General features: G+C 74.0%; 44 protein-coding genes and 2 tRNA genes. 21 read left to right on the top strand and 25 right to left on the bottom strand.

Going from position 1 to position 55,000, the window contains the following annotated elements; translation table 11 throughout:
* Nucleotides 1-46: 46 nt before the first annotated feature.
* Entirely contained in the window at nt 47-3,076 is a 3,030-nt protein-coding gene (locus AC07VC_RS14825) for an Rne/Rng family ribonuclease (protein ID WP_494675733.1), read from the bottom strand.
* A gap of 305 nt (nt 3,077-3,381) precedes the next feature.
* Between AC07VC_RS14825 and AC07VC_RS14820 the strand changes: the two genes are divergently transcribed.
* On the top strand, nt 3,382-3,990 hold the full coding sequence (locus AC07VC_RS14820; protein WP_494675732.1) for a vitamin K epoxide reductase family protein: 609 nt from the start codon (nt 3,382-3,384) through the stop codon (nt 3,988-3,990).
* Nucleotides 3,991-4,051: 61 nt separating this feature from the next.
* On the opposite strand, the gene ndk is transcribed toward AC07VC_RS14820, so the two are convergent.
* The 6 genes from ndk to AC07VC_RS14790 all read right to left on the bottom strand — a co-directional run bounded on the left by ndk (nt 4,052) and on the right by AC07VC_RS14790 (nt 11,541).
* Nucleotides 4,052-4,471: a nucleoside-diphosphate kinase gene (gene ndk, locus AC07VC_RS14815; protein WP_494675731.1), complete on the bottom strand. Its 420-nt coding sequence runs from the start codon at nt 4,469-4,471 to the stop codon at nt 4,052-4,054.
* An 11-nt stretch (nt 4,472-4,482) separates the two neighbouring features.
* Nucleotides 4,483-4,971: a DUF4233 domain-containing protein gene (locus AC07VC_RS14810; protein ID WP_494675730.1), complete on the bottom strand. Its 489-nt coding sequence runs from the start codon at nt 4,969-4,971 to the stop codon at nt 4,483-4,485.
* Entirely contained in the window at nt 4,968-6,536 is a 1,569-nt protein-coding gene (locus AC07VC_RS14805; RefSeq protein WP_494675729.1) for a bifunctional folylpolyglutamate synthase/dihydrofolate synthase, read from the bottom strand. Before AC07VC_RS14805 ends, AC07VC_RS14810 begins: the two co-directional genes overlap by 4 nt.
* Nucleotides 6,533-9,856, bottom strand: a complete 3,324-nt coding sequence (gene ileS, locus AC07VC_RS14800) for an isoleucine--tRNA ligase (protein WP_494675728.1) — start codon at nt 9,854-9,856, stop codon at nt 6,533-6,535. The genes AC07VC_RS14805 and ileS overlap by 4 nt, the downstream gene beginning before the upstream one ends.
* Before the next feature lie 249 nt (nt 9,857-10,105).
* Nucleotides 10,106-10,861 carry a class I SAM-dependent methyltransferase gene (locus AC07VC_RS14795; RefSeq protein ID WP_494675727.1) on the bottom strand — a complete coding sequence of 252 codons (756 nt, stop codon included), beginning with the start codon at nt 10,859-10,861 and terminating at the stop codon, nt 10,106-10,108.
* 74 nt (nt 10,862-10,935) lie between these two features.
* Nucleotides 10,936-11,541: a TetR/AcrR family transcriptional regulator gene (locus AC07VC_RS14790; protein WP_494675726.1), complete on the bottom strand. Its 606-nt coding sequence runs from the start codon at nt 11,539-11,541 to the stop codon at nt 10,936-10,938.
* A 101-nt stretch (nt 11,542-11,642) separates the two neighbouring features.
* Between AC07VC_RS14790 and AC07VC_RS14785 the strand changes: the two genes are divergently transcribed.
* From AC07VC_RS14785 to AC07VC_RS14770, 4 genes are read left to right on the top strand one after another with little or no spacing between them, the layout of a single operon-like run.
* Nucleotides 11,643-13,289 (top strand): ABC transporter substrate-binding protein, encoded by a 1,647-nt coding sequence (locus AC07VC_RS14785; RefSeq protein ID WP_494675725.1) that lies wholly within the window; start codon nt 11,643-11,645, stop codon nt 13,287-13,289.
* Nucleotides 13,286-14,320 (top strand): ABC transporter permease, encoded by a 1,035-nt coding sequence (locus tag AC07VC_RS14780; RefSeq protein ID WP_494675724.1) that lies wholly within the window; start codon nt 13,286-13,288, stop codon nt 14,318-14,320. The genes AC07VC_RS14785 and AC07VC_RS14780 overlap by 4 nt, the downstream gene beginning before the upstream one ends.
* The gene (locus AC07VC_RS14775) at nt 14,317-15,177 is read left to right on the top strand and encodes an ABC transporter permease (RefSeq protein ID WP_494675723.1); all 861 of its coding nucleotides are present in this window, start codon (nt 14,317-14,319) and stop codon (nt 15,175-15,177) included. Before AC07VC_RS14780 ends, AC07VC_RS14775 begins: the two co-directional genes overlap by 4 nt.
* The gene (locus AC07VC_RS14770) at nt 15,174-16,880 is read left to right on the top strand and encodes a dipeptide ABC transporter ATP-binding protein (RefSeq protein ID WP_494675722.1); all 1,707 of its coding nucleotides are present in this window, start codon (nt 15,174-15,176) and stop codon (nt 16,878-16,880) included. The genes AC07VC_RS14775 and AC07VC_RS14770 overlap by 4 nt, the downstream gene beginning before the upstream one ends.
* 9 nt (nt 16,881-16,889) lie before the next feature.
* On the opposite strand, the gene AC07VC_RS14765 is transcribed toward AC07VC_RS14770, so the two are convergent.
* Entirely contained in the window at nt 16,890-18,317 is a 1,428-nt protein-coding gene (locus AC07VC_RS14765) for a helix-turn-helix domain-containing protein (protein ID WP_494675721.1), read from the bottom strand.
* 110 nt (nt 18,318-18,427) lie between these two features.
* Here AC07VC_RS14765 and AC07VC_RS14760 point away from each other — a divergent pair, with 110 nt between their 5' ends.
* The 5 genes from AC07VC_RS14760 to AC07VC_RS14740 all read left to right on the top strand — a co-directional run bounded on the left by AC07VC_RS14760 (nt 18,428) and on the right by AC07VC_RS14740 (nt 24,546).
* The gene (locus AC07VC_RS14760; RefSeq protein ID WP_494675720.1) at nt 18,428-20,377 is read left to right on the top strand and encodes a phosphoenolpyruvate carboxykinase (GTP); all 1,950 of its coding nucleotides are present in this window, start codon (nt 18,428-18,430) and stop codon (nt 20,375-20,377) included.
* A gap of 135 nt (nt 20,378-20,512) precedes the next feature.
* Nucleotides 20,513-23,161: a valine--tRNA ligase gene (gene valS / locus AC07VC_RS14755; RefSeq protein WP_494675719.1), complete on the top strand. Its 2,649-nt coding sequence runs from the start codon at nt 20,513-20,515 to the stop codon at nt 23,159-23,161.
* A complete protein-coding gene (locus tag AC07VC_RS14750) occupies nt 23,158-23,610 on the top strand; it encodes a GNAT family N-acetyltransferase (protein ID WP_494675718.1) in 453 nt (150 codons plus the stop codon). The genes valS and AC07VC_RS14750 overlap by 4 nt, the downstream gene beginning before the upstream one ends.
* Nucleotides 23,610-23,873: a hypothetical protein gene (locus AC07VC_RS14745; RefSeq protein WP_094115700.1), complete on the top strand. Its 264-nt coding sequence runs from the start codon at nt 23,610-23,612 to the stop codon at nt 23,871-23,873. The genes AC07VC_RS14750 and AC07VC_RS14745 overlap by 1 nt, the downstream gene beginning before the upstream one ends.
* 169 nt (nt 23,874-24,042) lie before the next feature.
* Entirely contained in the window at nt 24,043-24,546 is a 504-nt protein-coding gene (locus AC07VC_RS14740) for a MarR family transcriptional regulator (protein ID WP_494675717.1), read from the top strand.
* Between the two features lie 69 nt (nt 24,547-24,615).
* On the opposite strand, the gene AC07VC_RS14735 is transcribed toward AC07VC_RS14740, so the two are convergent.
* Nucleotides 24,616-25,419, bottom strand: coding sequence for a methyltransferase domain-containing protein (locus AC07VC_RS14735; protein WP_494675716.1), 804 nt, complete (start codon nt 25,417-25,419; stop codon nt 24,616-24,618).
* Between the two features lie 40 nt (nt 25,420-25,459).
* Between AC07VC_RS14735 and AC07VC_RS14730 the strand changes: the two genes are divergently transcribed.
* Nucleotides 25,460-27,523, top strand: coding sequence for a M3 family metallopeptidase (locus AC07VC_RS14730; protein WP_494675715.1), 2,064 nt, complete (start codon nt 25,460-25,462; stop codon nt 27,521-27,523).
* Between the two features lie 93 nt (nt 27,524-27,616).
* On the opposite strand, the gene clpX is transcribed toward AC07VC_RS14730, so the two are convergent.
* Complete coding sequence (gene clpX / locus AC07VC_RS14725) at nt 27,617-28,897, bottom strand: ATP-dependent Clp protease ATP-binding subunit ClpX (RefSeq protein ID WP_094115696.1); 1,281 nt, start codon at nt 28,895-28,897, stop codon at nt 27,617-27,619.
* Nucleotides 28,898-29,063: 166 nt separating this feature from the next.
* Between clpX and sfnG the strand changes: the two genes are divergently transcribed.
* On the top strand, nt 29,064-30,206 hold the full coding sequence (sfnG, locus tag AC07VC_RS14720; RefSeq protein ID WP_317229493.1) for a dimethylsulfone monooxygenase SfnG: 1,143 nt from the start codon (nt 29,064-29,066) through the stop codon (nt 30,204-30,206).
* 59 nt (nt 30,207-30,265) lie between these two features.
* On the opposite strand, the gene AC07VC_RS14715 is transcribed toward sfnG, so the two are convergent.
* From AC07VC_RS14715 to AC07VC_RS14700, 4 genes are all read right to left on the bottom strand, one after another.
* Nucleotides 30,266-30,946, bottom strand: coding sequence for an ATP-dependent Clp protease proteolytic subunit (locus AC07VC_RS14715; protein ID WP_012038151.1), 681 nt, complete (start codon nt 30,944-30,946; stop codon nt 30,266-30,268).
* A gap of 36 nt (nt 30,947-30,982) precedes the next feature.
* The gene (locus AC07VC_RS14710) at nt 30,983-31,570 is read right to left on the bottom strand and encodes an ATP-dependent Clp protease proteolytic subunit (RefSeq protein WP_012038150.1); all 588 of its coding nucleotides are present in this window, start codon (nt 31,568-31,570) and stop codon (nt 30,983-30,985) included.
* A 233-nt stretch (nt 31,571-31,803) separates the two neighbouring features.
* Nucleotides 31,804-33,261 (bottom strand): trigger factor, encoded by a 1,458-nt coding sequence (tig, locus tag AC07VC_RS14705; RefSeq protein WP_494675714.1) that lies wholly within the window; start codon nt 33,259-33,261, stop codon nt 31,804-31,806.
* A gap of 65 nt (nt 33,262-33,326) precedes the next feature.
* Nucleotides 33,327-33,402: transfer RNA gene (locus tag AC07VC_RS14700), tRNA-Pro, on the bottom strand.
* A gap of 191 nt (nt 33,403-33,593) precedes the next feature.
* Here AC07VC_RS14700 and AC07VC_RS14695 point away from each other — a divergent pair.
* The 3 genes from AC07VC_RS14695 (at nt 33,594) to AC07VC_RS14685 (ending at nt 40,231) form a co-directional block, all read left to right on the top strand.
* A tRNA-Gly gene (locus AC07VC_RS14695) sits at nt 33,594-33,664 on the top strand.
* A 221-nt stretch (nt 33,665-33,885) separates the two neighbouring features.
* Nucleotides 33,886-39,618, top strand: coding sequence for an SCO7613 C-terminal domain-containing membrane protein (locus AC07VC_RS14690; protein ID WP_494675713.1), 5,733 nt, complete (start codon nt 33,886-33,888; stop codon nt 39,616-39,618).
* Nucleotides 39,619-39,745: 127 nt separating this feature from the next.
* Nucleotides 39,746-40,231: a Dps family protein gene (locus tag AC07VC_RS14685; RefSeq protein WP_494675712.1), complete on the top strand. Its 486-nt coding sequence runs from the start codon at nt 39,746-39,748 to the stop codon at nt 40,229-40,231.
* A 149-nt stretch (nt 40,232-40,380) separates the two neighbouring features.
* On the opposite strand, the gene AC07VC_RS14680 is transcribed toward AC07VC_RS14685, so the two are convergent.
* The 3 genes from AC07VC_RS14680 to AC07VC_RS14670 all read right to left on the bottom strand — a co-directional run bounded on the left by AC07VC_RS14680 (nt 40,381) and on the right by AC07VC_RS14670 (nt 42,608).
* The gene (locus AC07VC_RS14680; protein WP_494675711.1) at nt 40,381-41,370 is read right to left on the bottom strand and encodes an Fpg/Nei family DNA glycosylase; all 990 of its coding nucleotides are present in this window, start codon (nt 41,368-41,370) and stop codon (nt 40,381-40,383) included.
* A gap of 6 nt (nt 41,371-41,376) precedes the next feature.
* Nucleotides 41,377-41,865, bottom strand: a complete 489-nt coding sequence (locus tag AC07VC_RS14675) for a ribose-5-phosphate isomerase (RefSeq protein ID WP_317231109.1) — start codon at nt 41,863-41,865, stop codon at nt 41,377-41,379.
* Between the two features lie 116 nt (nt 41,866-41,981).
* Nucleotides 41,982-42,608, bottom strand: coding sequence for a mycothiol-dependent nitroreductase Rv2466c family protein (locus tag AC07VC_RS14670; RefSeq protein WP_494675710.1), 627 nt, complete (start codon nt 42,606-42,608; stop codon nt 41,982-41,984).
* A 147-nt stretch (nt 42,609-42,755) separates the two neighbouring features.
* Here AC07VC_RS14670 and pepN point away from each other — a divergent pair, with 147 nt between their 5' ends.
* The 3 genes from pepN to AC07VC_RS14655 all read left to right on the top strand — a co-directional run bounded on the left by pepN (nt 42,756) and on the right by AC07VC_RS14655 (nt 47,175).
* Nucleotides 42,756-45,299 carry an aminopeptidase N gene (gene pepN / locus AC07VC_RS14665; protein ID WP_494675709.1) on the top strand — a complete coding sequence of 848 codons (2,544 nt, stop codon included), beginning with the start codon at nt 42,756-42,758 and terminating at the stop codon, nt 45,297-45,299.
* Between the two features lie 221 nt (nt 45,300-45,520).
* Nucleotides 45,521-46,780 (top strand): mechanosensitive ion channel family protein, encoded by a 1,260-nt coding sequence (locus AC07VC_RS14660; RefSeq protein WP_494675708.1) that lies wholly within the window; start codon nt 45,521-45,523, stop codon nt 46,778-46,780.
* Nucleotides 46,780-47,175 carry a globin gene (locus AC07VC_RS14655; protein ID WP_494675707.1) on the top strand — a complete coding sequence of 132 codons (396 nt, stop codon included), beginning with the start codon at nt 46,780-46,782 and terminating at the stop codon, nt 47,173-47,175. The genes AC07VC_RS14660 and AC07VC_RS14655 overlap by 1 nt, the downstream gene beginning before the upstream one ends.
* Nucleotides 47,176-47,207: 32 nt before the next feature.
* Here AC07VC_RS14655 and AC07VC_RS14650 read toward each other — a convergent pair whose 3' ends face one another.
* Nucleotides 47,208-47,903: a DUF8185 domain-containing protein gene (locus AC07VC_RS14650; protein WP_494675706.1), complete on the bottom strand. Its 696-nt coding sequence runs from the start codon at nt 47,901-47,903 to the stop codon at nt 47,208-47,210.
* Nucleotides 47,904-47,985: 82 nt separating this feature from the next.
* On the opposite strand from AC07VC_RS14650, the gene AC07VC_RS14645 reads away from it, so the two are divergent.
* The gene (locus tag AC07VC_RS14645) at nt 47,986-48,891 is read left to right on the top strand and encodes an acyl-CoA thioesterase (protein WP_317229467.1); all 906 of its coding nucleotides are present in this window, start codon (nt 47,986-47,988) and stop codon (nt 48,889-48,891) included.
* 52 nt (nt 48,892-48,943) lie between these two features.
* On the opposite strand, the gene AC07VC_RS14640 is transcribed toward AC07VC_RS14645, so the two are convergent.
* The 7 genes from AC07VC_RS14640 to msrA form a co-directional block, all read right to left on the bottom strand.
* On the bottom strand, nt 48,944-49,423 hold the full coding sequence (locus AC07VC_RS14640) for an acyl-CoA thioesterase (RefSeq protein WP_317229468.1): 480 nt from the start codon (nt 49,421-49,423) through the stop codon (nt 48,944-48,946).
* A gap of 4 nt (nt 49,424-49,427) precedes the next feature.
* The gene (ettA, locus tag AC07VC_RS14635; RefSeq protein ID WP_094115682.1) at nt 49,428-51,110 is read right to left on the bottom strand and encodes an energy-dependent translational throttle protein EttA; all 1,683 of its coding nucleotides are present in this window, start codon (nt 51,108-51,110) and stop codon (nt 49,428-49,430) included.
* 62 nt (nt 51,111-51,172) lie between these two features.
* Nucleotides 51,173-51,646 (bottom strand): DUF6993 domain-containing protein, encoded by a 474-nt coding sequence (locus AC07VC_RS14630; protein ID WP_494675705.1) that lies wholly within the window; start codon nt 51,644-51,646, stop codon nt 51,173-51,175.
* On the bottom strand, nt 51,643-52,206 hold the full coding sequence (locus AC07VC_RS14625; protein ID WP_317229471.1) for a MarR family winged helix-turn-helix transcriptional regulator: 564 nt from the start codon (nt 52,204-52,206) through the stop codon (nt 51,643-51,645). The genes AC07VC_RS14630 and AC07VC_RS14625 overlap by 4 nt, the downstream gene beginning before the upstream one ends.
* Complete coding sequence (locus AC07VC_RS14620) at nt 52,203-52,613, bottom strand: hypothetical protein (RefSeq protein WP_494675704.1); 411 nt, start codon at nt 52,611-52,613, stop codon at nt 52,203-52,205. Before AC07VC_RS14620 ends, AC07VC_RS14625 begins: the two co-directional genes overlap by 4 nt.
* A 221-nt stretch (nt 52,614-52,834) precedes the next feature.
* Nucleotides 52,835-53,089 (bottom strand): hypothetical protein, encoded by a 255-nt coding sequence (locus tag AC07VC_RS14615; protein ID WP_494675703.1) that lies wholly within the window; start codon nt 53,087-53,089, stop codon nt 52,835-52,837.
* 106 nt (nt 53,090-53,195) lie between these two features.
* Nucleotides 53,196-53,723, bottom strand: coding sequence for a peptide-methionine (S)-S-oxide reductase MsrA (gene msrA, locus AC07VC_RS14610; protein ID WP_086526689.1), 528 nt, complete (start codon nt 53,721-53,723; stop codon nt 53,196-53,198).
* 170 nt (nt 53,724-53,893) lie between these two features.
* Between msrA and AC07VC_RS14605 the strand changes: the two genes are divergently transcribed.
* Both AC07VC_RS14605 and AC07VC_RS14600 read left to right on the top strand, forming a co-directional pair.
* A complete protein-coding gene (locus AC07VC_RS14605) occupies nt 53,894-54,130 on the top strand; it encodes a hypothetical protein (protein WP_317229474.1) in 237 nt (78 codons plus the stop codon).
* A gap of 81 nt (nt 54,131-54,211) precedes the next feature.
* Nucleotides 54,212-54,919: a hypothetical protein gene (locus tag AC07VC_RS14600; RefSeq protein WP_317229475.1), complete on the top strand. Its 708-nt coding sequence runs from the start codon at nt 54,212-54,214 to the stop codon at nt 54,917-54,919.
* Nucleotides 54,920-55,000: the final 81 nt, after the last annotated feature.

The raw sequence follows: 55,000 nt of genomic DNA, 5'->3' as shown, positions 1-55,000 counted from the left end.
GCTCCGGGCCCCTCGTCGTGCGGCCGCCACGGGGACGGCCGCGGGATCAGCTCGCGTCGTCGGTCGGGGCCGGCGTCGTCAGCGTCGCGGTCGAGACCCGGCGGCTGCGCGCGCGCCCCTGTCCCGGCTCCTTGGGCTGCGGCAGCGCGTCGAGCACGGAGCCGAGGAGCTGCTCCGCGTCGGCGGAGCTGACGCGGCGCGGTGCCGTGCGGGCGCTCGCGACGGGGATGTCGAGGATCTGCACGGGCTCCAGGCGGATGGCCTCGCGCGGCTCCAGCGTCGAGAGCGCGGGCTCCTCGACGGCGGCGTCGACGGGCGTCGGGTCCTCGGCGGGAGCCGCGGTCTCGACGGGAGTCCGCGTCTCCGGCGCCTCGGCGGTCGCGGACGACGCGCGTCCCCGGCCGCCCCGGCTCCGGCGCGGACGGTCGCCGCGCGGCTGCTCGTCCGTGGACGCCGCCGCGGGCACGGCGGGCTCCGCCGCGCGAGCCGCGGTCCCCTCGTCGGGCGTCCGGACGACGTCCTCGACCCGGTCGATGGCGTCGTTCACCGTCTGGATGGTGCTCGTCGCGATCTTCGCGAGGGCGGAGCGCGCGTCGTCGGTGATGCTGTGGGTGCTGGCCGCTGGCGTGCGCTGCTGCTGCTGCTGCGCCTGGCCGCCGCCGCGCCCGCCGCCGTTGCCGGCGCCGTTCCCGCCGCCGTGCTCCTGGCCCTTGCCGCCGCGACGGCGGCCCTGGCCCTGGATCGGCTCCTGCGGCGTCTGCTTGTGCGCCATGAGCGGGTCGTGGTGGATGATGATGCCCCGCCCGGCGCACGTCTCGCAGTTCTCCGAGAACGACTCCAGCAGCCCGAGTCCGAGCTTCTTGCGGGTCATCTGAACGAGCCCGAGCGAGGTGACCTCGGCGACCTGGTGCTTCGTGCGGTCGCGGCTCAAGCACTCCACCAGGCGGCGGAGCACGAGGTCGCGGTTGGTCTCGAGCACCATGTCGATGAAGTCGACGACGATGATGCCGCCGATGTCCCGCAGGCGCATCTGGCGGACGATCTCCTCCGCGGCCTCGAGGTTGTTCTTGGTGACGGTCTCCTCGAGGTTGCCGCCGGATCCGACGAACTTGCCCGTGTTGACGTCGACCACGGTCATGGCCTCGGTGCGGTCGATGACGAGCGAGCCGCCGGACGGCAGCCAGACCTTGCGGTCGAGCGCCTTCTCGATCTGCTCGCTGACGCGGTGCTCGTCGAACGAGTCCTTCTCGCCGCGGTACGTCTCGACCCGGTCGATGAGGTCGGGGGCCACCCCGCGGAGGTAGCCCTCGATGATCTCCTGGGCGTCGCCGCCGTCGATGACGAGCTTGTGGAAGTCCTCGTTGAACACGTCGCGGATGATCTTCAGCAGCAGGTCGGGCTCGGAGTGCAGGAGCGCGGGCGCCTGCGCCTTCTCGACCTGGCGGCTGATCTCCGCCCATTGCGACGTGAGCCGCTCGACGTCGAGCTTCAGCTGCTCCTCCGTCGCGCCCTCGGCCGCGGTGCGGACGATGACGCCCACGTTCTCGGGCAGCACCTCCTTGAGCGTCTTCTTCAGGCGCGCGCGCTCGGTGTCCGGGAGCTTGCGGCTGATGCCGTTCATGGACCCGTTGGGGACGTACACGAGGTAGCGGCCCGGGAGGCTGACCTGGCTGGTGAGGCGGGCGCCCTTGTGGCCCACCGGGTCCTTGGTGACCTGCACGAGGACGCGGTCGCCGGGCTTCAGCGCGACTTCGATGCGGCGGGCGTGGCTGCCGCCGCCCTTGTCGGCGTTGGCGGCTTCCCAGTCGACCTCGCCCGAGTAGAGCACGGCGTTGCGGCCGCGGCCGATGTCGATGAAGGCGGCCTCCATGCTGGGGAGCACGTTCTGGACCCGGCCCAGGTAGACGTTTCCGATGAGGGAGGCCTCGTCGGCGCGGGCGACGTAGTGCTCCACGAGCACCTGGTCCTCGAGCACGCCGATCTGGATCTTGCCGTCGCGCGACCGCACGATCATGCTGCGGTCGACCGACTCGCGGCGCGCCAGGTACTCCGACTCCGTGAGCACGGGGCGACGGCGTCCGGCGTCGCGGCCGTCGCGGCGGCGCTGCTTCTTGGCCTCGAGGCGGGTGGAGCCCTTGATGCGCTGCGGCTCGGTGATGAGCTCCGGCTCGCGGGGCGTGCGGACCTTGACGACGGTGCCGGGCGCGTCGTCGCCGTCGCGGCCCTCCTCGCCGGAGCGGCGGCGCGCGCGGCGGCGCACCGACGGGGCGTCGTCCTCGTCGTCGTGGTCGTCCTCGCGGTCGCGCACGCGGCCGTCGCGGCCGGTGCTGCGGTCCTGGCCGCGTCCGCCGCGGCGCGAGGAGCGCGAGGGCCGCTCGTCGCGGTCGGCCTCGTCGTCCTCGTCGCGGTCGTCCTCGCGCCGGTCGTCCCGCCCGCGGCGGGGAGGCAGCGGCGCGATGTCCGGGGCCTGGAAGAAGACCGACAGGGACGGGAGGGTGCGCGCGGGGGCGGCCGGCGCCTCCGTCGTGGGCTCCTCGTCGGCGGCGGCGTCCGTTCCCGCGGGGGCGGGCTCGGGAGCCGGGGCGTCGTCGTCGGTCGCCTCGGCGGCCGGTGCGTCGGTCGTCTCCGCGGCGGGAGCGGTCACGGCGGCCTTGCGCGGGGCGCGCTTGCGCGGAGCGCGAGCGGCGGGCGCCTCGTCGGCGGGCGCGGCGCCCGCCTGGGCATCGGCGGACGTCGGCGCCTCGGCGGACGCGGGCGCCTCGGCGGACGCGTCGACGCTGGCGCCGTCCGGCTGGGCGGCCGCGGGCGCGGAGGCGGCGGCGCTCGCGCGGCGGGAGCGACGCACGACCGGCGCCTCCTGCTCGACGGGCGTGGACTGGGTGTCGTCGTTCTCGTTCAGGGTGTGGCCCTTCGCTACGGAGGCGGCGGGCGTGCCGCTCGCCTCGGGGGACGCGGACGCGGGGAGGGCGGGCGAGCCGCCGGTCCCCGTCGCCGCGGTCGGCTCGGCGCGGCGGCCGGTCAGCCGCTCGAAGAGGCTGGGTCGCCTCCTGCCGGTGTTCTCGTCTCTCTCCACCATCTCTGGTGCACTCCTCAACCGGGAGGTACGGCCGCGCCGTACCCCGGTAGCTCTCCGAGTGGATCCCCGCGTTCGCGGTTCTCCGTCGATCCTGGTCTGCGACTTCCGGCCCGAGGCTACGGTCGTGCGCACTGGTACGGAACTGGCTATCCGCCGCCGGACGTGCCGTGCGGCCCGGGTCTGCCCCGGGAAAGACTCTTCATGGCGGTCGTCCCGCGCGGCGGGTCGACCTGCCAGCCAGTATCGCATGCCGACGCCCACCCGGCCGTCAGGGTCGGGAGCGGGCGGTCTGCCATGATCGCCGCATGACCGCGACCCGGGCCCCCGTGCACCCCCGCTCCCTGGCCCTCCTGCTCGTCGTCACGGGCGTCGTCGGGTGGATCGGGTCGTTCGTCCTCGTGCTCGAGCGGCTGCACCTGCTCGAGGAGCCGGGCGCGTCGCTCTCGTGCGACATCAACCCGTTCATCTCCTGCGCGACCGTCATCGAGTCCGCGCAGGGCGCGCTCCTCGGGTTCCCGAACCCGCTCATCGGGGTGGCCGCGTTCGTGGTGCCCGTCGTGCTCGGCATGGCGCTCCTCGCCGGGGCGCGGTTCGCACGGTGGTTCTGGACCCTGTTCGCGCTCGGCACGCTGGGCGGGTGGCTGTTCGTCACCTGGCTCTTCACCCAGAGCGTCTTCGTCATCGGGGCGCTCTGCCCGTACTGCCTGCTGGTGTGGAGCGCGATGATCCCGCTGTGGTGGGGCACGCTCTCGGCCACCGCGCGGTCGGGTCTCATCCCGGTGCCCGCCGGCGTCCGCCGGGCCGCGGACGCGGTGGCGCCCTACGCGTGGGCCGTGGTCGTGCTGAACTACGCCGTCATCGTCGTCGCGATCATCGCGACGTTCCCCGCGCTCATCCCGACGCTCCTCGGCTGAGCCGGGCGGGATGCGAGAGGGGCCGACCGGATCCGGTCGGCCCCTCTCGCGTGCGCTCGCCCTAGAACCAGAGGGCGAGCTCGCGTGCGGCGGACTCGGGCGAGTCGCTGCCGTGGACGAGGTTCTGCGCGACGGCGAGGCCCCAGTCGCGGCCCAGGTCGCCGCGGATGGTGCCGGGCGCGGCACCGGTCGGATCGGTGGTGCCGGCGAGCGAGCGGAAGCCCTCGATGACGCGGTTCCCCGCGACGCGCACGGCGACGACGGGACCGGACTCCATGAACTCCACGAGCGGCTCGTAGAACGGCTTGCCCTGGTGCTCCTCGTAGTGCTGCTCGAGCAGGGTGCGCTCGGCCTGCAGCATGCGGAGGTCGACGATGCGGTAGCCCTTGGCCTCGATGCGGCGGAGGATCTCGCCGGTGAGGCCGCGGGCGACGCCGTCGGGCTTGACGAGGACGAGGGTCTCCTGGACGGGTGCGGTCATGGGGGGATCTCCTACGGGGTGGGAGCCGGCGGCTCATCGGTCGGGCGGTGGTCGGTGGGGAGGTCGTCGGCGCGGTCGGCCGCGGCGGCCTGCTCGTCGAGCATGGCCTGCTCCCAGGCGCCGCGCGCGGCGGCCTTCTCGCGGTCGATGCGGGCGCCTTGGACCATGGCGTAGATCCACAGGAGCAGGAAGAACCCGCCGACCGCGTACATGGCGGGCAGGACGAGGCCGGTGAGGACCACGAGGACCTGCACGACCCAGCCGGCGCGGACGCCGAGCGGGGAGCGCAGCGAGCCGACGACGGCGAGCATCGCGAGCACCAGGAGCGCGCCGCCGCCGAGAGCGGGGAGCGCGGGCAGCGCCTCGAGGCCGAAGGCGACGAGGCTCGCGAGGAACACGACGATGACCTGGAAGCCCATGACGATGGAGCCGAGGATCTCGACCGTCGTGCGGGGCGGACGGGGCCGGCGGGTCCGGGCGGGCCGTCCGTCGGTGCTCACGCGGTCTTCCAGCCCGCCTGGTCGGCGTGGGCCATGGCCTCGCCGACGAGGAGGATCGAGCCGGTGACGAGCGCCGCGCCCTTCTCGGTCTCGCCCGCCGAGTCCCGGGCGTCCTCGAGGGCGGTGCGGAGGTCCGGCTCGACCGTGACGCGGTCCCGGCCGACGACGCCGACGACGACGCGCGCCAGCTCGTCGGGGTCCACCGAGCGCTCCGACGTCGACGCCGTGACGATGAAGTGGTCGACGACGGGCGCGAGCTCGCGCACGATGCCCTCCGCGTCCTTGTCCGCGAGGACGCCGAGGACGGCGGTGACGCGGTCGAACGTGAAGTACACGGGCAGCGCCGCGGCGAGCGAGGCGGCGCCCGCGGGGTTGTGGGCCGCGTCGACCAGCACGGTCGGCTCCGTGCCGACGACCTGCAGCCGCCCGGGGCTCGTCGCCGTGGCGAGGCCCTCGGCGAGCACGTCGTCGTGGATGGCGTGGTCGCCGCCGCCGAGGAACGACTCGACCGCGGCGATCGCGACCGCCGCGTTCTGCGCCTGGTGCGCGCCGAACAGCGGCAGGAACACGTCGCGGTAGGTGCCCGCGAGGCCTTGCACGGAGACGACCTGGCCGCCGACCGCGAGGGTCGTCTCGAGGAGGCGGAACCGCTCCCCCTCCATCGACCACGTGGACTCGGTGAGCTCGGCCGCGCGCGTGAGCTCGGCGACCACCTCCGGCACCTGCGCCGCGGAGACGACGTCGGACGCGGGCTTCACGATGCCGGACTTGGTGCGCGCGATCTCGGCGACCGTGGATCCGAGGCGCTGCGTGTGGTCGAGCGAGACGGGCGTGAAGACCGCGACCTCGCCGTCGGCGACGTTCGTGGAGTCCCACTCGCCACCCATGCCGACCTCGACGACCGCCACGTCCACGGGCGCGTCCGCGAACGCCGCGAAGGCGAGCACGGTGAGCGCCTCGAAGAACGTGACGGGCTCCTCGCCCGCGGCCACGAGCTCCTGGTCGACCATGTCGATGAAGGGCTCGACGTCGGCCCAGTTGCGGCTGAGCGCCTCGTCGGAGATGGGGAGGCCGTCGACGACGATGCGCTCGTTGAACCGCACGAGGTGCGGGCTCGTGAACAGGCCCGTCCGGAGGCCGGCGGCGCGGAGGATGCTCTCCGTCATGCGGCTCGTCGACGTCTTCCCGTTGGTGCCGGTGACGTGCACGATCTTGTACGCGCGCTGCGGGTCCCCGAGGAGCTCGACCACGCGCCGGGTGGCGGAGAGCCGCGGCTGCGGCGCCTGCTCCCCCACGCGCGACAGCAGTGCCTGGTACACGAGGTCGCCCTCGCGCTCGAAGTAGTTCTCGTCGTCGACCTCGCGGCCGGCGACGATCGACCGCTCGGCCTCCCGGCGGAGCTCCGCCGCGTCGTCCGCGAAGAGCTGGTCGTCGCTCAGGCCGTCGACGTCGGGGTCGAGCGCGCGCGCGGCGGCGTCGACCCCCTCGTCGCCCTCGGGCTCGAAGTCGTCGTCGCGCCGGGGCTCGTCGTCGTCGAAGGGCCGTCCGCCCTGCTGGTCGCTCATGCTCGCTCCACCTCGATGTACAGGGGCGATCCGCCGCCGACGGTGATGCCGGCTCCCGGATCCGCCACGGCGTCCGCGTCGATGCGCAGCGCCACGGCCAGGGTCTCACGCGCGATGAGGTCGCGGAACCGCTCCGCCGCCTCGGCGCCCGGCGCGTCCAGGCGGATCACGAGGGCGATGCGGTCGCTCACCTCGAGCCCCGCGCCCTTCCGCGCGTCCTGCACGTTGCGCACCACGTCGCGCGCGAGGCCCTCGGCCTCGAGCTCGGGCGTGAGCGCCGTGTCGAGCAGGAGGTAGCCGCCGCCCGGCAGGAGGGCGAGCGCCTGGTCGGCGCGGTCGCCCGCGACCTCCAGCACGAGCTCGTACTCGCCCGCCACGAGCGGCACGCCGCCCGCGACGACCTCCCCGTCGGACTCGGTCCAGTCGCCGGCGCGGGCAGCCTGGATGACCTGCTGCACGCCCTTGCCGAGGCGGGGCCCGGCGACGCGCGCGTTCACGGTCAGGCGGCGGGTGATGCCCGCGTCCGACGCGCTCGTGGGCGTGAGCTGCTCGACGACGACCGCCTTCACGTTGAGCTCGTCGCGGAGGATGTCCTCGAACCGGGCGAGCCCGTCGGCGTCGTCGCTCACGACGGTGAGCCGCGCGAGCGGCTGGCGGACCCGGAGGCCCGACTGCTTGCGCAGCGAGAGCGCCGTGGAGGCCACCTGGCGCACGCGGTCCATCACCTCCACGAGCCGGTCGTCGGCCGGCAGGTCGTCGGGCTCGGGCCAGTCCTCCAGGTGGACGCTGCGCCCGCCCGTGAGGTCCTTCCAGATGCGCTCGGAGACGAGCGGCAGGAGCGGGGCCGCGACGCGCGCGACCGTCTCGAGGACGGTGAAGAGGGTGTCGAACGCGGCCGTGCGCGTGACCGTGCCGTCGGCTGCGGTCTCGACGCCCGCCCAGAAGCGGTCCCGGCTGCGGCGGACGTACCAGTTCGTCAGCACGTCGGCGAAGTCGCGGAGGGAGGCCGCGGCGAGCGTGGAGTCGAGCGCCGTCAAGTGCGCCGTCACCTCGGTGACCAGGCGGCGGGTGCGGGCCAGGATGTAGCGGTCCAGCACGTCGTCGCTCGACGTGTCGCGGTGCGCCTCGTAGCCGCCCGGCGCCGCCGAGTTGGCGTAGAGCGAGAAGAAGTACCAGGTGCTCCACAGCGGCAGCAGCACCTGCCGGACGCCCTCGCGGATGCCCTCCTCGGTCACGACGAGGTTGCCGCCCCGGAGCACGGGGCTCGCGAGGAGGAACCAGCGCATGGCGTCGGATCCGTCCCGGTCGAACACGTCGTTGACGTCCGGGTAGTTGCGGAGCGACTTCGACATCTTCTGGCCGTCGTTGCCGAGCACGATCCCGTGGCTGACGACGCTCGAGAACGCGGGACGGTCGAACAGGGCCGTCGAGAGCGCGTGCAGCGTGTAGAACCAGCCGCGGGTCTGCCCGATGTACTCGACGATGAAGTCGGCTGGGCTGTGGGCGTCGAACCACTCGCGGTTCTCGAACGGGTAGTGCACCTGCGCGAAGGGCATCGAGCCGGAGTCGAACCAGACGTCCAGCACGTCCTCGATGCGGCGCATGGTGGAGCGGCCCGTCGGGTCGTCGGGGTTCGGGCGCGTCAGCTGGTCGATGAACGGGCGGTGCAGGTCCGTGGGGCGCACGCCGAAGTCGGCCTCGAGCTCGTCGAGGCTGCCGTACACGTCGATGCGCGGGTAGGCGGGGTCGTCGCTCTTCCAGACGGGGATCGGGCTCCCCCAGAAGCGGTTGCGGCTGATGGACCAGTCGCGGGCGTTGCCGATCCACTTGCCGAACTGGCCGTCCTTGACGTTCTCCGGGGTCCACTCGATGCCCTGGTTGAGGCGCACCATGTCGTCGCGGAAGTCGGTGACGCGCACGAACCAGCTGGAGACCGCCTTGTAGATGAGCGGGTTCTTGCAGCGCCAGCAGTGCGGGTACGAGTGCTCGTAGCTGGCCTGGCGGATGAGGCGGCCCTGGGCCTTGAGCATGCGCGTGAGCGTCCTGCCCGCGTCCGACCACAGCTCGCCCGCGACCTCGGGGACGGTGTCGACGAAGCGGCCGCCCTCGTCCAGGGACAGGATCACGGGGATGCCCGCGGCGGCGCAGACCTGCTGGTCCTCCTCGCCGTAGGCGGGCGCCTGGTGCACGATGCCGGTGCCGTCCGTGGTCGTGACGTAGTCCGCGACGAGCACCTGCCACGCGTTCCCGGTGCCGAAGCGCTCCGTGTCGGCGTAGAAGTCCCAGAGGCGGTCGTAGGCGACGCCCTCGAGCTGACGGCCGAGGACCGTGCGGGACACGGCGGCGCGCGCCTCGTCGGCGGAGGCGTAGCCGAGGTCCTTCGCGTAGTTCCCCACGAGGTCCTGCGCGATGAGGTACTCGGATCCGAGCACCTCGGCGGCGAGCTGCACGGAGGACGCGCGGGGCAGCGAGTCCGGCGCCTCGGAGTCGGGCGTGCCGGCGGGGCCCGCGGGCACGACGGCGTACGTGATGTCCGGTCCGACCGCGAGCGCCATGTTCGTGGGCAGGGTCCAGGGGGTCGTCGTCCAGGCGAGCGCGCGCACGGCGGTGAGGCCGAGCGACTCGGCCTTGGCGCCGACGAGCGGGAACGTGACGGTGACCGACTGGTCCTGGCGCATGCGGTAGACGTCGTCGTCCATCCGCAGCTCGTGGTTGCTCAGCGGCGTCTGGTCGTGCCAGCAGTACGGGAGCACCCGGAAGCCCTCGTACGCGAGGCCCTTGTCGTGCAGCTCCTTGAAGGCCCAGATGACCGACTCCATGAAGTCGATGTCGAGCGTCTTGTAGTCGTCCTCGAAGTCGACCCAGCGCGCGGAGCGGGTGACGTACTCCTCCCACTCCCCCGTGTACTCGAGCACCGAGCGGCGCGCGACGGCGTTGAAGGCCTCGACGCCCATCTGCTCGATCTCGCTCTTCTCGGTGATGCCGAGCTGGCGCATCGCCTCGAGCTCCGCGGGCAGGCCGTGCGTGTCCCAGCCGAAGCGGCGGTGCACCTGCCGGCCGCGCATGGTCTGGAAGCGCGGGAAGGCGTCCTTGGCGTAGCCGGTGAGGAGGTGCCCGTAGTGCGGGAGGCCGTTGGCGAAGGGCGGGCCGTCGTAGAAGACCCACTCGTCGCATCCCTCGCGCTGCGCGACGGAGGCGCGGAAGGTGTCGTCGCGCTTCCAGAACGCGAGGATGCCGGTCTCGATCTCCGGGAAGCGCGGGCTCGCCGCGACCTGGTCGGGGGCGTGCGGGTCGTCGGGGACGGGACGGGGGTAGGTCATGGCATCTCCTGCGGCGTCGGCTCTCCGCGAGGACGCCCGGATCCCGTGTGCGGATCCCCGAGCGCGGTACCACCCCGCTTGCCACGCGACGCGCGGCCACTCTCCAGAGGCGATGACGGGCCCGACCCGTTCGGTTCTACCTGCCCCGCGGTCGTGCGTGCGGGGCTCTCTTCCGAAGGCTCCCCGGTGATGGCCGGATCGGCGCCTGTCCCACGATCCTAGCGCGCGCTCCCGCGGGTGCCGCAGCCCCTAGCCGCCGAGCTGGGCGCGGTAGGCGTCGGCCCGCCAGGGGAGCTCGAGCTCGTCGCGCCCCGCGGTGTCGGGGTGGGCCGCGAGGAGCGTGCGGACGTCGTCGAGCGCCCGCGCGCGCTCGGGGTCGGGCAGCACGATGAGGCGGCTGATGGATCCGGCGAGCGCCACGACGTCGTCGGGGGTCGTGCGGTGCCGGTGCGGGAAGGAAGCGTGCTCGACGGGGCCGAAGCCGGGGAACGGGCCGGGCTCCCGCCCGGGCCCGCGCGGGCGGCGTCCCGGCTGGAGGAGCGCGTCGAGCTCGCGGACCCAGTCCTCGCGCACGTCCATCGCGTTCCACACGAGGCAGAGGCGGCCGCCGGGGCGGAGGACGCGCGCGGCCTCGCGGGCTGCCTCCCCCGCGTCCATCCAGTGCCACGCCTGGGCGACGAGGACCGCGTCCTCCTCGCCGTCGCCGAGGGGCATCGCCTCGCCGGATCCCGCGCGGACGTCGACGTCGGGGGACGCCGCGGCCAGCACGGCGCGCATGCCGGCGTCGGGCTCCACCGCGGTGACCTGCAGGCCGCGCGCGGCGAGCAGGCGCGTGAGCTTGCCGGTGCCCGCGCCGAGGTCGACCACGCGGCGGGCACCCGAGGGGAGCATCCACTCGACGGCGGCCTCGGGGTAGCCGGGGCGCACGCGGTCGTAGTGGTCGGCCACCGCGCCGAAGCTGGAGGCGAGGGCGTCGTGGTCGGGGCGGCGGGCGTCGTCGGTCATGGGATCATCCTGGTCCGCCGAGCGGGGCGCGGCCGGCGGGGCCGCCCCCGGGGGCGCGGCGGCCGTCCGGCGGCTCAGCAGAGCTGCGCCGCGAGCGCGGGACGGAGCGGGTCGAGCGCCCGGCGCACCGCGTCCTCCAGCGGCCCGCGGGCGACCCCGTCGGCGGCCCAGGCGACGACGGCGGCGGCCGTCGCGGCGGCGATGACGGCCGCGGCCACCCGCACGCGCGCGTCGGCGGCGCGGAGGCCGGCACCGCGCGCGAGGGCCTGGGCGACGGGATCCACGAGCGGCGCCGCGCGGGCGACGCCCTCCCCCGCGACGGCCGCGCCGAGCCCCATGACCTCGTGCTGGGTCAGCGCCAGCGGCAGCCACCCCTCGCCGCGGTCGCGCGCCGCGTCCACGAGGGACTCCACCACGGCGTCGACGGGCGGGCGTCGGAGGTCCGCCGCGGCCAGCGCCTGGCCGAGCGCGTGCAGGGTGTCGTCGAGGCCGGCCCAGAGGAGGTCGGCCTTGGAGGCGAAGTAGTTGAAGAAGGTGGCGCGGCTGACGCCGGCGCGCTGCGCGATCTGCTCCACCGTCGTCGCCGCGTAGGTGTTCTCGAGGAAGAGCTCCGCGGCGGCCTCCTCGAGCGTCGCCCGCGACGATCGGCGCGGGCGGCCGGCGGGACGGGCGGAGGTCATGCGCCCATCCTGGCGCACGGGCGTCGTCCGGGACGCGTATTGTTGGACGCGGTACAGAAACCCCTCCCCGCGCCCGACCGGCGCTCCCATCGGAAGCACCCATGATCCCCACCTCGCGCGCCCGCGCCCTCGCGGGCCTCGGCGCCCTCGCCGCGACCGCCCTCGTCCTCTCCGGCTGCACCCCCGCCGCCCCCGAGGCGCCCACCACGCCCGTCTCCGGCGGCACGCTCGTCTACGCGTCGGGCGACGCCGAGCCCGAGTGCCTCGACCCGCACGTCGGCGGCAACTACCCGCAGGCGCTCGTGTCCTCGCAGTTCCTCGAGCCGCTCGTGTCGCTCGACGGCGAGGGCGGCATCACGCCGTGGCTCGCCGAGACCTGGGCCTGGAGCGACGACGGGCTCGGCCTGACGCTGCAGCTGCGCGAGGGCGTGGCCTTCACCGACGGCACCCCGTTCGACGCCGACGCGGTGGTCGCGAACATCCAGCACGTGCAGGACCCGGCGACGCTCTCCAGCACCGGGTACCTCGCGCTGCAGGCGGTCACCGACGCGACCGCCGTCGACGCGTCCACCGTTCAGCTGACCCTCTCCACCCCCGACAGCGCGCTCCTGGAGTCGCTCTCGCAGCCGTGGCTCGCCATGGAGTCGCCCGCCGGCATCGCCCGCGGCACCGACGCGAACTGCGCCCAGCCGATCGGCACGGGCCCGTTCGCCGTCGAGCGGTGGGACCGCCAGCAGTCCATCTCGCTGGTCCGCAACGACGACTACTCCTCGCCGCCCGCCGACGCCGAGCACACGGGGCCCGCGTACCTCGAGCGCATCGACTGGCGCTTCCTGCCCGACTCCGCCTCCCGCTACGCCGCGCTCCAGAGCGGCGAGGTCGACGTGATCGACAACGCGCAGCCCGACGCGATCGCGTCCGCGACGGCCGCCGGGACGCTCGGGGAGCTGGACGCGCCGCGGCCCGGCGCCTCCAACCGCATCGAGCTGAACTCCGGGCAGGCGCCCTTCGACGACGCGCGCGTCCGCGAGGCCTTCGTCCGGTCGGCCGACGTCGACGCCGGCATCACAGCCCTGTTCCAGGGCACGGCCGAGCGCTCCCACTCGCCGCTCGCGAGCACCGAGCCCGCCGGCGTCTCCGACCCCGACCCGTTCGAGATCGACGTCGACCGCGCGGGCCGGCTGCTCGACGAGGCCGGCTGGCAGGCGCGGGACGCCGACGGGATCCGCACGCGCGACGGCCAGCGACTCACCCTCCGCTTCCCCGTGAGCACCAACCAGTCGATCCCCGCGGAGCAGTCGCTCTTCGAGCAGATCCAGGCCACCACCAAGGAGGTCGGCTTCGACGTGCAGCTGGAGCCCTTGGACCTCGGCTCCTGGTACGAGGCCCTCGGGGACGACGCGTACGAGCTCGTCAGCGCCCCCTACACGAAGGCCGGACCCGACGTGCTGCGGATCCTGTACGACACCTCGGGCATCACCCCCGCCCCGAGCGGCTACTTCGCGAACCACGCCAAGGTGTCGGTCCCCGAGATCGACCAGGCGCTCGCCGAGGCGCGCTCCACGACCGACCTGGACCGCCGGAACGCGCTCTACGCCGACGTGCAGCGCCGGGTGATGGAGGGGCACTGGATCCTGCCGCTCTACGACCAGCAGAACCACTTCCTGCTCGGCACCGACGTGCAGGGCCTCCGCGCGCTCCCGTCGGTGGCGACGCCGACGCTGTACGACACCTGGCTCGCCCGGTGACCCGGGGCCGCGCCACCGCGTCCCGCTCCCGCGTCCCCGCCCTCGCGCGGTCCGTGGGCGCGCGGATCGGCGGCGCGGCGCTCGTGCTCTGGGCGGTGGCGACGGTGACGTTCCTCGCCGTGCGGCTCATCCCGGGCGATCCCGCGCAGGCCGTCCTCGGCGGGCCGGGCTCGCAGGCCCCGCCCGAGGCGGTGGCCGCCGTGCGCGCGGAGTACGGCTTCGACCAGCCGCTGATCGTGCAGTACCTCGCCCAGCTCGGCCGGCTCCTCCAGGGCGACCTCGGCCGCTCGTACGCGCTCCGCGAGGACGTGGCCGCGGTGCTCGCGCGCCAGCTGCCGGGCACGCTGCTCGTCGCGGTGCTGGCGCTCGTCGTCGCCTGGGTCCTCGCGCTCGGGCTCGCCCTGGTCTCCACGGGCGCCGGGCGCGTGGCGGGGGCACTGGGGGCGGGCGTGGAGATCGTCGCCGCGTCGCTGCCGCACTTCTGGATCGGCGTGGTGCTGATCCTCGTGTTCTCCACCGGCCTCGGCTGGCTGCCCGCGGTGAGCGGATCGGGACCGGCAGGGCTCGTCCTTCCCGTGCTCACGCTGGCGATCCCGCTGGCCGGCTTCCTCGGCCAGATCATGCGCGAGGCGCTGCTGGACGCCCTGGACTCCCCCTTCGCGCTCGCCGCGCGCGCCCGCGGGGAGTCCGAGGCGGGCGTCCGGCTCCGGCACGCGCTCCGGCACGCGGCCGCTCCCGGCATCGCGTTGTCCGGCTGGGCGTTCGGCTTCCTCATCTCCGGCGCCGTGGTCGTCGAGCAGATCTTCGCCCGGCCCGGCCTCGGACGCACGGCCCTCTCGGCCGTGACGAGCCGCGACGTGCCCGTCATCGTGGGCGTCGTGCTCGTGGTTGCCGTGATCTACATCGTGCTCACCGCCGTGACCGACCTGCTCGCGCGCCTCGTCGACCCGCGCCTGGTGGACGCCCGCACCGGTCCCGTGCCGACCTCCGCGCCCGGAGCCGACGCCGACGCGCCGGCGGTCGCGCGATGAGCGATCCCCGCGCCGAGACGCTCCTCGCCGCCGCGCCCTCCCGGCCGCCGCTGCGCGTCCTCGCCGCCGCCGGCACCGCGGGCGCGGGCCTCGTGGTCGCACTCCTCGTGGCCGCCGCGCTCGCGCCCGGCCTCCTCGCGCCCGGGGACCCGCTCGCCATCGCCCCCGCCGAGGCCTTCCGGCCGCCGGGTGCCGGGCACCTGCTCGGCACCGACGAGTCGGGGCGCGACGTCCTGACGCGCGTCGTCCACGGCGCGGGTCCCAGCCTCGTCATCGGCGTGAGCGCGACGGCCATCGGGCTGGGCCTCGGCGCGGTCCTCGGGCTGCTCGCGGCGCTGCTCGGGCGCATCGCGGACTTCGCGGTCAACCGCGTCATCGAGGTGGTGTTCGCGTTCCCGGGCCTGCTGCTGGCGCTCTTCCTCATCGTGATCCTCGGGTCCGGCATCGGCAGCGCCACCCTCGCCGTGGGGATCTCCGCGGCGCCCGGCTACGCGCGCATCATCCGCGGCCGGGTCATGTCGGTGCGGCGTTCCGCCTACGTCGAGGCCGCCACGGTCCTCGGGCGTCCGCCGCTCGTCGTCCTCGCGCGGCACATCCTGCCGAACACGGCGGCCCCCCTCTTCGTGCTGGGGACGCTGGGCGTCGGGCAGGCGATCGTCTGGGCGTCGTCCCTCAGCTACCTCGGCCTCGGCACGGTGCCGCCGGATCCGGAGTGGGGCGCGATGCTCGCCGCCGGGCGCACCTACATCGGCTCCGCTCCCTGGCTGACGGTCGTGCCCGGGCTCATGATCGTGCTCACCGCGACGGCCTCGACCGTGCTCGGCCGCGCCCTCGAGCGACGGGTGCGCGCCTCGTGAGCCGCGATCCCTCGTCCGGGCACCGCCCCGCGTCCGCCGACGCCACGGCCGGCGCCTCGCCCCTGGCGCTCCGCGTCGAGGACCTCCGGGTCTCCTTCGCCGGCGTCCCCGTCGTCCACGGGGTCTCCCTCCGCATCGCCCCCGGCGAGTGCCTCGCCCTCGTCGGCACCTCGGGCTCCGGGAAGAGCGTCACGGCGCGCAGCCTCCTCGGCCTCGCGGGCGCGGGCGCCGAGGTCCGCGCCGACCTCCTCGAGATCGCCGGGCGCGACCTGCGCGACGCCGGTCCCCGCGAGTGGCGGCGGGTGCGCGGCACGGGGGTCGGGCTCGTGCTGCAGGACGCGCTCTCCTCGCTCGACCCGCTGCGCCCCATCGGCCGCGAGATCGGCGACGCCCTCCGCCTCCACGGCATGCGCGACCCGCGCGCACGGCGGGCGCGCGTGCTCGAGCTGCTCGAGCGGGTCGGCATGCCGGATCCCGGGACGCGCGCGCACCAGCGCTCCGGCGAGCTCTCCGGCGGGCTCCGGCAGCGCGCGCTCCTGGCGGCGGCCCTGGCGCTCGACCCGCCGCTGCTCGTCGCCGACGAGCCCACGACGGCGCTCGACGCCACCGTGCAGGCGCGCATCCTCGACCTGCTCGCCGACCTGCGCACGCGCGGGCAGGCGACCCTGCTGGTCAGCCACGACCTCGCCGTCGTGGCCCGCCTCGCCGACCGCGTCGCCGTGATGCATGACGGCCGCATCGTCGAGGAGGGCCCCACCGCGGACGTCCTCCGCACCCCCGCCCACCGCCGCACCCGGGTCCTCGTGGCGGCCGTCCCCACGGGCGTCCCGCGGGGCGTCCCGCTCTCGGAGGCGCGGCTCGAGGCCGCCGCCGCCCGGACACCGGCGCCCCCCGGTGCCCCGGCGACCGCCGCCGGGGACGTAGTCCTCCGCGCCACCGGCCTCGGCCGCTCCTACCGGGGTCCGGGCGGCACCGTCCGCACAGCCGTCGACGACGTGGACCTGGAGGTCCGCCGCGGCCGCACGCTCGGCCTCGTCGGCGGGTCCGGGTCCGGCAAGACCACCGTCGCGCGGCTCCTCCTCGCGCTCGAGGAGCCCGACGCGGGCAGCGTGACTCTCGACGGCGAGCCGTGGAGCGGGATCCCCGAGCGCGCCCGCCGCACCCGTCGGCCCCGCGTAGGCGCCGTCTACCAGGACCCGCTCGCGTCGTTCGACCCGCGCTGGACGGTCGGCCGCATCCTCCAGGACGCCCTCGCCGTGGCGGGGCTCCGCGGCGCGGACGCCGTCGACTCCCCGGCGACGCTCCTCGCGCAGGTCGGCCTCGATCCCGCGCTCGTCCTCCGCCGCCGACCGGCACGCCTCTCGGGCGGCCAGCGCCAGCGCGTCGCGATCGCCCGCGCCCTCGCGGCGCGGCCCGACGTCCTGCTCTGCGACGAGCCGGTCTCCGCCCTCGACATCGCCGTGCAGGCGCAGGTGCTCGACCTGCTCGACGAGCTGCAGCGCCGGCTGGGCCTCGGCATCCTGCTCATCTCCCACGACCTCGGCGTCGTGGCGCACATGAGCGACGAGATCCTCGTGATGGACGAGGGCCGGGTCGTCGAGCGCGGGTCAGCGGACGAGGTGCTCGCCCGTCCCGCCCATCCCGTCACGCGGGCGCTCCTGGCCGCCGTCCCCCGGCTCGACCCCGACCCCACGTCGCGCTGAGGGCCGGCCTCAGACCCCGGCGTGCCGGTCGAGGAACGCGTACAGCTCCCGGTCGTCGACACCCGGGAAGGGCCCCCGCGGCAACGGCGCGAGGATGTGCGCGTGCAGGCGGGCGCTCGGCCACGCCCGGTCCCGCCACCGGCCGGCGTCCTCCGGGTCGGCGCGACGGCAGCACGACTCGTCCGGGCACCGCGACGCGCTCCGCGCCGTCGTCTCCCGGCCGCGGAACCACTTGGCGTGCGCGAACGGCACGCCGAACGTGATCGAGTACTCGCCCTCGACCGTCGACCCGGTCTGCGTCGAGCACCAGAACGTGCCGCCCGGCGTGTCCGTGTACTGGTGGAACTCGGTGGTGCGGTTCGTCCGGTCGAAGGCGCCGCGCGCCGCCCACTCGCGGCACACCGGCTGGCCCTCGACGGCGCCGGTCACGTCGACGGGCAGCGGCAGGCCGTCGTTCTCGTACGCCTTGTAGACCGCGCCGTCCGCGCCTACGCGCAGGAAGTGCACGCGGAGGTCGAGGTGCGTGGTGCTGATGTTGGTGAGGCGGAGCGCCGCCGCCTCGTGCGTCACCCCGAACGCGTCCCGGAAGTCCTCCACGGCGAGGTCGCGGCGCGACTTCGCCTCCGCGAGGAACTCGACCGACTGCGTCAACGGCATCAGGCACGCGGCCGCGAAGTAGTTGATCTCCAGCCGCTGCCGCAGGAAGTCGGCGTAGCTGGCGGGCTCCTCGTGCCCGAGGACGCGGTGCGCCATGGCCTGCAGCGCCATCGACCGGAGGCCGTGGCCGCCGGGGATCGATGCCGGCGGCAGGTAGATCCGGCCCTCGCCGAGGTCGGTCACGGAGCGCGTGGACCGCGGCAGGTCGTCCACGTAGATGAGCTCGAACCCGAGCCCCTCGGCCATCCGGCTCACGCTGCGGTGCGAGAGGGCGCCCCGGCTGTGGCCGACGTCCGCGAGCATCGCCTCGGCCAGCGTCTCGATGGCGGGGAGGTGGTTGTCGCGGGCCCGCATCATGAGCCGCTGCTCGGTGTTCGCCCGCCGGGCCTCCTCGGGCGTGGCGATCGACTCGCGGGCCCGCCGCGCGAGCTCGCGGTGCAGGCCGACGAGCGCCTCGAGGGTCTCCTGCGGCAGCGCGCGGCTGGCGGGCACCGCGGGCAGGCCGAGCCCGCCGTAGAGCGGGGACCGCTGCGCCCGGTCGAGCTCGATCTCGAGGGCTGAGCGCGCATCGGGCGCCGCGTCCGCGAGCAGGTGCGTGACGTCGACGCCGAGCGCGCCCGCGATGCGGCCGAGGGTGGACAGCCGGGCCTCGCGGCGGCCGTTCTCGATCATGCTCAGCTGGCTCGGCAGGATCCCCGCCCGCTCCCCCAGCGCCTGGAGCGTGAGCCCCGCGCCCTTCCGCGCATGCCGGATGCGCCGGCCGATGACGAGCTGGTCCATTCCTTCACCTCTCCGTGAACATCCGCGCTTCTTCACGCCCCAGGATCCTCGAACCCCATCCTGGCCGGTCCCAGGCTGGAACAACAGCCCGATCGACGAGGACGGAATCCATGACCACCATGCAGGACGCACCCCCGCTCAGCACCGCCGGCCGCGCGCACGACCGCTTCGGGGGCGCGTCGCCCCGCGCCGCCCGCCCGGACCGCGACAGCGGCCCCCTCCCGCCCGGCTCCGCCGCCCCGGCGCACGCCCGCGATCCGCGCGTCGCCGCCTGGGTCGCCGACGTCGCCCGCCTCACCCGCCCCGACCGGGTGGTGTGGTGCACGGGGAGCGTCGCCGAGTACGACCGCCTCACGCGGGAGATGGTGGACGCCGGCACGCTCATCCGCCTGAACCCCGAGTGGCGCCCGCACAGCTTCCTCGCCCGCAGCGACCCCGCCGACGTCGCGCGCGTCGAGGACCGCACCTTCATCTGCTCGGAGGACCCGGCCGACGCCGGCCCCACCAACAACTGGCGCGACCCCGCGGCGACGCGCGCCGAGCTCGACGACCTGCTCGCGGGGTCGATGCGCGGGCGCACCCTGTACGTCGTCCCCTTCTCCATGGGACCGCTCGGCGGAGCGATCTCGCAGCTCGGGGTGCAGATCACCGACAGCCCCTACGTCGTCGCGAGCATGGCGCTCATGACCCGCATGGGCGACGAGGCGCTCCGCCGCATCGGGCCGGACACCGCGTGGGTGCGGGCGCTGCACGGGCTGGGCGCGCCCCTCGTCGACGACGCCGGCCGGCGGACCGCGGACGTCCCCTGGCCGCACAACGCCGACAAGCGCATCTGCCACTTCCCGGAGGCGCGCGAGATCATCTCGTTCGGCTCGGGATACGGCGGCAACGCCCTGCTCGGCAAGAAGTGCTTCTCGCTCCGCATCGCCTCCGTCATGGCGCGCGACGAGGGCTGGCTGGCCGAGCACATGCTGCTCATCCGCGTCACGAGCCCCGAGGGCCGCCGGTTCCACGTGGCCGCGGCGTTCCCGTCCGCCTGCGGGAAGACGAACCTCGCCATGCTCACCCCCACCATCCCCGGCTGGACGGTCGAGACGCTGGGCGACGACATCGCCTGGCTCCGCCCCGACGTGCAGGGGCGCCTGCGCGCCGTGAACCCCGAGCGCGGCCTCTTCGGCGTCGCGCCGGGCACGGGCGAGGCCACCAACCCGAACGCGATGGCGACCGTGTGGGGGAACGCGATCTTCACGAACGTAGCGCTCCGCCCCGACGGCGACGTCTGGTGGGAGGGCATGACGCCGAGGCCGCCGGCGGGCCTCCTCGACTGGCAGGGGCGCCCGTGGTCGCCCGCGTCCGGCACCCCGGCCGCGCATCCCAACGCGCGCTTCACCGTCGGGATCGAGCAGTGCCCGTCGCTCGCGGACGACTGGGACGACCCCGACGGCGTCGTGGTGGACGCGATCCTCCTCGGCGGGCGGCGCGCCACCAACGTCCCGCTCGTGGCCGAGGCCGAGGACTGGGAGCACGGCGTCCTGATGGGCGCGACCATGGCCTCGGAGCGGACGGCGGCCGCGGAGGGCCGGATCGGCGAGCTGCGGCACGACCCGTTCGCGATGCAGCCGTTCTGCGGCTACGACATGGCGGACCACTGGCGGCACTGGCTCGAGGTCGGCCGGGGCCTCGGGCCCGGGGCGCCCCGCGTCTTCCAGGTCAACTGGTTCCGGACGGGCGCCGACGGCGCGTTACTCTGGCCCGGCTTCGGGGAGAACGCCCGGGTGCTCGAATGGATCCTGCGCCGCGTCGAGGACCGCGTGCCCGTGCGTCCGAGCCCCGTCGGCGGGCTGCCCCGCGCGGCGGACCTCGACGTCGCCGGCCTCGACCTCGCGGACGGCGCCCTCGACCAGCTGCTGGCGCTCGATCCCGCGTCCTGGCTCGAGGAGCTCGACACCGTGGACGCCCACTTCGCCCGCTTCGACGGCCGTGTCCCGGCCGAGCTCACGGCACGGGTCCAGGCCATGCGCCGGGCGTTCGTGGAGGCCGCGCGCGAGCGGTCCGCCTAGCCCGGAGGGCCGGATGCGCGGGGCCGGGAGCCCCGCGCATCCGGTCGTCCCGCCCCCATCCGGTAACCTGAACCCCGCACAGCAGGCACCTCACCATCGACACGGTGCCGTCCACACGAGGGAACCGGAGCACGCATGGCTGATGAACGACGTCCGGACACCGCGCGGGAGGCGACCGCACCGCCCGTCGCCCGGGTCCCCGACAAGCCGGCCCTCGAGGGCCTCGAGGCCAAGTGGGGCAGCCGCTGGCAGGCCGACGGCACGTACGACTTCCGCCGCGACGAGGCCGCCGCGGGCACCGTGTTCTCCATCGACACGCCGCCGCCCACGGCCAGCGGATCGCTCCACATCGGGCACGTCTTCAGCTACACGCACACGGACGTCATCGCCCGCTACCGCCGGATGCGCGGCGAGTCCGTCTTCTACCCGCTCGGCTGGGACGACAACGGCCTCCCCACCGAGCGCCGCGTGCAGAACTTCTACGGCGTCCGCTGCGACCCCACGCTCCCCTACGACCCGGGCTACGCGCCCGCCGAGACCGGCGGCACGTCGAAGCCGGCCGACCAGCAGCCCATCTCCCGCCGCAACTTCATCGAGCTGTGCGAGCGCCTCACGGAGCAGGACGAGAAGCAGTTCGAGGACCTCTTCCGCACCCTCGGCCTGAGCGTCGACTGGCGCCAGACCTACCGCACCATCGGCCAGGAGGCGCAGGTCGCCTCGCAGCGCGCGTTCCTCCGGAACCTCGCCCGCGGCGAGGCCTACCAGGCCGACGCGCCGACCCTGTGGGACGTCACCTTCCGCACCGCGGTCGCGCAGGCCGAGCTCGAGGACCGCGAGCAGCCGAGCGCCTACCACCGCCTGGCGTTCCACCGCCCGGACGGCGACGACGTCATCATCGACACGACGCGCCCCGAGCTCCTCGCGGCGTGCGTCGCCCTCGTCGCCCACCCGGACGACGAGCGCTACCAGGGCCTGTTCGGGACGACCGTCACCACCCCCGTCTTCGGCGTCGAGGTGCCCGTGCTCGCGCACCACCTCGCCCAGCCCGACAAGGGCTCCGGCATCGCGATGGTGTGCACGTTCGGCGACCTGAACGACGTCGTGTGGTGGCGCGAGCTGCAGCTCGAGAACCGCGCCATCGTCGGCTTCGACGGCCGCATCGTCTCCGAGGCGCCGTCCGCCATCGCGACCGACGCCGGCCGCGAGGCCTACGCGGCCATCGCGGGCAAGACCGTGTTCTCCGCGAAGGCCGCGATGGTGGAGCTCCTCACGGAGTCCGGCGAGCTCCTCGGCGAGCCGCGGAGGATCACGCACCCCGTCAAGTTCTACGAGAAGGGCGACAAGCCCCTCGAGATCGTGTCCACCCGCCAGTGGTACATCCGCAACGGCGGCCGGGACGAGGAGCTCCGCCAGGGCCTGATCGGCCGCGGCAGGGAGATCGGCTTCGTCCCCGACTTCATGCGCGTGCGCTACGAGAACTGGGTCGGCGGCCTCAACGGCGACTGGCTCGTCTCCCGCCAGCGCTTCTTCGGCGTGCCCCTGCCCGTCTGGTACCCGCTCGACGCCGACGGCAACCCGGAGTTCGCGAAGGCCATCACGCCCACCGAGGAGCAGCTGCCCGTCGACCCGTCGTCGGATCCCGCACCCGGCTACGCCGAGGAGCAGCGCGGCGTCCCCGGCGGATTCCAGGGCGAGCTCGACGTGATGGACACCTGGGCCACCTCCTCCCTCACCCCGCAGCTCGCGGGCGGCTGGGAGCGCGACCCCGAGCTGTTCGACCTCGTCTTCCCGTTCTCCATGCGGCCGCAGGGCCAGGACATCATCCGCACCTGGCTCTTCTCCACGGTCCTCCGCGCCGAGCTCGAGCACGGCGCCGCGCCGTGGCGGACGGCCGCGATCTCCGGCTGGATCCTCGACCCCGACCGCAAGAAGATGTCGAAGTCGAAGGGCAACGTCGTCACGCCCGCGGCCACGCTCGAGCAGTTCGGCTCGGACGCGGTCCGCTACTGGGCGGCCTCCGCCCGGCTCGGCGTCGACGCTGCCATGGACCCGCAGAACCCGACCCAGATCAAGATCGGCCGCCGCCTCGCCATCAAGGTGCTGAACGCCGCGAAGTTCATCCTCTCGTTCGAGGCCCCCGCGGATGCCCGGGCCACGCACGCCATCGACGTGGGGATGCTCGCCGCCCTCGCGGAGGTCGTCGAGACCGCCACGAGCGGCCTCGAGGAGTACGACCACGCGCGGGCCCTGGAGGTCACCGAGAGCTTCTTCTGGACGTTCTGCGACGACTACCTCGAGCTCGTGAAGGACCGCGCCTACTCCGCCGACGCCGACCCGGCCGACCGCGGTTCCGCGGTCGCGGCACTCCGCGAGGCGCTCGACGTGCTGCTGCGCCTCTTCGCCCCCTTCGTGCCGTTCGCGGCGGAGGAGGCCTGGAGCTGGTCGCACGAGGGCTCGATCCACACGGCCGCCTGGCCGACGGCTCCCCGCCCGGGGGCCCCGGCGACGGGCGGCACCGCCGACCCGCGGCTCCTCGCCCTCGCCGGCCGGGCCCTCGTCGGCATCCGCCGCGCGAAGACCGACGCCAAGGCGTCCCAGAGGACCCCGGTCTCCGAGGCCGTCGTCTCGGCATCCGCGGACGACATCCGCTCGCTCGAGCTGGTCGCGAGCGACCTGCGCGCCGTGGGCCGCATCACCGACCTGAAGTTCACCGAGGGGGACGGCCCCGCCGTCGCCCGCATCACGCTCGCGCCCGTCGAGCCCCGAGGAGAGACCGACGCATGACCATCTCGATCCGCCCCGTCCGCGACGGCGACTTCTTCCCCTGGTTCGACCTGTTCGCCGGCTACGCCGAGTTCTACGGCACCGAGCTGACGGACGAGCACGCCGTGCTGGCCTGGAGCCACATCATCGACGACGCGCACGGCAGCACCGCGCTCGTCGCCGTCGACGACGCGCACGAGGGCGCCCTCGTCGGCCTGGCGCACTTCCACCGCTTCGCGCGCCTCGCGCGCGGCACCGACGGGCTCCTGCTCGACGACCTGTACGTCCGCGAGGTCTCGCGGGGCCAGGGCGTGGGCGAGCAGCTGGTCGCGGCCGTCGCCGAGGCCGCGCGCCGCGACGGCGCGAGCATGCTCCGCTGGATCACCGCCGAGGACAACGCGCCGGCGCAGCGCCTGTACGACCGCGTCGCCCGCCGCACCACCTGGGTCACGTACGAGCAGGACGTCTGATGCAGCTCGGCACCCGATGGCCCCTCGGCGGCACCGCCCCGGCGGAGCTCCCCGAGGTCGTGCTCCTCGCCGTGAAGACGGTCGAGTCCGACGTGGTGGCGCTCGACGCCGACACGTCCGCGTGGCGCTGGACGCTCACGTGGCTCGAGCGCAAGCCCGTCGTCGAGCTCGACGACGGCACGGTAATCCGCTACGACCCGATCGAGGATGCGGCGACGATCACCATCCCGGGCGAGTCCACGGACGACCCCTTCGACGACTGACCTGCAGCTCGCGCGACGATGTCGCGCCCCTCCTCGCCTGACCCTGACGGCGGCGCGGAGGAGGGCCGCTGTGCCATCCTCGAGGTCAGGACCGACCGGCCCGGACCCCGCCGGCGGTCCCATGCCGTGGTGCCCGCGACGGGTGCCCGCTGAGACGACAGGGGACGACATGGACTCCGCCGAGGGGAGGACGGACGGCGAGTCCGTCGCGACGACCGCAGCCCCGAGCGACGCCGGGCCGACCGACGACGCGCTGGGCCGCCTGGCCGAGGCGGTCATGACGCTGTCGGACGACATGCACGAGGCGCTGGTGCCCGTGTGGGAGCCGCTGACCGGCCTCCAGGTGCTGTTCCTCCGCATCATCGCGCGCTACGACCGGGTGACCCGCATCGACCTCATGATCCGGTGCCGCACGTCCCGCGCCGCCGTCGCGCCGGGCCTCGCGAGCCTCGTGCACCGGCGGTTCGTCGTCGAGACGCCGGACGGGGACGAGATCGTCCTGACGCTCAGGCCGTCGGGCCGCGAGATGCTGACGCGCATCGACCGCGCCCGCGTCGCGTGGGTGCGTCGCGCCCTCGTGGGCCACGACGGCCGCCTCGACGACGAGGTCGGTCGGACCACCGCCGTCCTCCGGAGCCTCCGGGGCGTCGACGCGCCCGGCTGGAACGGCTGATCGGCCGCCGTCGCGGGGCGCGCATCACGTCGCGGCGCACCTGAGATCAGGCGCGCCGGCGGGCGGGGTTCAGCGCCGCGCGAGGATCTCCCCGTGCGGCATGGCGAGGAAGCCGTCGTCGTCCGCCGCCCATGCCTGCCATCCCGCGCGGATGGCCTGCAGGTCGTCGTCGTCGGCGAAGCCGCCGTCGAGCGCCTGCCCCGCGAAGGACGAGGCCACGGCCCGGTCGGCCCACGCGCCACCCCACCAGGCGCGCTCGTCGTCGGAGGAGAAGCACCAGACGGACGCGCTCGAGGCGATGTCGGTGAAGCCGGCCGCGCGCGCCCAGGCCTTGAGCCGCGATCCGGCGTCGGGCTCGCCGCCGTTGGCGCGGTGCACGGGCAGGTAGACGTCCGCCCACAGCCGGAGGCCGTCGGACTCCGGGTGCAGGGCGACCTTGGAGTAGATGACGTCGCGCGCGGCGACGAGCCCCCCGGGCCGGGTGACGCGCCGCATCTCCGCGAGGGCGCGCACGGGGTCGCCGACGTGCTGCAGCACCTGGTGCGCGTGCACGACGTCGAAGGACGCGTCGTCGTAGGGCAGCTCGTACACCGAGCCGACCACGAACTCGACGTTGCCCGTCCCGCGGCCCTCGGCGAGGGCCTGCGCCTGCCGGACCACGTCGTCCGACATGTCGAGGCCCACCACCCGTCCGGGCGCGACGATGTCGGCGAGCTCCACCGTGATGGTGCCGGGCCCGCTCCCGACGTCCAGCACGTCGAGGCCCGGCCGCAGGTGCGGCTCCAGGTAGGCGGCGGAGTTCCGGACGGTCCGCGCGCTGTGCACGCGGAGGACGCTCTCGTGGTGGCCGTGGGTGTATCGCTCGCTCGTCACCGTCCGAGCCTATGCGGGCGTCCGGCCTAGGCTCGACCGTATGACGACGCCCCCGAATCCCTTCCTCGAGCCGAGCACCCTCCCCTACGGCATGCCCCCGTTCGCCGACATCCGCGAGGAGCACTTCCGGCCCGCGTTCGAGGCCGGCATCGCGGAGCACCTGGCCGAGGTCCGCGCGATCGCCGACTCCCCCGAGCCGCCCACCTTCGAGAACACGCTCGTCGCCCTCGAGCTCGCCGGCCGCACGCTGGACCGCGTCAGCCACGTCTTCTTCACCCTGACCTCGGCCGACAGCTCGGAGTGGACCCGGGAGCTCGACGCGTGGATAGCGCCCGAGCTCGCCGCCCACTCGGACGCCATCCGGCTCGACTCCGCCCTCTATGCGCGCATCCGCGCCGTGCACGACGCACGGCACGACGCGGGCCTGGACGCCGAGTCCGTCTACCTCGTGGAGCGGTACCTGGCCGAGTTCACCGTGGCCGGCGCCGGCCTCGACGACGCGGCGAAGGACCGCCTGCGCGACCTGAACCGCCGCCTGTCCACGCTGACCACGCGCTTCGAGTCGAACCTCCTGGAGGACACCAACGACCTCGCCGTGGTCGTGGACGACCCCGCGCAGCTCGACGGCCTCGGCGAGGGCGCGATCGCCGCCGCGGCCCAGGCCGCCGCCGACCGCGGGCTCGACGGCCGGCACCTCATCACCCTCGTCCTGCCCACCGGCCACCCGTACCTGGCGCAGCTCACCGACCGCGCGCTCCGCCGGCGGATCATGGAGGCGTCGCTCGCGCGCGGCGCCCGGGGCGGAGCGCACGACAACCGCCCGCTCGTGCTCGAGATCACGCGGCTCCGGGCCGAGCGCGCCGCCCTCCTCGGCTTCCCGAGCCACGCCGCCGCCGTCACGTCCGACCAGACGGCGGGCACCCCCGAGGCCGTGGCCGAGATGCTCGGCCGGCTCGCCCCCGCCGCGGCGCGCAACGCCCGTGCCGAGGCCGTCGAGCTGCAGCGCGTCATCGACCGCACGCAGGAGGAGCGCGGCGAGCCGTCGTTCGAGCTCGCCTCCTGGGACTGGGCGTTCTACAGCGAGCGGGTGCGCACCGAGCGCTACGACGTCGACACGGAGCGCATGCGCCCCTACCTCGAGGCGGATCGCGTCCTCCACGACGGCGTCTTCCGCGCGGCCACCCTGCTGTACGGCGTCACGTTCACCGAGCGCCCCGACATCCAGTCGTACCACCCCGACGCCCGCGTCTTCGAGGTGCGCGACGAGGACGGCGGACCGGTCGGCCTGTACGTGCTCGACCTGCACACGCGCGACTCGAAGCGCGGCGGTGCCTGGATGAACCCGCTGATCTCCCAGAGCGCCCTGCTCGACACGCCCACCGTGGTGCTCAACAACCTCAACGTCCCGAAGCCGCCCGCGGGCCAGCCGACCCTCCTCAGCTACGACGAGACGAACACGCTGTTCCACGAGTTCGGGCACGCCCTGCACGGGCTCTTCGCCCGCGTCACCTACCCGCGGTTCGCCGGCACGAACGTCTTCCGCGACTTCGTCGAGTTCCCGAGCCAGGTGAACGAGATGTGGATGCTGTGGCCCGAGGTCCTCGCCTCGTACGCGGTGCACCACGAGACCGGGGAGCCGATGCCCGCGGAGCTGGTCGCCGCCGTGCAAGCCTCGAGCGCCTTCAACGAGGGGTTCCTCACGAGCGAGTACCTGGGCGCCGCGCTCCTGGACCAGGCGTGGCACCGGATCGGGGTCGACGACGTGGTCGAGGACGTCGACGCGTTCCAGGCTGAGGCCCTCGCCGCCGTCGGTCTCGACGTGCCCGCCGTGCTCCCCCGCTACGCGTCGAGCTACTTCCAGCACACGTTCGCGGGTGGCTACGACGCCGGCTACTACTCGTACATCTGGAGCGAGGTGCTCGACGCGGACACGGTCGAGTGGTTCCACGAGAACGGCGGCCTCACGCGCGCGAACGGCGACCGGTTCCGCTCGAGGCTGCTCGGCGTCGGCGGATCGAAGGACCCGCTCGAGGCGTACCGGGACTTCCGTGGCCGCGACGCGGTCATCGAGCCGCTGCTCGCGCGCCGGGGGCTCGCCGGCTGAGGCACGGGGCACGACGACGAGAGCGCCGCACCCCGAGGGGTGCGGCGCTCTCGTGCGCGGGCCGGACACCGAGCGTGCCGGGCGCTCAGCGCGTCAGGCGGACTTCTCCGCCCGCAGCAGGGACGCGCGCGGCACGATCGTCGGCGCGGCGTTCTGTACCACGGACTCGCGGGTGATGACGACGCGGCCCACCTCGTCGTCCGACGGGATGTCGAACATGATCGGCCCGAGCACCTCCTCGAGGATCGCGCGGAGCCCGCGGGCGCCGGTCTGCCGCAGCACGGCGAGGTCGGCGATGGACTCGAGGGCCCCCTGCTCGAACTCCAGCTCGACGCCGTCGAGCTCGAACATGCGCTGGTACTGGCGGACGAGCGCGTTGCGCGGCTTGGTGAGGATCTCCATCAGCGCGCGCTGGTCGAGCTGGGTGACCGTCGTCACGACGGGCAGGCGGCCGATGAACTCGGGGATGAGCCCGAACTTGTGCAGGTCCTCGGGCAGCACCTCGCCGAACACGTCCGCGTTGACGTCCTTGCGGTGCAGCGGCGCGCCGAAGCCGATGCCCTTCTTGCCCGCGCGCTGGCTGATGATGTCCTCGAGCCCCGCGAACGCGCCCGCGACGATGAAGAGCACGTTGGTCGTGTCGACCTGGATGAACTCCTGGTGCGGGTGCTTGCGCCCGCCCTGCGGCGGCACGGAGGCGACGGTGCCCTCGAGGATCTTCAGCAGCGCCTGCTGCACGCCCTCGCCCGACACGTCGCGCGTGATGCTGGGGTTCTCGGCCTTCCGCGCGATCTTGTCGACCTCGTCGATGTAGATGATGCCCGTCTCGGCGCGCTTCACGTCGTAGTCGGCCGCCTGGATGAGCTTGAGGAGGATGTTCTCGACGTCCTCGCCCACGTAGCCGGCCTCCGTCAGCGCGGTCGCGTCCGCGACGGCGAACGGCACGTTGAGGCGCTTCGCGAGCGTCTGCGCCAGGTAGGTCTTGCCGCAGCCGGTGGGGCCGATGAGGAGGATGTTGCTCTTCGCGATCTCGATCTCGTCGCCCACGGTCTCGGCCGGGCCGATGGTGCCGACGGCGCGGACGCGCTTGTAGTGGTTGTAGACGGCGACGGACAGGGCGCGCTTGGCGGCCTCCTGCCCGATGACGTACTCGTCGAGGAAGCCGAAGATCTCCTTGGGCTTGGGGAGCTCGAACTCCCCCGTCGTCTCCTCGCTGGCCTCGGCCAGGCGCTCCTCGATGATCTCGTTGCAGAGCTCCACGCACTCGTCGCAGATGTAGACGCCCGGTCCCGCGATCAGCTGCTGGACCTGCTTCTGGCTCTTCCCGCAGAAGGAGCACTTGAGCAGATCCGCGCTCTCGCCGATGCGTGCCATGAATGCCTCCCCGGAAGTCGTGCGGTGTGCCACGAGCCTAACCCGTGCATGGGACATCGCCCGGACCCCTGGGAGCACGGCCCGTCGCGTGGTATCCGCGTCCGCGGATCCGTCACACGGCGCAACACACGGGGCGTCGTGGAGCCGGCGCACCCACCATGTCCGCATGACCGAGAACCCCGCCACCGCATCCCCCGACGCGCTGTCCTTCGCCTACTGGGTCCCGAACGTCTCGGGCGGCCTCGTGACGAGCGACATCGAGCAGCGCACCCACTTCGACTTCGACTTCAACGTCCGGGTGGCGCAGCTCGCCGAGCAGCGCGGCTTCGACTACGCGCTCAGCCAGGTGCGGTACGCCGCCTCCTACGGCGCCGACCAGCAGCACGAGTCCACGTCGTTCTCGCTGGGCCTCCTGCTCGCCACCGAGCGCCTCAAGGTCATCGCGGCCGTGCACCCCGGGCTCTGGCACCCTGGCGTGCTCGCGAAGTGGATCATCACGGCCGACCACATGTCGCACGGCCGGGCGGCGGTCAACGTCGTCTCCGGCTGGCTGAAGGACGAGTTCGTCGGCTTCGGCGAGCCGTGGCTGGAGCACGGCGAGCGGTACCGCCGCACCGAGGAGTTCATCCGGGTGCTGCGGGGCCTCTGGACGGAGCAGGACTTCACGCACCTGGGCGACTTCTACCGGATCCACGACTTCACCCTGAAGCCGCCGCCCGTCGCCGTGCCCGGCCGCGCGCACCCCGAGATCTTCATGGGCGGCAACAGCACCGACGCGCGCGCCATGGGCGGCCGCGTCACGGACTGGTACTTCTCCAACGGGAAGGACTTCGCCGGCTTCGAGGAGCAGCGCGCCGACGTCCTGGCGTCCGCCCGCGCGGCCGGGCGCACGGAGCGCGTGCGCTTCGGCCTGAACGGCTTCGTCATCGCCCGGGACACGGAGCAGGAGGCGCAGGAGGTGCTCGAGGAGATCATCGCGAAGGCCAACCCCGACGCGGTCGAGGGCTTCCGGCAGGCGGTGCGGCAGGCGGGCGCGTCGACCGGCGATGGAAAGGGCATGTGGTCCGACTCCACGTTCCGCGACCTCGTGCAGTACAACGACGGCTTCCGCACCGGTCTCATCGGCACGCCGGAGCAGATCGCCCGCCGCATGGTCGAGTACCGCAAGCGCGGCGTCGACCTCCTGCTGCTCGGCTTCCTCCACTACCTGGAGGACATCGACCGGTTCGGCACCGACATCCTGCCCATCGTCCGCGAGCTCGAGCGCGAGGCCGTCGAGCGCGGCGAGCTGGAGGAGCCCGCCGCCTGACCCGGGACGCGCAGGAGGGGCGGTCGGCATCAGCCGACCGCCCCTCCTCCGTGCAGGCCCTAGCGGGCGGGGATCGCCGCCGTCAGGTTCTTGCGCGAGGTGAGCACCTGGTCGATGAGGCCGTACTCCAGGGCCTCGTCCGCGCCGAGGATCTTGTCGCGCTCGATGTCCCGGTTGATCTGGTCGCGGTCGCGGTTGGTGTGCTTCGCGAGCGTGTCCTCGAGCCAGGATCGCATGCGCATGATCTCCGCCGCCTGGATCTCGATGTCGGAGGCCTGGCCGCCGCTGGACTCGCCCGTCGCGGGCTGGTGGATCAGCACGCGCGCGTTGGGGAGCGCGAGGCGCTTCCCGGGCGCTCCGCCCGCGAGCAGGACAGCCGCCGCCGAGGCGGCCTGACCGAGGCACACGGTCTGGATCTGCGGCGAGACGTACTGCATCGTGTCGTAGATCGCCGTCATGGCCGTGAAGGAGCCGCCGGGCGAGTTGATGTACATCACGATGTCGCGGTCGGGGTCCATCGACTCGAGCACGAGCAGCTGGGCCATGACGTCGTCGGCGGACGCGTCGTCGACCTGCACGCCGAGGAAGATGATGCGGTCCTCGAAGAGCTTCGCGTAGGGGTCCTGCCGCTTGTAGCCGTAGGCCGTGCGCTCCTCGAAGCTGGGGAGGATGTACCGCGACGACGGGCTCGTGGCGGTGGAGCCGGCGCCGCGGGCGCCGCCGAAGGTGGGGAGTTCCATGTTCTCTTCTCTTACCTGTCTACTCTGTCGCGGGCTCTAGGAGGTCTCGGTGCCGCCGCCGCCGACGACGTCGGTCGCCGACTCGCGGATGTGGTCGACGAAGCCGTACTCGAGGGCCTCCTGGGCGGTGAACCAGCGGTCGCGGTCGCCGTCCTCGTTGATCTGCTCGGCGGTCTTGCCGGTCTGGCCCGCGGTGATCTCGGCGAGGCGCTGCTTCATCGAGAGGATGAGCTGGGCCTGCGTCTGGATGTCGCTCGACGTGCCGCCGAAGCCGCCGTGGGGCTGGTGCAGCAGCACGCGCGCGTTCGGCGTGATGTAGCGCTTGCCCTTGGTGCCGCTCGTGAGGAGCAGCTGGCCCATGGAGGCGGCCATGCCGATCCCCACGGTGACGATGTCGTTGGGGACGAACTGCATGGTGTCGTAGATGGCCATGCCCGCGGTGATGGAACCGCCGGGCGAGTTGATGTACAGGAAGATGTCCTTCTCGGAGTCCTCCGCCGCCAGCAGCAGGATCTTCGCGCAGATCTCGTTCGCGTTGTCGTCGCGGACCTCGGATCCGAGCCAGATGATGCGGTCCTTCAGCAGTCGGTCAAAAACACCGGGTACCAGTGTCGGTTCGGCCATTGTTCGAGCTCCCATTCATTCGTCGCTTCGAGTCACGAATCTATCGGAGCGCCGTCCGCCCGATCGCCGTGTTCGCCGCGGGCGGAGCGGTGCCGCCGCCGCGGGCGGAGCGGTGCCGCCGCCGCGGGCGGAGCGGTGCCGCCGCGGTGCAGCCGGACGCACGAGGGCCCGGGGAGCGTGCGCTCCCCGGGCCCTCGTGCTGCCGACCGCGTGCGTGCGGCCGACGGATGCGACTACTCGGAGTCGGCGGCCTTCGGGGCGGCCTTCTTCTTGGGCGCCGCCTTCTTCTTCGGCTTCTCGGCGGGCGCCTCCTCGACGACGGCGGCCTCGGCGGGGGCCTCGGCCTCCTCCGCGGGAGCGTCGGCGACGACGGCCTCGGCGTCCGCGTCGGTGGGCTCGGCGGCGTCGGCGTCACGGACGACGGGCTGCGTGAACTCGGTGACGTCGACGACCTTGCCGTCGGCGTCCACGACCTTCGCCTTGTCGAGCACGACCGCGAGGGCCTTGTTGCGCGCGACCTCGCCGACCATCGCGGGGATCTGGTTGTTCTGCTGCAGCACCTGGACGAACTCGTTCGGCTCCATGTTGTACTGCTGCGCGCCCTGGATGAGGTACTGGGTCAGCTCGTCCTGGCTGACCTTCAGCTCCTCCTTCTCGGCGATGACGTCGAGGAGCAGCTGCTGGCGGAACGCCTTCTCGCTGGACTCCTTGACCTCGGCGCGGTGCACGTCGTCCTCGAGGCGGTTCTCGTTCTCCAGGTGGCGGTGCACCTCGTCCTCGACGAGCTTCTCGGGCACGGGGATCTCGACGCCCTCGAGGAGCTTGTCGACGATCTGGTCGCGGGCCTGGGTGACCTGGCCGAACACCTTCGACTTGCCGACCTGCGCCTTGAGGTCCTCGCGCAGCTCGTCGATGGTGTCGAACTCGCTGGCGATCTGGGCGAAGTCGTCGTCGGCCTCGGGCAGCTCGCGCTCCTTGACGGACTGGACGGTGACGGCGATCTCGGCCGTCTCGCCCTCGTTGTCGCCGCCGAGCAGCTTCGACTCGAAGGTGGTGCTCTCACCCGCGGTGAGGGACTCGAGCGCCTCGTCGATGCCGTCGATGAGGTCGCCGGAGCCGAGCTCGTAGGAGATGCCGCTCGCGGTGTCGACGGCGTTGCCGGCGATGGTCGCGGTGAGGTCGATCTGCACGAAGTCGCCCGTCTTCGCGGGGCGGTCGACCGTGATCAGCGTGCCGAAGCGGCTGCGCAGGCTGTCGAGCTCGGTGCCGACCTCGTCGTCGGTGACCTCGACGGAGTCCACGGTGAGCTCGAGGCCCTCGTAGGACGGCAGGTCGAACTCGGGACGGACGTCGACCTCGATCTCGAGGAGAAGGTCGCCGGTGAGGTCCTTGCCGGGCCACTCCTTGACGTCCGCCTCGGGGCGGCCGAGGGGGCGGATGTCCGACTCCTTGACGGCGGCCTGGTAGAAGCCGTCCATGCCGTCGTTGACGGCGTGCTCCAGCACGGCCTCGCGACCGACGCGCTGGTCGATGATGGCGGGCGGCACCTTGCCCTTGCGGAAGCCGGGGATGTTGACCTGCTCGGCGATGTGGCCGTATGCGTGGTCGATGTGCGGCTTCAGGTCTTCGGGGGTGGCAGAGATCGCGAGCTTGACGCGCGTGGGGCTCAGCTTTTCGACCGTGGTCTTCACGTGTGGAGTTCTCCTGTGTTCGCGGTACGCGCCTCGGCTGAGACGGCATTTCGTCGTCGGGGATGTGGTCGGGGCGACAGGACTCGAACCTGCGGTCTTCCGCTCCCAAAGCGGACGCGCTAGCCACTACGCTACGCCCCGGCTGCCACGCATTCCCTCGGTCGGCGCGGGCACCGTCCACCTCGACGTGCAGGCGCGCGGAAGCCGATCCGACCGTGGCACAGCCTATCCGACTCGTGCCGGGCGCTGGTCACCGGCGACGGGAGGCTGCGCTACGCTGGACCCCGCGCATCCGGCGCACGGCCCCTCGGGGGCGGCGGCACCGGCATCGCGGGGATGTAGCTCAATGGTAGAGCCTCAGTCTTCCAAACTGATCACGCGGGTTCGATTCCCGTCATCCCCTCTCCTGACCCTCTCCTCGTCCGTGCACGCGGGCCCACCGCCGTGGCTGCGTCCGACGCCGGCGGGCGGTTGGCCGCTGCATCCGCGGCCCCTCCCCAGGTGGCGCCCCTCGCGACGGGCCCCCGTTCGGGGTCCCGGCCCTCACAGCGGGCCGGGTTCCCGATAGCGTCCTGAGCGGCGGGTGGATGCGCATATCCGCCTGAGCGAGCGCAGGGGGCGTACATGGTCACGGACGACGCGGGAACCGGCCCTCGGACGGATGCGGACGACGGCGCGGCACCTCGTACCGGAGCCTCCTGGCCGGATCGGGCCGAGCATCTCCTCCGCACGGACCTGTGCCCCTCCTGCTTCGCCCCGCTCGGCGCCCTGGTCTGCGCCAGCTGCGGCCTCGACGTCCGGGCGCCCGGGGCCGCCGAGGTCCTCCGGGTCTCCGCGGACATCGTCGGGCTCGTCGACGACCGCACGCGGCTGCTCGGCTCCATGCGCGACTGGGCGGCCGCACGCACCACGGAGGCCCACCGCGCTGCGCGCACCGCGGAGGCGGCGCGCGCCGAGGCCGCCGGTGCGGTCTCCCCGTCGACGGCCGCCGGCATCGCACCTCCTCGAGCCGTGCCGCCCACGCCGGGCTGGGCACCGCCGGCGGATCCGGCCCGCTCGGCGGCGACGCTCCCCGGGTCGGCGGAGCCCGCCGCCGCTGCGCCTCCCGCTCCTGCGCCTCCCGCCGCTCGTCCCGCGCCGGCCGCGCCGCGCCGCCGGTTGAGCGTGCCGGTCGTGATGCTGAGCATCGGCGTCGTGCTGCTCTCCGTGGCGGCCGTGTTCTACGTCGTCTACGCCTTCGTCACCTACGGGCTCCTCGTGCGCGCGGCCATCACCGGCGCCGTGACCGTCGCCGCCTTCGCCGCGTCCGCGGTCCTCGCCCGGCGACGGCTGGCCGGGACGGCGGAGGCGGTGGGCGTCGTCGGCGTCGTCCTCCTCCACCTCGACGTCTGGGCGGTGCGGGCGTACGACCTCGCCGGGGCTGGAGCCGCGGATCCGTTCCGCTACTTCGGCGTCGGCACCCTGGTCGCCTCGGCGGTCCTCCTCGCGCTCCGCCCGCTGCTGCGGGTCCGGGCGATCGGGCTGGCGGGCTGGGCCGGTCTCCCCGTCGCCGCCGGGCTGCTGGCGGCCTCCGCCTCCTCCCTCGATCCGGCCACGCGCACCGCGCTGGCGCTCGCCTGCGCCTCCGCCGTGTCGCTCCTGCACGCGCTGCCCCGGGCGCGCGGAGGGTCCTCGCCCTCCTCGTGGGAGCGGCTCGTGCTCCGGGTCGTCGGCGTCGCCGCGGCAGCCGGAGCGCTCGTCGCCGGAGCCGCGAGCGCGGTCGACCCCGGGGCGGCCCCGGCCGTCCCCCTCCTCCTCGCGGCGACCGCGGCAGCCGTGCACGCCGCGCTCCTGGCGTCCAGCACGCCCGCCGTCACGACCGCCGGTCACGGCGACGGCGGCGACGGCGACGACGACGACGCCCGCACTCCCCCGGCGGCCGCGGCATGGGGCGCGCGCCCGCTGCGCGTCATCGCCTCCGTGGTGGCCGGCGCCGGTGCCGCCATGGCCGTCCCCGTCACGGCCGTCACCGGCGGTCCAGCCCTCCTCACGCTCTGCGGACAGCTGGTCGCCGCCGTCCTGGTCGTCGCGGTGCTCGACGTGGCCGCCGGGCGTCTGACAGCGCCCCTGCACGCCGCGTCCGCCCGTGTCGCCCGGTCGGCCGCGGGCGTGGTCGCGATCGTCGCCGCGGCGCCCGTAGCCCTGACCGCGGCAGGCGGCGCCGCCGCGGCGATGGTCGCCGGCGTGCCCCCGTGGGCGCTGGAACCCGGCAGCGACCCGGTGCGGGAGCTGGCGCGGGAGACCGGCGCCCTCGGGGCGGCGGCCGACGGCAGGGCCGCGGTCCTCGGCGTCGTCGCGGCCTGGCTCCTCGTGCTCGGCGCCTCCGTCCTCGGGCGTCGGCTGGCTGCGCGACGCGGCGCCCTCGCCTGGTCGGGCGCGGTCGTGGTGGTGGTCGCGATCCCCGCCATCGGCCCGCTCGCCGCCGTCGTGGCCCTGTACGTCCTCGTGGCCGCCGCCGTGGTGGCGCTCGGGATCCGGACCGAGGCGGCCCCGTCCCGCGGCGACCCGTCCAGCGCGGGTGCCGACGACACCATCCCGGAGCCGGAGCCGGAGCCGGAGCCGGGGCCGACCGTCGGCGCCCGCGTCCTCCTCGATGCCCGTTCCGCTCCCGTGAGCGCGCTCGGCATCGCCGCCGCCGTCGCGGGCTGGCTCGCCTCGTGGGGCAGCGCACCCACGTGGTGGGCAGCCACCCCCGTCCTCCTGGGGCTCCTCGCCGTCGTCGCCCGCACCGGGCGCAGCGCCGGGGCTCGTGGCAGCGCCACCGTCGTCGCGGCGGCGGGCACCCTGCTCTCCGTCGCGGCCCTGGCGCCGTCCTTGCGCCACGCCGGCGTCATCGGCGGACCTCCCCCCTCCGCGACCTTCGGAGATGCGTCCGATCCCGTCGTCCTCGTGCTCGCGACGTCCGGTGCCCTCGTCCTCGTCGCCGGTCTCCTGCGCTCCGCGCCCGGAGCGCGGCGGAGCCTGGTGCTCGTCACGTCGCTCCTCCCCGGGCTGGTCGCGTCCCTCCTCGTGATGCTGGCGGGAGCCGACGGCGCGGGCGGGAGCCTGACCTCCTCGCCCGCCTGGCCCGTGGTGGCGCAGGTGCTCCTCGCCGCCGGACTCGTCGCGTGGACGGCCGGGGGCGTCGGGCTCCGCCCCCTCCCGCCGCGTCCCGAGCGCACCCCCGGCGAAGTCGTCGAGCTCGTCGAGCCCCCGGGCTCCGGGCAGCGACCGATCGTCGCCGGGCTCGGGGTCGGGGCCGCGCCCACCGGGGACGTTCCCGCCGAGGACGCGCCCGCCGCCGACGCACCCGCTGGAGTCCCGGCGGTCATCCCGTCGCGTCGATCCCGCGGTCCGCGCAGCCGGATCACCCGGGAGCGGCTGACGAGGTCGGCGACGGCTGCGCTGATCGCGCCGGTGGCCCTCGCCGCCGTGATCACGGTCGCCGTCCTGCTGCCGTCGCGCGGGCTGACCTCCGGCATCCTCCCCGCCGCTGTCGCCCTCATGGTGATCGCGGCCGGGCGCCTCGCCTACCTCCGCGCGTCCCGGGCGCTGCGCGTGGCCCTGGACGCCGGCTCGGTCGCGGTGGGCGCCGCGGCGCTCCTCATCGCGGTCGTCGGCGGGGCAGACAGCGGACGAGAGGACCGGGTGTGGATCCCGCTCGTCGTCCTGGCGGTCGCCTCCCTCGTCCTCTCGACCGCCGCCGACGGCCTCCTCCTCTCCCGCAGCGCGCGGCGCATCTGGGCGTGGACGGCCCTCGGCCTGGGGATCGCCGCACTGTGGTCGCGCCTCCTGGCGACGGACGTCCGCCTCGTCGAGGCCTACGTCCTCCCGATCGCCGGGACGCTCCTCGCCGTCGGGGCCCTGCTGCATCGGGCAGCGCTCCGCGTCGACCGGCCCGAGGCCGACGCGCACGGTCCGCGGGTGCGACGGGGTGTCACGTCCCTGGGGCTCGCAGGGATCCTCACGGCCGCCCTCCCCCTGGCGCCCGCCGGGCGCGCGGACGACGTCCTCCGGCCGCTCATCGCCACCGCGGTGCTGGCCGCGCTCGCCCTGTCCGCCGCCGCGGGACTCGGCCGGGTCCCGTCCGCAGTCCGCCCGCTCCTCCGCGCGACGGTCGTCGGCGGCGGTCTGGGGCTCCTCGCCCTCGGCGCCACCCGTGCGATCCGCCTGGCGGCAGCGCCGGTCGAGCGCACATGGGCCGTCGACGCGCAGCTCGTGGTCACGTGCGCGCTCCTGGTGGCGACGGGCGCCCTCATCCTGCGGGCCGCCCGGGACGCCGCCGACAGCCGCATCGCCGTGGCCGCGATCGCGGTGGTCCCCGTCCTCACGGCGCTGGTGATGGTGGTCTCCGTCCGGCCCGACCAGGGCGTGACGCGACCCCTCGCCGCAGCCGTCCTCCTGGTGGCCGGCGCTGGCGCCATCCTCGCGATCCGCACGGCTCATCGTCGCCTCCTCGACGTCGTGACGGCCGTGGCCCACGTCTCGGCGGTCGTCGTCGCCCTCGCGGCGTGGCGGTCGGCGTCCCCCGCGGCGGACACCGGGGCGGTCGCGGTGCCGGTCGTGACCGCGGTCCTCATCGCCGCGGTCGGCGCCGCCGCGCGCCTGGGAGCCCGGACCGCGGATGCCGGCGGCCCCCGTCGGGTCCAGGGTCCGGCGGGGCACGCGGCGGACGGGGCCGTGGGCGTGCTCGTGCTGTTCGCCGTCGCCGCGACCGCCGTGGTGGACGCGCCGGGTCTCCCGCTCGCCCTGCTACTCGGGGCGAGCGCCGTGCTGATCACGTCCCTCGATCCGCGGTCCGCGGGTCGCCGCCGGCTGGGCTGGGGTGCCCTCGTCCTCGGTTCGGCAGCCCTCTGGGTCGCGCTCGCCCGCGGGGACGTCGGATCGGTCGAGCCGTACGTCCTCCCGCCGGCCGGGGTCCTGCTGCTGGTCGCCGCCGCCCTCGAGCGGGGCCCGCTGTCGTCCCTCCGCGCCAGCCCGGACGGGTCGCGCCGCACCGGGAGCGGCGCGCCGCTGCTCCTCGCCGCCCTCCTCCTGGCGGCCGTGCCGACCGCGGTGGCGTCCTGGGACGGCGGGCCCGTGCGCGGCCTCGTCCTCGGCGGTGCCGCCGGAGCCTGCCTGATCCTCGCCTGCGCCGCACTCGGCCGGTCGGTGGCGCCGACGCCGGCCCTCGATCGCACCGCCGGCGCCGATCGCGCCGATCGCGCCGATCGCGCTCGCAGGTCCCTCGTCGTCGCGACGGCGGCCCCGTCGGCCCTCGCCGTGCTCCTCGTCGGCCTCGGCCGTCCCCTCGCGCAGCTGCTGGCCGACGCGCCCGCCACCCCGGGACGCACGGACCTCTGGTCGCTGTCGAGCGGCGTCGTGCTGATCCTGGCGGTCGCGCTCCTGGGCACGGGAACGGAGGCGCCTCCGCGTGCGTCGCGCCACGATTCGCCGGCGACTCCGGCCCCGTCGGCAGCCGCGCCCGCGGCAGCCGCGCCGTCCGCACCCGTCGCCGCGGTCCCCGGCGGCGCCCTCGTCGCCGTCCTGGCCGTCGCACCACGCGCACTGGCGCTCGCGGCGCTCGCGGGCGTCACGATCGTCAGCACCGTCGCGATCGTCGTCGGGCACGGTGACGCCCTGCCCGGCACGACCGCGCGATCCGCGGTCCTCGTCGCCCTCGTCGCCCTCCTCCACGTCGCGGCGGCGGGCAGCGCTCCGCGGACCCCGCACGTCGAGGGCGGCGACCATGGCGACGGCGACGACCCCGGCAGCGACGCGGCGACCCGCCCTACAGAGCCCCGGTCCACCCCGGAGCCTCGACCCTCGCGGCGGGCCCCGCTCGTCGACCCGCTGGTCGCGGTCTCCGCCCTCGTCGCGGCCGTGCTCGCGGCCGCCGTCCTCGCCGGCACCGGTGCCGCGGATCCGGTCGAATGGGTCACGGTGCCCGTCGCCCTGGCCCTCATCGCGGTCGGCACGCGGCGGCTGACGCACGACCCGACGGCGGGCAGCATGCGCCATCTGGCACCCGGGCTCCTCGTCCTGCTCGGACCGCCGCTGCTCGCCGATCTCGGCCCCTCCCCTGCCTGGAGGATCGTCGCGCTCGGCGTCGTGGCGCTCGCGGTGCTCCTCGTCGGAGCGTCGCGGCGCCTCCGGGCCCCCTTCCTCGTCGGGGGTGCCGTGCTGCTGGTCCACGCGGTCGCCCAGCTCTGGCCGTGGATCCGCGACGCGTCGGCGACGGTCCCCTGGTGGGCCTGGGCGGGCATCGGCGGCGTCGTGCTCATCGTGGTGGCCGCGCGCTACGAGCGTCGGATCCGCGACCTTCGCGAGGTGGCGGCTCGCGTCTCCGCCCTGCGCTGACCCGGTCGCCGCGAGTCCTGCGCCCCCGGTAAGCGATGCCTCAGCTTGCTTGCGGCGCTCGCCGAGGTGCGCGAGATTGAGGTCACCGTCCGCAGCCCGCAGACCCGTCCACGTTCGAGGAGAACCCATGACCGACACCGTCCACGTCCCCACCAGCTCCGCCTCGGCCGACGTCGCCGCCGGCGTCGCGCAGTTCCTCAGCCCCGTCGTCGTGAACCTCCAGGCCCTCGCCGTCAACGGCAAGCAGGCGCACTGGCACGTCCGCGGCGCCAACTTCATCGGCGTCCACGAGTTCCTCGACGTCCTCGTCTCGCACGCGCAGGGCTGGGCGGACACCGCCGCCGAGCGCGTCGTCGCCCTCGGCCTCCCGATCGACGCGCGCGTCGAGACGGTGGCCGCCGCCACGACCACCGCTCCCCTCACGCCCGGCTTCCGCCAGTCGAGCGCCACCATCGCCGAGGTCATCGCGCAGATCGACGCGACCATGGAGCTCGTCAACCGCGCCGTCCAGGAGCTCGGCGAGATCGACGTGAACAGCCAGGACGTGGCCATCGAGATCGCCCGCGGTCTCGAGAAGGACCGCTGGTTCCTGTTCGCGCACATCAGCGAGTAGCCGGCCGACCGGCACGCGCCGACGGACGAGGGGCCCGGATCCAGCAGGATCCGGGCCCCTCTCGGCATCCCACGCCGTGATCGCGCGCCCCGCGCAGGTCAGCGCCCGGGGCATCGTCGGACGATGCCCGATGCCCGACGCCCGGCGCATCAGGCCTGGCAGTACGGGCACCAGTAGAGCTTCCGGCCCGCGGCCTCCTCCATCACGATGTGGGTGCCGCACACCCGGCACGGCAGGCCCTCGCGGTGGTACACCCAGTGGCGGTCGGCCCGGTTGCGGAGCGCCGCGTCGAGCTTCTTTCCGCGCAGCCCGTCCATGGTCATCATCTGCCCCACCTCGACGCCCTTGCGGAGCAGCCTCGACCAGTCCTTCCAGAGGCCGCGCACGACGTCCTCGGGCACGTCGCGCCCGGGGGTGTGCGGGTTCTGCCGCGCGCGGAACAGCAGCTCCGCCCGGTAGACGTTGCCGATCCCGCTGACGACCGCCTGGTCCATCAGCAGCAGCCCGATGGCGGTGGGCTTCCTCCGCACCGTGGCCGTGAAGCGGTCCTCGGAGCGCTTGCCGCCCTCGACGAGCGGATCCGGTCCGAGCTTGTCGATGGCCCGCTGCACCTCCTCGGCGTCCGCGACGACGCAGGCGGTGGGCCCGCGGAGGTCCGCCACGGCGTGCTCCGTGAGCAGGCGCACCCGCACCTGGCCCACGGGTTCCGGCGGCCACGCCTCCGAGGAGAACGGGTCGTGCACCTTCTCCTGCTCGGCCATCCGGAGGCGTGCGCGACGGGGTGCCCCGATGCTGGCGAGCGAGTCCTCGGCGGCGGTGTCGACGGGCGCGTCGTCCACCCGGTCGTCGACCGGGACATCGCCGCGCATCCCGTCCTGCCCCATCCGGTTCAGCGTCGACACGTCGCCGGCGAAGTCCCATGCGCCGTAGAGCCCGAGGTGCACGCGGAGCCACACCCCGCCGTCGAACTCGAGGAACATCTGCTTGCCCACGGCCTTCGCGCCGACGAGGCGCCGCCCGTCGAGCACGGCGGCGCCCTCCGCGAATCGGCCCTGCGGCGAGGACGCCTGCACAACGTCGCCCACGAAGTGGGCCTCGAACTGCTTCGCGATCCGGTGGATCGAATGCCCCTCGGGCACGGCGGCCTAGTCGGTGACGGGATGCCCGGCGATGGCTCCCGTCGTCTCGTACTCGGCGAGCTGCGCGATGCGGCGCGCGTGGCGCTCCTCGGCGGAGAACGGCTCGGCGATGAAGGCGTCGATGAAGGCGGTGGCCTCCTCGACGGTGTGCTGCCGGGCGCCGATGGAGATCACGTTGGCGTCGTTGTGCTGGCGGGCGAGCACCGCGGTGGAGAGGTTCCAGACGAGGGCGGCCCGCACTCCCTCGACCTTGTTGGCCGCGATCTGCTCGCCGTTGCCGGATCCGCCGAAGACGACGCCCAGGGCCGTCGCGCCGGCGCGCTGGTCGGCGACCACCGCGCGGGCCGCCCGGATGCAGAAGGAGGGGTAGTCGTCGAGCGGCTCGTAGGCGACCGGGCCGTGGTCGACGACGTCGTGGCCGGCAGCCGTCAGGTGCTCGGTGAGGAACCTCGAGAAGTCGAGTCCCGCGTGGTCGGTCGCGATGTGGATGCGCATCGGTGCATCCCTCTCTGCCGCCCGGGCGGCGTCGTGCCCGCGGTGCGGGCGGTGCCGGTCACGCGACGACCGGGCGCCGCGTGGCGCCCGGTCGTCGCGTGCGCGACGGGGATTGGTCAGTCGAAGATGGGGCCCACGGTGCGCGAGCGCTTGATCTCGAAGAAGCCGGGGTACGCGGCGACGGCCACGACGCCGTCCCACAGGCGCACGGCCTCCTCGCCCTTCGGCGCCGGGGAGATGACGGGACCGAAGAAGGCGACGCCGTCGACCGAGATCACGGGCGTGCCGACGTCCTGGCCGACCCGCTCGATCCCGTCGAAGTGGCTCGCGCGCATGGGCTCGTCGTAGCGGTCGGTGCGGCTGGTCTCGGCGAGCTCGGCGGGGAGGCCGAGCTCGGCCAGCACCTCGGGGATGACGACGTCCGCGTCGGTGTTCCCCTGCAGGTGGATGCGCGCCCCGAGCGCGTCGTAGAGGGGCTTGACGTGCGCGGCGCCGTGCTCGGCCTCGACCGCGGCGACGAGCCGCGTGAAGCGGAGCGCGCGCGGGAGGAACTCGGCGAAGTGCGGGTCGTCGGCCTTGTCCTCGTTGAGGACGGCGAGGCTCATGACGCGCCAGGTGATGTCGAGGTCCCGGTGACGGGCGACCTCGTCGACCCAGCGGGAGGTCATCCACGCCCAGGGGCAGGACGGGTCGAACCAGAACTCGACGGCGGTGGTGCGGGGGCTGCTCTGAACGTCGGACATGCCGCCAGCCTAGGTCAGCCGACGGAATAGGATCGGCTCCGAAGCGGCGCCGCTCCGCCCCGGCACCCGCGGTCACCGACCGCCCGGTGCACCGTCACGCGAGGCGCGTCCGCCGGCCCACCCACCTCACGGACGAGCAGGAGCACCATGCCAGGAGAGAACCTCACCCGCGTCGAGGCCGAGGAGCGCGCCGCGCTCCTCGCCGTGTCCGAGTACGACGTCGCGCTCGACCTCACCCGCGGGGCCGAGGTGTTCGGATCCACGACGACCGTGCGCTTCACGGCGACGGCCGGCGCGTCGACCTTCATCGACGCCATCACGCGCGCCGTGCGCTCCGTGACGCTCAACGGCCGCGAGCTCGACCCGGCCGACGTGAGCGACGGCGTGCGCATCCGCCTCGACGACCTCGCGCAGGAGAACGAGCTGACGGTCGTCGCCGACGCGATGTACACGAACACGGGCGAGGGCCTGCACCGCTTCGTCGACCCGGTCGACGACGAGGTGTACCTCTACTCGCAGTTCGAGGTCCCGGACTCGCGCCGCATGTTCGCGGTGTTCGAGCAGCCGGACCTCAAGGCCGTCTTCCGCTTCCGGGTCACGGCGCCGGCGCACTGGGAGGTCGTCTCCAACTCCCCCACCCCCGAGCCCACCGCGGCCGGCGACGGCGCGTCCACGTGGACCTTCGAGCCCACGCTCCGCATGTCGAGCTACATCACGGCGCTCATCGCGGGCCCCTACGGCGTGGTCCGCAGCGAGCTGACGTCGAGCGACGGCCGCACCATCCCCCTCGGCGTGTTCGCCCGGAAGTCGCTCATGGAGCACCTCGACGCCGACTACGTCTTCGAGAAGACCCGCGAGGGCTTCCGGTTGTACGAGGAGCGCTTCGCGTACCCGTACCCGTTCCCGAAGTACGACCAGCTCTTCGTCCCCGAGTTCAACGCGGGCGCCATGGAGAACGCGGGCGCCGTCACGTTCGTGGAGAGCTACGTCTTCCGCTCCAAGGTGACCGACGCCGTCAAGGAGCGCCGGGTCACGACGATCCTGCACGAGCTCGCGCACATGTGGTTCGGCGACCTCGTGACCATGAAGTGGTGGGACGACCTGTGGCTCAACGAGTCCTTCGCCACCTACATCTCGACCCTCGCCACCGCCGAGGCCACCGAGTGGACGGGCGCCTGGACGACCTTCAACGCAGGAGAGAAGTCCTGGGCGTACAACCAGGACCAGCTGCCGAGCACGCACCCCGTCTACGCCACCATCAACGACCTGGAGGACGTGCAGGTCAACTTCGACGGCATCACCTACGCCAAGGGCGCCTCGGTCCTCCGTCAGCTCGTCGCGTACGTCGGCCAGGACGAGTTCCTCGCGGGCGTCGCGGCGTACTTCCAGCGCCACGCCTTCGGCAACTCGACGCTCCGCGACTTCACGTCCGAGCTCGAGGGCACGAGCGGACGGGATCTCGAGCGCTGGACCGACCTGTGGCTGAAGACCTCGGGCGTGAACACCCTGCGCCCGGAGATCCAGACGGACGAGGACGGCGTCATCACCTCGTTCGCCGTGCTGCAGGAGGCGGCGGAGGACTACCCGACGCTCCGCCCGCACCGCCTCGCGATCGGCTTCTACGAGCTGCGCGACGCGCACCTGGTCCGCACCGAGCGGTTCGAGCTGGACGTCGACGGCGACCGGACGGAGGTCGCCGAGCTCGTCGGCCGCCAGCGTCCCGCGCTCGTGCTGCTGAACGACGACGACCTGACGTACGCCAAGGTCCGGCTGGACGCCGCGTCCCTCGAGGTCGCCATGCGGCACCTCGCCGCGTTCGAGGACTCCCTGGCCCGGTCGCTCGTGTTCGCCTCCGTGTGGGACGCGACGCGCGACGGCGAGATCCGGGCCCGCGACTACGCGCGCCTCGTGCTCGACAACGTCGCCACCGAGGACGAATCGACCGCCCTCCGCTACGCGCTCGCGCAGCTCACGGTCGCCGCGTCCTCGTACTCGGCGCCCGACCACCGCCAGGAGCTGCTGGCGACGGTCGCGACCGAGCTCTGGGCCCTCACCGCCCAGGCGGCGCCCGGATCCGACAACCAGTTCCAGTTCCTGCGCACCTTCGCGCAGGTCGCCTCCGAGCCGGCGCAGCTGGACCACGTGCAGGCGCTCCTCGACGGCACGGAGACGCTCGAAGGCGTCGAGATCGACGCCGACCTCCGCTGGGAGCTCCTCACGGCGCTCGTCGCGGGCGGCCGAGCGGGCACGGCGGACATCGACGCCGCGCTCGCGGCCGATCGCACGGCCACGGGAGCCCAGTCCGCCGCGCAGGCGCGTGCGGCGCTGCCCACCGCGGAGGGCAAGCAGGCGGCGTGGGCGTCGGTCTGGGCGGCCGACACCGAGCCGAACACGATCGTCCGCACCACGGGGCTCGGCTTCCGCCGCGCCGCGGACACCGAACTGCTTCGGCCCTTCGTGGGCGCCTACTTCGACGCGCTGCAGGGCGTCTGGGAGTCGCGGAGCTACGCCATCGCGGCGGCGCTCATCGGCGGCTTCTACCCCTCGCCGCTCGCCGACGAGGAGCTCCGCGACGCGACCGTCGCCTGGCTCGACGCGAACCCCGAACCGCCGGCGCTCCGCCGCCTCGTCAGCGAGCTGCTGTCGGGCGTGGAGCGGGCGCTCCGGGCGCAGGCGAAGGACGCCGAGTAGGAGGACCGCTACACCGCACCATCCGACGGGGACGACCGCGCAGGCGGGCGTCCCCGTCGTCGCGTCGAGGCCGGCGTCGGGCCGGGGCGGGCGTCGGGTAGGGCGGGCGTCGCGCCGTGTGGCCGAGCTCCCTCCGCGGATCCCCGGTCGTCCAGGGAGGCCGCCGGTACACTCGTCCGGATGACCTCCCCTCTCCTCCTCCCCGCCGGAAGCGCGTCGCGATGGACCTGAGCATGGTGTGCTGCGGCGACGGCTCGTTCTTCTCCACCTGGGGCACGCTCATCCAGGTCCTCTCGATCCTCATCGGCGCGGTCCTCGCCCGGTGGATCCTGCTCGTCGTGATCCGCAACACGGTCGACCAGATCGTGTCGGGCGTCAAGAAGCGCCAGAACGTCGACGACACCCAGTCGATCCAGGCCTCCCCGCTCACGGCCGTCCGCGTCGTCCAGCGGACGCGGACCCTCGGCAGCGTCCTCAGCAACATCACGACCGTCGTCATCGTCGTGATCGCCATGTCGCTCCTCATCGAGACCACCGCCCCCGGCGTCCTCACCTCCCTCGCCCTCCTCACCGCCGCCCTCGGCGCGGGCCTCGGCTTCGGCGCGCAGAACATCGTGAAGGACATCCTCAACGGCATGTTCATGGTGGTCGAGGACCAGCTCGGCGTCGGCGACGTCGTCGACGTGGGTCCGGCGACGGGCGTCGTCGAGACCGTCGGCATCCGCATCACGACCCTCCGCGACGTCAACGGGACGCTCTGGTTCGTCCGCAACGGCGAGATCCTCCGCGTCGGCAACATGTCCCAGGGCTGGGCCCGCGTGGTCATCGACCTGGCGGTCCCCTACGAGACCGACGTGCGCGCCGTGCAGGAGCGCATGCTCGCGACCGCCACGGAGCTCGCGGGCACGCCCAAGTGGCGCTCGCGCATCGTCGAGAAGCCCGAGCTGTGGGGCATCGAGTCGATCTCCGAGTCCGCGGTCGTCATCCGCATCGTCGTGAAGACCCGCAGCAACGCCCGCGACGACGTCTCGCGCGAGCTCCGCACCCGTCTCAAGGCGGCCCTCGACGCCATGGGCGTGACGCTCCCGTCGCTCGCCGCCGTCGTCCTCACCGGCTTCGACAGCGCGGCCAGCGTCGGCGGGGCGCATCCGCCCCGCACGGCCTCCACGCCCGTGCAGCAGCCGGAGCAGCCGGCGCCCCGGAAGCGCGCCCGCAAGGTCACGCAGCGGCACCCCGGTGCCCCCGCAGCGGGGTCGGCGTCTCCCGTCGTCCGCGGAGCCGCGGGTGCCCGGCCGGACCCGCGCTCGACGCAGGCGATCCCGGCCCAGCCCGCGACGCCCCCGCGCTCCGCCGATGAGGAGCTCGACGAGGACGAGGTCACCGCCACCTGGACGGTCCTCCCCGAGGACCCGACCGCGGCGAAGCCGCCCCGCGGTCCGCGCACGCCCCGCACGACCGCCACCCCGCCCGAGGAGTCCTGATGGCCGACCTGCTCGCGAGCTCCTTCCACGGCGACGTCGGCGGCCGCCCCACGTTCGAGAAGCTGGTGCGCGAGTTCTACCGCGGCGTCGCCGAGGACCCCGTTCTCGTCGCCATGTACCCGGAGGAGGACCTCGAGGGTGCCATCCAGCGCCTCACGGGCTTCCTCGAGCAGTACTGGGGAGGTCCGACGACCTACAGCGAGGAGCGCGGCCACCCGCGCCTGCGCATGCGGCACATGCCGTTCCGGGTGAACCCGGACGCGCGCGACCGCTGGCTCGCGCACATGCGCGTGGCCGTCGACACGCTCGACCTGTCGCCCCTGCACGAGGCGCAGCTCTGGGACTACCTCGAGCGCGCGGCGCACGCGATGGTCAACACCTTCGACGAGAGCTGAGGGCTTCGCGCGAGGGCCGGGACGGACCGGCCCTACAGCCGCCGCACGAGCACGTGCCCGCGCGCGGTCGTGAGCCGCGTCCACGGCCCGGTGCGGAACACCGCGACGGGCGCCTCGTCGTCGTCCGGCGTCGCGTCCGGGGCGGGATCCGGTCCGAGGAAGCCCAGGCTGTAGGCGGCGAACGCGCCGCCCGCGACGACGTCCGGCGCGCCCTCGACGGGACGGCCCCACACCTCGCCGCGGACGCGCGTGACGATCTGCTCGCCGATGCCGGTCGGCACGGCTGCCGCGACCTCGTCGATCCCCGCGCGGGCGGCGCTCCGCAGCACGGCCGGCGACACGTCCGGGATGCGCTCCCAGCCCGCGCGCGGCGGAGAGATGCCCGCCCACGGAGCCGTCGCGGTGTCCGGCGGCACGAGGACGCCGACCGGCTCCCCGGGCGACCCGGTCGCCGGCCCCTCCAGGCGCGCGAGGCGGTCCAGCAGCGCGCGGATCGGCACCACGCTGTCCACGGGCGCCTGCGTCTCGGCCGCGAAGGTGCGCAGGCCGAGCACGGTCGGCGACCGGTCCAGGAGGCCGGCGGGCTGCAGCACCGACGTGTAGACGGCGAGCACGCCGCCCGATCCGATGAGGCGCACGGCCCCGTCGTCGACGCGGGCGGAGCGGCCGAGGAAGGTCTGCAGATCGCCGAGGGCGAGGGCGTCCCGGAGGGCGAAGGAGGGCGTCATGGCCTGTCTAAGCTACTGGATGCGCCCCGGCGAACCGCCGGGCGCCCGGTCACCCGAGGCCGGCCCGTCAGGCGGAGGAACCATGACCGACCACGCATCCGACATCCCGGACGACGGCCCGCTCGCCGGCCTGCTCACCGCCCTCGACCTCACCGACACGGGCGCCCGCACGAGCGAGGACATCTCCACCGGCCCCTCGCAGTGGATGCCCATGGGCCGCGTCTTCGGCGGGCAGGTCCTCGCCCAGTCGCTGGTCGCGGCCATGCGCACGACCGACGCCGACCGCCGCCCGCACAGCATGCACGGGTACTTCCTCCGCCCCGGGGACGTCACCAAGCCCATCACCTTCTCGGTCGACCGCATCCACGACGGCCGCTCGTTCTCCACGCGGCGCACGCAGGCGTACCAGGACGGCCGCCCGATCCTCTCGATGATCGCGTCGTTCCAGGACGCGGACGAGGGGCTCGAGCACCAGGCGCCCATGCCCGAGGGCATCCCCGAGCCCGAGACCCTGCCGAGCGCGCGCGACGTCCTCTCCCGCATCGACCACCCGGTCGCCGCGCACTGGGCGAACGACCGCCCCTTCGACATGCGGCACGTCGAGCAGCCCGTCTACTTCGGCGCGGCGGAGGAGCGCGTCGCGCACCAGGCCGTGTGGATCCGCGCGATCGGCCGGCTGCCGGACGACCCGGCCGTGCACCTGGCCTCGCTGGCGTACGCGAGCGACTACTCGATCCTCGAGTCCATCTACCGCCGCCACGGCCTCTCCTGGGCGACCCCCGGCATCAAGGCCGCGAGCCTCGACCACGCCATGTGGTTCCACCGCTTCGGCCGCGCCGACGAGTGGATGCTCTACGTGCAGGAGTCGACGAGCGCGCAGGGCGGACGCGGCCTGTCCCTCGGGCGGATCTACTCACGGGACGGCGTGCTCCTCGCGAGCGTCGCCCAGGAGGGCATGGTGCGGGTGCCGCAGGATCCGCGCGGCTGAGCGCCGATGCGGTCCGGCCTCCGGCGCACGACACGCGAGGCGGCGATCCGCCTCAGCCGCGTCGGCTGAACGCGACGGGCTCCTCGAGGTAGCGGGCCCAGGCGGCGCGCTCGTCCTCGGAGATGCGGCGGGGCCGTCCCGTCCGCGCGTCGACCAGCACGATCGTCGTCGACGCGCGCGCGTAGAGCGCGGCGGGCTCGACGCCCGCCGGGGTCCGCACCTCGTAGCACGCCTCGAGGCTGGATCCCCCGAGCCGCCCGAGCCACACCTGCACGTCCAGCGGCCGGCGGCCGTAGGAGATGGGCAGCAGGTACTCGATCTCCTGGCGGGCGATCATCGTCATCGTCTCCGCGCCCGCCGTCGCGTCGATGAGCGCCATGCCCGGGTCCACGCCGTCGCCGTCGTCGTCGCTCCGCCAGAACGCCCGGACGCGGGCCTCCTCGAGGAGCCGCAGCACCTCCACGTTGTTCACGTGGTCGTAGGCGTCGAGGTCGGCCCACCGGAGGTGGACGGGGACGCGGACCCGGGTCACGCCGCTAGTCCCGCGTGAGCTTGCGGTAGGCGGAGCGGTGCGGCTTCGCCGCGTCCGCGCCGAGCCGCTCGATCTTGTTCTGCTCGTACGACTCGAAGTTGCCCTCGAACCAGTACCAGTTGGCCGGGTCCTCCTCGGTGCCCTCGTAGGACAGGATGTGCGTCGCGATGCGGTCGAGGAACCACCGGTCGTGGGTGATGACCACGGCGCAGCCGGGGAACTCGAGGAGCGCGTTCTCGAGGCTCCCGAGGGTCTCGACGTCCAGGTCGTTGGTGGGCTCGTCGAGCAGGAGCAGGTTGCCGCCCTGCTTGAGGGTGAGCGCGAGGTTCAGGCGGTTGCGCTCCCCACCGGAGAGGATGCCCGCCTTCTTCTGCTGGTCCGGGCCCTTGAAGCCGAAGGTCGAGACGTAGGCGCGCGCGGGCACCTCCTGCTTGCCGACCTGGATGTAGTCCTGGCCGTCCGACACCACCTCGAAGAGCGACTTCTCGGGGTCGATGCCGCCACGGCTCTGGTCGACGTAGGAGATGTCGACGGTGTCGCCGACCTTGAGCTCCCCGGCGTCGAGCGGCTCGAAGCCCACGATGGTCTTGAACAGGGTGGTCTTGCCGACGCCGTTCGGGCCGATGACGCCCACGATGCCGTTGCGGGGCAGGGTGAACGAGAGGTCGTCGATGAGGACGCGCTCCCCGAACTGCTTGTGGAGCTTCTTCGCGTCGATGACCTGCGACCCGAGGCGCGGCCCGACGGGGATCTGGATCTCCTCGAAGTCCAGCTTCCTCGTGCGCTCCGCCTCGGTCACCATCTCCTCGTAGCGCGCGAGGCGCGCCTTCGACTTCGCCTGGCGGCCCTTCGCGTTGCTGCGCACCCAGTCGAGCTCCTCCGCGAGGCGCTTGGAGAGCTTCGCGTCCTTCTTGCCCTGGACGCTGAGCCGCTCCTGCTTCTTCTCGAGGTAGGTCGAGTAGTTGCCCTCGTACGGGTAGAGCCGGCCGCGGTCGACCTCGGCGATCCACTCGGCGACGTGGTCGAGGAAGTACCGGTCGTGGGTCACGGCGAGGACGGCACCCGGGTACTTGGAGAGGTGCTGCTCGAGCCAGAGCACGCTCTCGGCGTCGAGGTGGTTGGTGGGCTCGTCGAGGAGGAGCAGGTCGGGCTTCTGGAGCAGCAGCTTGCAGAGCGCCACGCGGCGCTTCTCGCCGCCGGAGAGGTTGGCCACGGACGCGTCGCCCGGCGGGGTGCGCAGCGCGTCCATGGCCTGCTCGAGCTGCGAGTCGAGCTCCCAGCCGTCGGCGGCGTCGATCGCCTCCTGGAGCGTGCCCATCTCGGCGAGCAGGGTGTCGAAGTCGGCGTCGGGCTCGGCCATGGCCGCGGCGATCTCGTTGTAGCGGTCGACCTGCGCCTTGAGCGGGCCCACGCCCTCCTGGACGTTCTCGAGCACGGTCTTGGACTCGTCGAGCTCGGGCTCCTGCATCAGGATCCCCACCGTGTAGCCGGGCGACAGCTTCGCCTCGCCGTTGCTGGGCGTGTCGAGGCCCGCCATGATCTTCAGGATCGTCGACTTGCCCGCGCCGTTCGGTCCGACGACGCCGATCTTCGCGCCGGGGATGAACGACATGGTGACGTCGTCGAGGATCAGCTTGTCGCCGACCGACTTCCGGGCGCGGACCATCGAGTAGATGTATTCAGCCATGCCCCGAGTCTATTGAGTGACGCGGTGCCCGGGTGCCGCGCGCGGGGGCCGGCCCACGCCGTTCACCAGTCGATCGCGCGGGTCTGCCCGACCAGGCATCGATCGGACGAGAGGGCGGGTTCCACGTGCGCGCTGAAGCCGTCCTGCGCCCGCTGGCCGATGAGGCAGCCGTCGTCGAGGCGCACCGACACGAGGATCGAGTCGACCGAGTTGCCGAGCGGGGTCGCGTCGGCGGTCACCTCCATGCGGTCCTTCGGGAAGCCCGCGGCGACCAGGGCGTCCACGAGGGCGCGGCCCTGCGCGTTGGGGTCGGCGGCGACGACCCCGCCGGCCGTGGCCTCGAAGGCGGGCAGGTTCTCCTCGGCGGTGCCGCCGGCGTCGACGGGCGCGATCGTGGGCTCGGCCGAGGCCGTGGCAGAAGGGCCGGCCGCCGCGGTGGGCGTCGCCGGGTCCGGAGCCGGTGCCTGCGTGCAGGCGGAGAGGAGCAGGGCGCCGAGGACGGCGGGCGCCGCCAGGGCGCGGACGGCGCGGATCACGCCGCGGACTCGTCCGCGCAGGCCCGCTCGACGTCGCGGTCGGGCGCCGGCGGGATGGCGAGGTCGTCGCCGTGGACGCTCCCCGGGTCGGCGTCGAGGGAGGATGCGCTCATGCTCGCGAGGATATCCCGCGCGATCGCCTCGAGCTGGGAGGTCTGCTCGTCGGTCAGCGGGTCGAACACCGTGCGGAGGACCTCCTCGGCATGACCCGGGGCCGCCGCCTCGAGCGTGGCGCGACCCTCGTCCGTGAGCTCCGCGAGGAGGCTCCGCCCGTCCCGGGGCGAGGGCGTGCGGCGCACCCACCCCATCTGCTCGAGCCGCGTCACGGCGTGCGACGTGCGGCTCGCGGAGGCCTGGAGCGCTCGCGCCAGCACGCTCATCGGCAGGGCTCCCTCCTCCGCCTCCGACAGGCGCACGAGGATCATGTAGTAGGCGTGGGGCATCCCGGACTCGTGCAGGAGCTGACGCTCGATGCGCTCGCTGACGTGCTTGAGGGCGACGATCACGGTCCGCCAGGCGCGCTGCTGATCCGGTTCGAGCCACCGGGGGGATCCGCTCATGGTCCGATCCTAGGCTCCGCGGTCCGCCCGTCGCCGGTCGGGTGGCGTCCCCGCGTGAGCACGGCGTCGGCCACGAGCTCGACCGCGTCGTCCTCGGGGCGGACAGCCCGCCGGGGCGTCAGCCGACCCCGGACGATCACCTCGTCGCCGACGGCCAGGCGCGACACGGCCCGCGCGGCTCCGGAGCCGCAGCAGACCGCCAGCAGCCCCGGACCGCGAGGCGCGAGACCCAGCGCGCTCGAGGCCGGCGCGCCTCCGCGCTCCGCGGTGACCGGTCCGAGGAGGAGGGATGCGACCTCCCAGCCCGCCGCGGTGCGGATGCACCTCGGCGGGCTCGTGACCGATCCGCGCAGCGCCACGGGCACGGCACCTCCGCCCTCGTCGTCGATCCGTCCCGTGCCCGCCATGCCGCTCCCCCCGCACGGTCGCGCGACCGCACGAGCAGGATGCGCCGTGCGTGCGTGACGGGACGCCGGCGGGCGCCGCGCGTCTGACGCGCATCCTCACCGCTGCCTGGGGAGGGGCGGCGGGCGCCCGGGGTCATCCGGGCGGAGGCCTCGGCGCCCATCGGGGCGGAGCCCCGGTGCTCATCGCGGCAGCGGTCCTAGCGCGCCTCGGGGCGGAGACCCTAGTGCTCGTCGAAGCGGAGCTCGTCGTCCTGCCCCGACCGCAGGGCCGACTTCGCGATCTCCAGCGACGGGTAGGTGCCGGCCACGACCCCGCGGTGCAGCGGGCGCACCTCGTACCCGTCCTCGTGCGAGTGGATCGACGCGAGCGCACCCGTGGTCCCGAAGGCCACCCAGGTCTTGCCCGCGGTGCGCGGTACGCCGGACGTGCGGGTGCCCGAGTCCGTGCTCGTGCTCGTGGTGGTGCTCGTGGTCATCGACATCGTCGTCGCCTCTCCTCCCCGGGCTCCGTCGCCCGGACGTGCCGAGCGTACGCCGACGCCCCGCGGCCGTACAGGCCGCGGGGCGTCGGAGGTGCGGGGATCAGGCGGCGCGCACGTACTGCGCGAACGACTTCCTCACCTTGTTGACCTTGGGCACGGCGACCGCGTTGCAGTAGCCCTGGCCCGGGTTCTTCGCGAAGAAGTCCTGGTGGTAGTCCTCCGCGTCGTACCAGGTGCCGACCGGCTCGATGGTGGTGACGGGCGTCCCGTCCCACAGCTCGCCGGCGCGGGAGATCGCGTCCCGGAACAGCTGCTCCTGCTCCGCGTCCGCCGGGAACATGGCCGAGCGGTACTGGGTGCCGACGTCGGCGCCCTGGCGGTTGAGCTGGCGAGGGTCGTGCAGCGTGAAGAACACGTCGAGGATGACGTCGGCGGGGATGACCTCCTCGTCGAAGACCACCTTCACCGCCTCGGCGTGCCCGGTCGCGCCCGTGCACACGGCGTCGTAGGAGGGGTGGGCGGTGTGACCGCCGATGTAGCCGGAGATGACGTCCTGGACACCGTCGAGGGTGCGGTACACCGCATCGAGGCACCAGAAGCAGCCGCCGGCGAGGATGAATGTCTGCATGGTCGTCGAACCTACTTCCCGTCGATGCGCGCGAGGTCCGCGGCGGTCGACATGGGAGGGAACCGTCATCGGACCGCGGGCATTCCTAGGGGCCGGGATGTCGGTGGTCCGCCGTAGCTTCGAGGACATCGGGACATCGCCGGGCCGGCGGCACGAGGACGGAGGACACCATGCCCAGCATCACCTACACCCCCCTGGCACGATCGGCAGCCCAGGTGCGCGAGCTGCACGACGGCCTCCTCCGCGTCACCCGGCCGGACGGCGCCGTCCTCGGCTACGTCGAGCGCATGCACGAGCCCGAGGGCGAGCGGTTCCGCGCCAAGCGCCTCCGTCGCGACGCCCGGGGCTTCGTGCCGCTCGGCGACTTCTGGGCCCTCCAGGACGCGGTCGACTGCCTTCGCTTCTGAGTCCGCTCCTCCGGGCGCACGGGGGCGACGCGCCCGCCCGACCTCCCTGGTGCGGACCGGGGCCCGGGGTACGGTCGCCGCATGCAGTGGTGGAATGATCTCCTCGATGCCCTCGCGTCCGAGCGGGGCACGCAGCTCCTCTCCGGCGTCGTCGTCCCCTTCGTCGCCATCGTGGTGGCCGGCGTGCTCGCCGCTGTCATCGCACGCGGTGCGACGCAGCGGATCCTCGCCCGTCACGACCGCGAGGTGAAGGCCGCCGCCATCGGCATGCTGGTCGACGCCGCGCGCCAGGCGTCGGTCTGGGACGGCCTGTCCGCGCCGGAGCGCCTCCTCGCCGACCGCGCCGCCGGCGAGGCGGACATCCGCATCCGCCTGCTGCCCGTGAAGGGCGCCGCCACCGCCGCCACCTGGGCCGCCCACGAGATCACCGAGTTCAAGCGCGGCAGCGGCAGCTTCGGCTTCCAGTTCGACGCGCAGCTCGCGGAGTTCCGCGATCGCATCGTGGAGTGGCAGCACCACCCGGGCCGCGCGCGCAAGATCTTCCAGGGCGACATCTCGCGCTGGCAGTTCGAGGACGACCAGCCGTCCGCCGACTCCCGCCCCGCGGGCACGCCGGCTCGCGCGCCGGAGCAGGCCGCCGTGGCGCCCGTCCCCGTGCCGTGGCGCAGCGGGACCGACGACCAGCCGGCGGCCGAGCGCCCCGTCGAGTCGCCCGACGAGCAGTACAGCCCCCCGGTCCCCTACTCCTCCGCCGCGAACTCGCGCACCGCGGAGGGCGAGCGGCGCTGACGCCGCCCCGCTCCGTGACGACGCCCCGCACCTCTCGAGCTGTCTCTTCTCCCCCTCTGACGCTTCCCCCTAACTTGCCTA

Source organism: Clavibacter sp. GW821-FHT01D01, from assembly GCF_059422605.1.
This window is presented reverse-complemented; position numbering and strand designations above follow the sequence as displayed.

Coding starts and splice junctions, on each gene's coding strand:
- AC07VC_RS14825 (WP_494675733.1), bottom strand. CDS start 3,076: ATGGTGGAGAGAGACGAGAACACCGGCAGGAGGCGACCCAGCCTCTTC.
- AC07VC_RS14820 (WP_494675732.1), top strand. CDS start 3,382: ATGACCGCGACCCGGGCCCCCGTGCACCCCCGCTCCCTGGCCCTCCTG.
- ndk (WP_494675731.1), bottom strand. CDS start 4,471: ATGACCGCACCCGTCCAGGAGACCCTCGTCCTCGTCAAGCCCGACGGC.
- AC07VC_RS14805 (WP_494675729.1), bottom strand. CDS start 6,536: ATGAGCGACCAGCAGGGCGGACGGCCCTTCGACGACGACGAGCCCCGG.
- ileS (WP_494675728.1), bottom strand. CDS start 9,856: ATGACCTACCCCCGTCCCGTCCCCGACGACCCGCACGCCCCCGACCAG.
- AC07VC_RS14795 (WP_494675727.1), bottom strand. CDS start 10,861: ATGACCGACGACGCCCGCCGCCCCGACCACGACGCCCTCGCCTCCAGC.
- AC07VC_RS14790 (WP_494675726.1), bottom strand. CDS start 11,541: ATGACCTCCGCCCGTCCCGCCGGCCGCCCGCGCCGATCGTCGCGGGCG.
- AC07VC_RS14785 (WP_494675725.1), top strand. CDS start 11,643: ATGATCCCCACCTCGCGCGCCCGCGCCCTCGCGGGCCTCGGCGCCCTC.
- AC07VC_RS14775 (WP_494675723.1), top strand. CDS start 14,317: ATGAGCGATCCCCGCGCCGAGACGCTCCTCGCCGCCGCGCCCTCCCGG.
- AC07VC_RS14765 (WP_494675721.1), bottom strand. CDS start 18,317: ATGGACCAGCTCGTCATCGGCCGGCGCATCCGGCATGCGCGGAAGGGC.
- AC07VC_RS14760 (WP_494675720.1), top strand. CDS start 18,428: ATGACCACCATGCAGGACGCACCCCCGCTCAGCACCGCCGGCCGCGCG.
- valS (WP_494675719.1), top strand. CDS start 20,513: ATGGCTGATGAACGACGTCCGGACACCGCGCGGGAGGCGACCGCACCG.
- AC07VC_RS14750 (WP_494675718.1), top strand. CDS start 23,158: ATGACCATCTCGATCCGCCCCGTCCGCGACGGCGACTTCTTCCCCTGG.
- AC07VC_RS14745 (WP_094115700.1), top strand. CDS start 23,610: ATGCAGCTCGGCACCCGATGGCCCCTCGGCGGCACCGCCCCGGCGGAG.
- AC07VC_RS14740 (WP_494675717.1), top strand. CDS start 24,043: ATGGACTCCGCCGAGGGGAGGACGGACGGCGAGTCCGTCGCGACGACC.
- AC07VC_RS14730 (WP_494675715.1), top strand. CDS start 25,460: ATGACGACGCCCCCGAATCCCTTCCTCGAGCCGAGCACCCTCCCCTAC.
- clpX (WP_094115696.1), bottom strand. CDS start 28,897: ATGGCACGCATCGGCGAGAGCGCGGATCTGCTCAAGTGCTCCTTCTGC.
- sfnG (WP_317229493.1), top strand. CDS start 29,064: ATGACCGAGAACCCCGCCACCGCATCCCCCGACGCGCTGTCCTTCGCC.
- AC07VC_RS14715 (WP_012038151.1), bottom strand. CDS start 30,946: ATGGAACTCCCCACCTTCGGCGGCGCCCGCGGCGCCGGCTCCACCGCC.
- AC07VC_RS14710 (WP_012038150.1), bottom strand. CDS start 31,570: ATGGCCGAACCGACACTGGTACCCGGTGTTTTTGACCGACTGCTGAAG.
- AC07VC_RS14690 (WP_494675713.1), top strand. CDS start 33,886: ATGGTCACGGACGACGCGGGAACCGGCCCTCGGACGGATGCGGACGAC.
- AC07VC_RS14685 (WP_494675712.1), top strand. CDS start 39,746: ATGACCGACACCGTCCACGTCCCCACCAGCTCCGCCTCGGCCGACGTC.
- AC07VC_RS14675 (WP_317231109.1), bottom strand. CDS start 41,865: ATGCGCATCCACATCGCGACCGACCACGCGGGACTCGACTTCTCGAGG.
- AC07VC_RS14670 (WP_494675710.1), bottom strand. CDS start 42,608: ATGTCCGACGTTCAGAGCAGCCCCCGCACCACCGCCGTCGAGTTCTGG.
- pepN (WP_494675709.1), top strand. CDS start 42,756: ATGCCAGGAGAGAACCTCACCCGCGTCGAGGCCGAGGAGCGCGCCGCG.
- AC07VC_RS14660 (WP_494675708.1), top strand. CDS start 45,521: ATGGACCTGAGCATGGTGTGCTGCGGCGACGGCTCGTTCTTCTCCACC.
- AC07VC_RS14655 (WP_494675707.1), top strand. CDS start 46,780: ATGGCCGACCTGCTCGCGAGCTCCTTCCACGGCGACGTCGGCGGCCGC.
- AC07VC_RS14650 (WP_494675706.1), bottom strand. CDS start 47,903: ATGACGCCCTCCTTCGCCCTCCGGGACGCCCTCGCCCTCGGCGATCTG.
- AC07VC_RS14645 (WP_317229467.1), top strand. CDS start 47,986: ATGACCGACCACGCATCCGACATCCCGGACGACGGCCCGCTCGCCGGC.
- ettA (WP_094115682.1), bottom strand. CDS start 51,110: ATGGCTGAATACATCTACTCGATGGTCCGCGCCCGGAAGTCGGTCGGC.
- AC07VC_RS14625 (WP_317229471.1), bottom strand. CDS start 52,206: ATGAGCGGATCCCCCCGGTGGCTCGAACCGGATCAGCAGCGCGCCTGG.
- AC07VC_RS14620 (WP_494675704.1), bottom strand. CDS start 52,613: ATGGCGGGCACGGGACGGATCGACGACGAGGGCGGAGGTGCCGTGCCC.
- AC07VC_RS14615 (WP_494675703.1), bottom strand. CDS start 53,089: ATGACCACGAGCACCACCACGAGCACGAGCACGGACTCGGGCACCCGC.
- msrA (WP_086526689.1), bottom strand. CDS start 53,723: ATGCAGACATTCATCCTCGCCGGCGGCTGCTTCTGGTGCCTCGATGCG.
- AC07VC_RS14605 (WP_317229474.1), top strand. CDS start 53,894: ATGCCCAGCATCACCTACACCCCCCTGGCACGATCGGCAGCCCAGGTG.
- AC07VC_RS14600 (WP_317229475.1), top strand. CDS start 54,212: ATGCAGTGGTGGAATGATCTCCTCGATGCCCTCGCGTCCGAGCGGGGC.